The sequence below is a fragment of the Niastella yeongjuensis genome, from assembly GCF_900110245.1.
In the GTDB taxonomy this organism is placed as follows: Bacteria; Bacteroidota; Bacteroidia; order Chitinophagales; family Chitinophagaceae; genus Niastella; species Niastella yeongjuensis.
In genome coordinates this window covers 346029-403699 of record NZ_FOCZ01000002.1, presented here as the reverse complement: position 1 = coordinate 403699, position 57671 = coordinate 346029, and the positions used below count along the sequence as shown (strand labels likewise).

The window sequence follows — 57671 nt, the reverse complement described above, 5'->3', positions numbered from 1 at the left end:
CCTTTTCTTTCATCAATGCTACTACTTTTGGGAAAACGGTCATGTGTGCGCCAGACAAAATACTGATGCCAATAGCATCCACGTCTTCCTGTAAGGCGGCATTCACTACCATTTCAGGCGTTTGCCGAAGGCCGGTATAAATCACTTCCATTCCGGCATCACGTAAGGCCGTGGCAATCACCTTGGCGCCCCGGTCGTGCCCATCGAGCCCCACTTTGGCTACCAGCACCCGTAACGGGCGATTAATTGTTTGAGTCATGCAAGCAACATTTAAGTGACCAAAAATACGTTAAAACGCTTCATTATTCGATAAATGCATTTCAGTAACCCTTTATCACATTACATCCGGTGTAGCTTTTAACCAATCGAAATTGTCTGCATTTTTGAAGAGTCAAATCGATAATACACAATCAACATATTAACAGGACAGGTTCTTATCAGACGGGCAGCCTTTTTCCAAGGGCTGCATTCTTCTTTTTCTTTAGATTTACAACTGATAGTAATCTATACATTAAAACCTGTAACATGTATTCTGCCATAACTACATCGATTGAGAATGCGCTCCTGCTCATTACCATCAACCGGCCCGATAAAATGAATGCACTGAATAAAACCGTGCTTGATGAATTGAATGCTGCCGTTGATGAAATTTATACCAATCCCGCTGTAAAGTCAGCCATTATCACAGGCGCCGGGGCCAAGGCATTTGTAGCCGGTGCCGATATCAGCGAATTTCAGGGTTTGAAACACCAGGAAGGAATAGCCCTTGCACAAAAAGGCCAGGACATTTTCAAGAAAATTGAAAATTCACCCAAACCTATTGTAGCTGCCGTAAATGGTTTTGCCCTTGGCGGTGGTTGCGAACTGGCCATGGCCTGTCATTTCCGGATAGCCGCAGACAATGCCAGGTTTGGTCAGCCCGAAGTAAACCTGGGTTTGATACCCGGTTATGGCGGTACCCAACGCTTAACACAACTGATCGGTAAAGGAAGGGCCATTGAATACATGATCACCGGTAATATGATAGATGCCAACACAGCCCTTCAATTCGGACTGGTAAATTATGTGGTACCACAGGAAGAACTGCTCAATAAAGCCAAATCAATTCTGGAACTGGTAAATACCAAAGCACCGCTGGCTGTTGGCCGTTGTATAAAAGCAGCCAATGCAGTTTTCGATCATACCAAAGATGGATTTTCAGAAGAAGTAAAACTCTTCGGCGAATGTTTTGCTACCGAAGATATGGTGGAGGGTACCAGCGCGTTTTTAGAAAAGAGGAAGCCTAATTTTACCGGAAAGTAATCGTCAATTAAGTATCTGTTCCAGGATGCAAGTTTCAGGTTGCAGGGCCTGTATTCCCTGAAACCTGTAACTTGTAACCTGGAACCTGTAACTCGCATTTCGCGCAAACGTTTGTCCTAACTTCTTCCCCTCACATTGTTTATCTTTCAGCAGCATGGAAAAGAAACTCCCTACCATAAAAGAGATTGCCCGCCGTTTGAATATTTCCGCCTCTACCGTGTCCCGTGCTCTCCACGATCACCCCAGTATTGGCCTGCGCACAAAAATGGCGGTAAAAAAACTGGCTGCTGAACTCAACTATGAACCCAATCAAACCGCTATCTTCTTCAAACAGCGAAAAACATTTACCATCGGACTGGTACTGCCCAACCTGCGGGAAGAATTCTTTTCCGCTGCCATCAACGGCATTGAAGATGTAGCACTCGATCATAATTACATTGTACTGATCGGCCAAAGCCACGACGACCTGGCCCGTGAACAAAAACTGGTGGAGACCATGAAAAACCACCGGGTAGATGGCATCCTCGCTTCCATCTCCAGCAGCACCACCCATATTGAGCATTTTGAGCAAATGAAGAATTACGATATTCCCGTGGTGTTCTTCGACCGGGTGCCCGATGCCAAAGACATCCATTCGGTGAGCTGTAACCTGTACGACAGTTCCGTGGAAGCCGTAGAATGGCTGATCAGGAACGGCCATAAACGAATAGGCTATCTGCAGGGCCCGCCTACCCTGAACATGAAGCACGAACGGCTCGATGGTTATATGGAAGCGCATAAGAAGCACAAATTGCCCGTAGACGAATCGCTGATCGTTAGTACCAATTTGTCGGTTGAAGGCACCAGGAGCGCTGTAGACGCTTTATTGCAGCTTAAAAAAAGACCTACCGCCATTCTTTCCTTCAACGACTATGTTACCCTCGACGCCATTCAGTACGCCCGGCAGAAAAAACTGGCTATCAATAAAGACATCTGTTTTGTAAGCTACGCCAATGTACCGGTTACGCAATATGTAGAATTTCCCCCGCTGGCCTCGGTTGAACAATTTCCCTACGACCAGGGCGTAAGCGCCACCGAGCTCTTATTCCGCCTGATAGACAAAAAAGTAGCGGGGCAGGAATCTCCATATGAAAATATTGTTTTGAAGAGTGAATTAATTATTCGCTAGTTGATTCGGTTACCTGTTACCAGTCGCCGGTTGCCGGGAAACCAAAATTTGAAAATTAATAATTAAGCACAGACAGCCTGAAATTTGAGCAGGAAACTGGGAACCGGTAACCGGAAACTGGTACCCGGTAAGCCGAAACCGTGTATTTTTGCGCAAATTTTACATTATGGAATTCCGGATAGAAAAAGATACCATGGGTGAAGTGCAGGTTCCTGCCGATGCCCTGTATGGTGCCCAAACGCAGCGCAGTATTGACAACTTCAAAATTGCACAGGATATCAATAAAATGCCCAAAGAGATCATCAAGGCATTTGCGTACCTGAAAAAAGCGGCCGCTATCACCAATTTCGAAGCAGGTGTTCTGCCCAAAGAAAAATGTGATGTTATTGGTCAGGTTTGTGACGAAATTCTCGAAGGAAAACTGGATGCCTATTTCCCGCTGGTTGTTTGGCAAACCGGCTCCGGCACCCAAAGCAACATGAACGTAAATGAAGTAGTTGCCTACCGCGGTCACGTTATCAAAGGCGGCCAACTGACCGATAAAGAAAAATTCCTCCATCCGAACGACGATGTAAATAAATCCCAGTCTTCGAACGACACCTTCCCTACTGCCATGCACATTGCGGCGTATAAAATACTGGTTGAAGTAACTATTCCCGGTATTGAAAAATTACGCAATACCCTGGCCGCAAAAAGCAAAGAATTCATGCATGTGGTAAAGATCGGCCGTACACACTTTATGGACGCTACGCCGCTTACCGTTGGACAGGAGTTCAGTGGTTATGTATCTCAACTCGATCATGGCTTACGCGCCATTAAAAACACCCTGGCGCACCTGAGCGAGCTGGCATTGGGAGGAACCGCTGTTGGTACCGGTATCAACACCCCGCCTGACTATTCTGAAAATGTTGCCAAACACATTGCTTCCTTAACCGGATTGCCATTTGTTACGGCTGAAAATAAATTCGAGGCCCTGGCTGCCCACGATGCTATTGTGGAAGCTCATGGCGCTTTGAAAACCGTTGCTGTCAGCCTTATGAAAATAGCCAACGACATTCGTATGCTGTCTTCAGGCCCCCGCAGCGGTATCGGCGAACTGTTCATCCCCGATAATGAACCCGGTTCTTCCATTATGCCCGGCAAAGTGAACCCCACCCAGTGCGAAGCATTGACCATGATCGCGGCACAGGTAATGGGTAACGATGTGACTATCGGTATCGGTGGCGCCAATGGCCATTTTGAACTGAACGTGTTCAAACCCGTAATGATCTTCAACTTCCTGCACAGCGCGCGCCTTATTGGTGATGGTTGTGTAAGCTTTAATGATAAATGTGCCATTGGTGTTGAACCTATCGAGGCCAATATTAAAAAGCACGTTGACAACTCCCTGATGCTGGTAACTTCTTTAAACACCAAGATCGGTTATTACAAAGCAGCAGAGATTGCTCAAAAGGCCCACAAAGAAGGTACTACCTTAAAAGAAATGGCCGTGAAACTGGGTTATGTTACCCCCGAGCAATTCGACGAATGGGTTGTTCCGAAAGATATGGTGGGGAAGATATAATAAAACAAAAATGCCGAAGTGAATCCACTCCGGCATTTTTATTTATAATGCTTTTTATTAAGTTCTTACTGTCCCGTATACACCTTCACGGTGTCTTTTAACTGGTCATCACTTTTAATGGTAACCGGTGTTTCTTCTAATGGGTTCTTTTTGAAAAATCTCTTCTGGAAGATCAGGATAGCGATCACCCCTACCGAAATAGACGCATCAGCTATATTAAAAATGGGTGAGAAGAAAGTGAAACGCTCACCGCCCCAGAACGGGATCCAGGAAGGTAATACCTTGTTATCGATGATGGGTGCATAGATCATGTCAACCACCTTACCATGTAAGAAGCCGGCATAACCGCCACCAGCAGGGAACATATGGGCAAGGCCTGAACCATCATTGCTTCCGGAGAAGATCATTCCATAAAACAGGCTGTCTATCAGGTTACCCAGTGCACCGGCAAAGATCATCGATACGCAAAGAATAAAACCACGATGGTATTTCTTGTCTACAATGCTCTTGATGTAATACACGCCAAAGATCACGGCAATCAGTCGAAAAACGGTAAGGGCCAGTTTACCCCAGTCGCCACCAAACTTCCATCCCCAGGCCATACCTTCATTTTCTATAAAATACAACCGCAGCGTTTTACCCAGCAAATAAATTTGCTCTCCATATGTCATGCTGGTCTTTACCCATATTTTTAAAGCCTGATCGGCGATAATAATTCCCAGTATTACCAGGGCAACTGTTCTGATCTTCACTATGCTAATTTTTAGTTTCCAAAGATAAGGTTTTATATGCTTGGGTTTGCCAGTAATTGATGAAGGGTTATTCCTCAAAATACACTCTTTTTACCCGCTGCGAAACAGTGGCAAGCAGCTCATATGGAATGGTTTGGGCCCAGTGTGCCACCTGTTTCACCGGCAAATCGGTGCCAAAAATGATCACCTCGTCGCCCTCCTGAACATGTGAAATATCGGTAATATCAATCATGGTCATATCCATACATACGGTTCCAATAACCGGCGCCAGGTGGCCATTTACCAGCATTTTACCGGCTCCGTTCCCCAACCGCCGGGGATACCCATCTGCATACCCTATGCGCACTGTGGCAATGCGTGTATCCCTGGTTACCAGGCCCCTACGGCCATAGCTTACCGTTTCTCCCTCTTTCAGCTCCTTGATCTGGGCAATGGTCGATTTCAGGGTGGAAACCTCCCGCAGATCGAGCCCGCCTTCCCCAAAACTGTCGCCGCCATACAGGCCAATCCCCAGCCGCACCATATCCAGGTGCCATTGCGGATGACGAATGATACCGGCTGTATTCACTACATGTCTTATAAAAGGATACGAAAGAACCAACTGCAACTGTTCTACCATTTGCATATACAACGCACCCTGCTGATTGGTATAAGCATCCTGTTGCCGGTCTTCGCTCGACGCCAGGTGTGTAAATACCGACTGCACCTTAAACAGCGGCGTACGCAGGGAATTTATTACCACCGGTAATTCCGCCCGGGAAAAGCCCAACCGGTTCATCCCCGTTTCCAGTTCTATGTGTACAGGGAACTGCTGAATGCCCTGTTTTTTAACAAAATCTTCAAACAAGGCAAAAATACCCGGCGCATACAGATCGGGCTCCAGGTTGTATTGCACCAGCACATCAAAGGTCGACTCCTCGGGGTTCATGACCATAATGGGCAAATTGATGCCGGCCTTACGCAATTCCACGCCTTCATCGGCATACGCTACTGCCAGGTAATCGACCCGGTGGAATTGCAGCGCATTGGCAATTTCATAACTGCCGCTGCCATACGAAAACGCCTTTACCATGGCCATGATGCGCGTACTTGGCTGCAACCGTTGCTGAAACTGTTTCAGGTTATGGGCAACTGCGGTAAGATCTATTTCCAATAAGGTTTGGTGTACCTTTTGTTGTAACAAACGGTCAACCTGTTCCAGCTCAAAGATGCGGGCACCCTTTAAAAGAATAACCTCATCTTTAAAGGGAATATGATGCAGCTCTTTTATAAAAGCGTCTACCGACGAATAAAACGCCAGGTCAGGAATACCGGCCGATTGAAAAATTGACTGGTGATGCGAAATGCGCTCCCCTATCCCGATGAGGCGGTTCACCTGCCGCTGTTGCAGCAAACGGGCCACCTCGGCATACAGGTCTTTTTCTGAACGGCCGCTTTGTAAAATATCTGAAAGAATGACGGTGCGTTTTCCATGTTGCTGCTGCTGACTTAAAAAATCAAGCGCAATGGTAAACGAGCTGAGGTCTGAACTGTAGCTGTCGTTGATGAGGGAACAATTGTTAAGCCCTTTTTTTAGTTCCAGCCGCATGGCCACAGGCCCCAATTGCTGCATTTGTTTTGTTATCTCCTCCTGCGGTACCTGTAAATGCAACAGCACACACCAGCAGTGAATGGCATTTTCAACCGAGGCATTATCGGTAAACGGGATCGTGATACCGATCTCCAGTTGCTGATAGGTGGCCGTAATAGTGGTCCTGTTTTCTTCTTTATACACCTGGCGAATGTGCAGCACCGCTTCGCTCACCATGCTCCAGCTGAAGATCTCAAAGCGTTTGTTGTTGGGCAGCTGTTGCCATAAAGCTGCTACCCCACTGTTTATTTCTGGGTCATCCTGGCAATAGATAAGCGTTTGAACATGTTTGAACAGTTGCAGCTTTTCATTCACCTTCTGCCGCACGTTTACAAAACCTTCGCTGTGCGCTTCACCCACATTGGTAAATATGCCAATAGTGGGCTGAATGATCTTTTGCAGTTGTTCCATTTCGCCGGGCTGCGAAATACCGGCTTCAAAGATGGCCAGTTCATGCTGCTCGTTCAACGGCCAAACACTCAGCGGTACGCCTATTTGTGAATTGTAACTTTTGGGACTGCGAATAATGGTGAACCGGTCATCGAGCAACTGGTTCAACCATTCTTTTACAATGGTTTTCCCATTGCTACCGGTAATGCCTATTACCGGCAGGTTGAATTGTTTGCGGTGCCAGGCTACCAGGTTTTGCAACGCCTGCAGGGGATCCTCCACCTGAATGATATTGGCATCGGCCAATACGCTCAGGTCCACGGTATCGCTCACCACAAAATTGCGAACACCCTTTTCATACAACTGGGTAATAAAGGAATGCCCGTCGCGCCGTGGCCCTTTCAGCGCAAAAAATAAAGAGGTTTGTGGAAATATGAGTTTACGGCTATCGATCAGCAGTTGTTCAATCAGCGCATTGTCGTGTTGAACAAGCCACTTCCCTTTAATAATGGAAGCAATATTGTCAATAAAGTATTTCACCCGGTTAATTTGATCAGTGAATTTCCCGGTCTATACCTGCATCTGGTCCCTTACCGTTTTCATGGGCGCGGTTACTTACATTGATTGAATAAATTATAGAGGCGAGAATGCAGGTAACTATTACCAGCAGGGAAACATATATCGGAATTTCTTTAATACCTGCGTATTTTATCAGCAGGTCTTCCAGCAACATTTTCAACCCGATAAAGATCAGGATAATCGCAATACCATGTTGCAGGTGTCCAAACTTATCCTTAGCACCCTGCAATAAAAAGAAGAGCGAGCGCAAGCCCAGTACGGCAAAGATGTTGGAAGTATATATTACCAGTTTGTCGCCCTCTGCCAGGGTAAATACGGCTGGAATGGAATCGAGTGCAAATAAAATATCGGTAGTACCCAGGATGATCACAACTACAAACAGGCTGGTAAATAATTTCTTTCCTTCTTTTCTGATGGACCATTTACCATCACCGTCTTCCGGCGTAAGCGGCAATACTCTTTTCAGCAGCTTATACACTTTGTTACTTTCCATATTCGGGGCTTCCTCATCTTCGTCATGTTTTGTTTTGAACATGTTGAAACCGGTATACACCAGAAACGCACCGAATATATACAGGATAAAGTGAAACCGTTCTACCAGCTCTATGCCAATAGCTATAAAAATGATCCGGAAAATGATGGCCATTAGTATACCTATGAGCAATACGCGGCCATAAAATTTATCCCTGACTTTAAAAGACTGAAATATAAGAATGAAGACGAATATATTATCAATACTCAGCGACCACTCCATTAAATAGGCACTTACGTATTTAATGGCCCGTTCATGACCATTCTGAACCCAAACGAACACGAAGAACGCCAGGGCCAGTGAAACCCAGAAGGCGGTTTGCCACAGGGCTTTTTTTATGGTTATCTGGGTAGTTTTTTTACTCAGTAATCCAAGGTCAAATGCCAACGCCACTACCAATAAAATTCCAAACGTAATAAACGTGATCTGCTCAGCTGTCATGTCTAAGTTAAATGGTTGGCAAAGATAGCCAAATAAGGTTACCGGGCTAGGGTTTGCTGCAGTCTCTTAATTAAGGAAAAGTTACAGGTTGCAGGATGCAAGGCTTTAAAAATTCTTGAATCCTGCCTATTGGTCGACATGCTTGCCTGCCATGAAACCTGAAACCTGAAACTATTTCACCTGGTATTTCCGTTTCCGAATAGCCTGAAATACAAACCCAAACAACAATACCACCCCCACAGGTAACGCGATATTCATCAACTGCCACTGGGTGCGGTCCTCTTCTGTTTTTTTGGTATCCAGCAGGCGGAGCGCAAAGTCTTTACCCCGGGTTTCCAGGATGTTCGAAGAATCGGTCAGGTATTGTACACAGTTGAGGAAAAAGTCTTTATTGGCATACTGATTATGCGTAAATTGGTTGTACCCCATCGGCAGCGGGCCTTCATTTTGTGTTACCACATTGGCCACAATGTCGGCATCGCTTATTACGATCATTTTGCTTTCCTTTTCCGTAGCAGCCCTGAATGGCTGTTTGTACAGACCGGCCAGGGTATCCAGCTCACCGGTTGACAGGCGATTGGTATAAAGGGAGGAAAATCTTCCTTCGAGCAGCACGGCAATGGGAATGAACGACTGGTTAAAGGTTTTCAGATCGTCTTCCGTTTTAATACTGTTCAGGGTTACAATGGCCGGAGTAGTAACAATACGGGAACTTTCGGAAGAAGCCAGCAGTACTGTCTTTTTAATATTATTTTTTATCGTATCGATCGAGTTGGGGAAGATACTTAATACATTATCGAGGTTCTTGGCAATGGGATGGCCCGAGTAGGAGGATAATGTGGGGAAGTAAGGCCAGGCTACCAATTGCATTTGTGGCTGATTGCCATAACTGCCTACCACCAGGGGTATTTTATCGCATTGAAGGTCCTGCACCAGGTCGCCATTGATGCGTACGCCATATTTGAACAACTGGTCATCGAGGTTCAGGTTGCGGTCGTAAGCTACAAAATCGCTGTGTGAGCGCATGAGGCTGTCCATTTCGGCATATAATCTGTCTATGAGCCAGATTACCTTACCGCCGTTCATGATGTACTGATCGATCTTTAGCTTTTGATTATTGGTAAACGGTACAGTTGGCTTTACGATCACCAGGGCATCAAAAACATTGGGAATAACCGGCACGCTGTCGATAGGCAGAAAACCAAACCGGTATTCTTCCCGCAGGGTGCCATCGATGAGATCTTTGACATTTTCATTAAACAGCTCGCCGTTACCCAGTAAATAACCGACAGCGGGCACGGTATCGGCCGTGACTTTTTGAATGGAGCGGATCAGTTTATATTCCAGCAATGCTTCGGCATTGTTCAGCGATTGTACACCACCCCGCATATCCTGCCCCTGCAGCAGGTCAATAGCTACCTCGCGGTCTTTATATTTAACCAGGGCGCCGGGGTATACCAGGCGTTCTTCCTGTGCCTCGCCGGCTTTCGCTTTTACCTGAATGTTAGTAGGTTTCAGACCAAGTGTGTCTAAATGCGCCTGAAATTTTTGTTTGTCGGCATCGCTCAGTCCTTCGCCGGCTTTTTCAAATTTGAATTGAATATTGCTGCCACCCAGTTCTTTAAACTCCTGCAGCATTTCCTTGGCGCTGTTGGACAATTTTTTAAAGCCAGCCGGCATATCGCCGGTGAGCAATACGGTGATGGAAACTTTATCGTGTAAGCCTTTTACCATTTTTTTGGTAGCGGGCGACAGGGTATATCTTTTTTCCTGAGTAAGGTCAATACGGGTATGCACTACTGATGCCAGGTAATTGATACCCAGCAGTACGATCAGCAAAAACAACCACCATCCTTTTGAAGCCAGTATTTTGTTCATGGTGAATTATCGTTTCAATAAATTGCGATTGGTAAAGATCAAAAAGAACAGAATAACGCTGAGAAAGTAAATTATGTCGCGGCTGTCTACCACGCCCCTGCTTACACTGCGGTAGTGAAAGTCGATGCCCAGCATTTCGATGTAGTAATCGGCCCCGGCCTGTAATGCCTGAATGCGGCTGATGGCGTTAAACCCGCTGTACAGCACAAAACAAAGAAATGCCGCCGCAATAAAAGCCACCACTGCATTACTAGTAAAACTACTACAGGCAATACCGATAGCTACAAATACGCCGGCCAGTAAAACCAGACCAATGTAGCTGCCAATGGTTCCGCCCATATCGATACCTCCGCCGGTGGCAGCCAGTTGCTGAATACTGATGGGATAAATAATGGTGGGAATTAATGCAATGATAACCACACCCAGGGCGCCGAAATATTTACCCGAAACCAGTTGCCAGCGGCTAAGCGGCTTGGTTTGTAATATTTCGAAGGTGCCGCCTTTGAATTCGTCGGCAAAACTGCGCATGGTAATAGCAGGTATCAACAATAACAATATCCAGGGGGCCAGCTCAAAAAATTTGTCAAGGGTGGCGAACCCGAAGTCAAGGATATTGGTATCGGGGAATACGAACAAAAACAGACCATTCAATAATAAGAATACGACAATTGCGATATAGCCGGTCAGGCTGCTGAAAAACTGCCGGAATTCTTTTTTACATACTGACCACATGGAGCGAAAATAAGTGATTATAAGTATATGCAAATAAAAGATGCCGCCCTATGACGCGCGATTCAGGTATTTTATTATATTGCGTGAGTTGTTTTTAACTATCCAATGAAAAATCGATACATCCGGTTACTGTCTATTTCTGTTCAATTATAAAATAGCCGAAACCTACTGCATAAAAAGTCCCCCCGAAATATGGGGGATTTTTATTTTACACACCCTCTAAAGGGGCAGAAGGCAAAGGGCAGAAGGCAGAAAGAATACACTTCTGCGCGGCAAATGTCAACTTGTTAGCTTTCCCTCTATCAACTCTTTCAACTCGTCAATTCCATCAACTTCCGTCTTCGTCTACTTGTCAACTCCACCACTGAGTCTGGTCAGATTTACCCAATTCTCGTATATGTTCCGTACATGTCTCGTATATATCCCGTATATGTCCCGTTCCTTTATAGATACGAAACATATACGGAATACATGCGAAATATGGGTGTTACAACAAGGAAAAGTGAATAAATCCGGAACGATACCGGCATGAAAAAGCCCCGGACCCTAACCGGGACCGGGGCGAACTATATTAGAAGTAATGTACTATCTGGCTTATACAGAGAAGCTTTCGCCGCAGGCGCAGGTACGGCTGGCATTGGGGTTATTGAAGTAAAACCCTTTACCATTCAACCCTTCAGAAAACTCCAGGGTGGTATTGAACAGGTACAAAAAGCTCTTCATATCGGTAACTACTTTCAGGCCTTTGTCTTCAAATACCTGGTCGCCGGGTTTTGACTGGTTGTCAAAATCCATTTTATAGCTAAGACCTGAACAACCGCCACCTACTACTGATACCCGCAGAAAATAGCCGGCTTCAGCAGTTTGTGAAGATTCCAGCATCAGTTTGTCTACTCTTTCTTTTGCTAAATCGCTTACGAAAATCATATTCTTATAACGCTTTTTATAATCCGTTTGTTTAAAGATAACCAATTAAATGCCTGTTTCCAAGCCTTACTGGTTGTATTTTAACCCGCTAACTGGCTGGCCCTCAGCTGCTCTACAGTTTTTTTAACTTTTTCTATCACATAGTTGATCTGCTCTTCGGTAGTATATCTGCCGATGGAGAAGCGCAAGGAACTATGTGCCAGCTCATCTTCCACTCCCAGGGCTTTCAGCACATAACTGGGTTCCATGGAGGCGCTGGTACAGGCTGCCCCCGATGAAAGGGCTATTTCTTTGTTCAAACCCATCATGAGCCCATCGCCATTTACAAAGTTAAACGATATATTGGCTACATGGGGCAGGCGGTGTTGTTGGCTGCCATTTACAGATGTAGCATCCAGTTGTAACAGGGCATTTTCGAGTTTATTACGCAGGTGGCTCATGCGTTCGGCATCTGAATCCAGCTGCTGGCGGCAGATATCGGCGGCCTTTCCAAAACCGGCAATCCCAGGTACGTTCAGGGTACCGCTGCGCATTCCTTTTTCGTGGCCGCCGCCATCCATTTGGGCGGTTAACCGTACGCGGGGATTCTTCCTTCGGACATATATCGCCCCTACCCCTTTTGGTCCGTATAATTTATGGGCGCTGCAGGTAAGGATGTCGATCCCGTCTTTTATTACATCAACCGGTATTTTACCTACGGCCTGGGTGGCATCGGTAAAGAACAACACGTTGTGCTTTTTTGCCAGGGCCCCTATCGCCTTTACAGGCTGAATGGTACCCGTTTCGTTATTGGCGTACATAATGGCAATGAGAACAGTGCGGGGCGTGATGGCCGCTTCCAGCTGTTGCAGGTCTATCAGTCCTTCTTTATCTACGGGTAAATAGGTGACGGTTCCACCCAGTTTTTCTATATGCTTACAGGTATCCAGCACGGCTTTGTGTTCGGTAACACAGGTTATAATGTGGTTGCCCTTAACGGCATACATTTCAAACACGCCTTTTATGGCCAGGTTATCGCCTTCGGTAGCGCCCGAGGTAAAGATGATCTCTTTCGGTTCGGCCCCAATAAGCCGGGCCACCTGTTCCCGGGCATAATCTACCGCTTCTTCAGCCTGCCAGCCAAAGGAATGGGTGCGACTGGCCGCATTGCCAAACTGCTCGGTGAAATAAGGCAACATCACTTCCATCACCCGCGGATCGCAGGGTGTGGTAGCGTTGTGATCGAGATAGATGGGCAACTTTAGCATGGTCACTTGTTTTCAATACAAAATTAGGTGGTTTCAGGATGCGGTTTCAGGTTTCAGGTTCGCGACTATGATTTAGCCTCCCAGTGACGGGTTACCTGTAACTGGTAACCGGCCCCTGCAACCTGTAACTTGCAACAGTTTCTTTACATTACAAATGCACCAACCGACCAGACAATCTTCTTCCTACAGTCCATTCCTTTAAATTTGTTTTCTTTATAAAGAAATAACAACCTGATATGCTGAAAGTTGAACACATTGGTATTGCCGTTCGGGAATTATCGGTATCGATTCCCCTGTTTGAAAAACTATTGAATACGCCCTGCTATAAAACAGAGGGGGTGGAAAGCGAACAGGTGTCTACCGCTTTTTTTAAAACCGGTGATACCAAAATAGAATTGCTGGAAAGCAGCAGCGCCGAAGGGGTTATTGCCCGCTTCATCGATAAAAAGGGCGAGGGCATTCATCATATTGCTTTTGAAGTGGCAGATATCGAGGCTGAAATGAAACGGCTGGTGAGTGAGGGTTTTGTGCTGTTGAATGAACAACCCAAGCGGGGCGCGGATAATAAACTGGTGTGCTTTCTCCACCCTAAAAATACAAATGGCGTATTGATTGAATTGTGTATGGAGATAAAAGGCAGTGGGCAGTAGACCCTCCTACGCCAAGGCTCCGGCGGGCAAAGCAAACAGCTTAACTGATCAACAGGTTAACTTCTCCCTCTATTAACCCTGTCAACGTATTAACGTGTCAACCTGTTAACCTATCAACTTGTTAACGTGTCAACTTGTTAACTGATCAACTTATCTACTCCGTCTTATGCTCGGGGCATTCAATGCGCAGTTCATCTACCACCAGTGGGTTTTGCATCAGGTTACAATAATGGGTCTGCTGGCGGTCGCCATTGTAGTAATAACAGGTATAACACATGCGCTGGGTAGAAATAATACCGTTTTGATTCAACCGGTATATTAAATCGAGTACCGATAGCAGGAACTCATTCTTTTGCTGGGGCGACAGGGTGGCAATGGCGCCATCCAGTGGTTTTGTAAAATTTTCTATCATCCCGGTTAACTTAGTGCCCTTATCGGTAAGCGAAAAGTTGAAACTGCGGGAATCGAGCATGTCATCAGCTCTTTCTATCAACCCTTTTTGTTCCAGTACTTTTATTGAATCGCTGATGGTGGCCTTGGTCATGTTGAACTCACGGGCCATGGAGGCTATGCGGCGTTGCTTATCGGAGTTATGATACTTGATAAATATCAGCAACTGCATTTGTATGGGGCTTAGCTTGTGTTCTTTTGCTTCCATCCATAACAAAACCCTAAAGACCTCAGAAATTTTTTCCAAAGCGGCTACTATCTTGTAGTCTACATTAGTAATATGACGCTCCGGGTCAAATGCTGACATGGCAAAGCTATTCGCTTAAAGATACAATCTTAACCCGATGAATATAATGGTAAAAAGACTAATAATTAGTACACAATCGGAGGTAAAAATCAGAAGCAATTGTAACTGTGTTGGTTATGTTAAAAAATAGTTTGGCCTGAAATAAAAAAAGTTCCACTGTAGACACAGCGGAACCATTACTGTTTACCTAATATGAGGACCATTTAAACCTACAATGCTATTTTCTTAACCTCGCTCCAGCCTTTACTATCACTTACCCGTACTGCATACACACCGGAGCCGGCACTCATCGCGTCTACGATAAGCCGGTTAGAAGCCTGTTTGAATTCTTTGCGCACTATAACCTGTCCGCTCATGTTTATCAACTGTATGGAAACGTTATCTTTTGCATCGCTGTTAAAGTCGATGATAACTGTTTTGTTTAAAGAAGCATAGATGTTGGCTACCGTACTGTTTTCATTGTCGTTTATTTCACGGATGATCGAGTAAGAAACACCTCCGATCTTGTCAACCTGACGTATGCGGTAGTAATCAACAGCATCTGTAATATTATTATCGGTATAACTGTATTTGGTAACCACGCTGGCTGTACCTGCGCCTGATACCGTGCCTATTTGTTTCCACGTGCGGGAATCGGTACTTCTTTCTATTGCATAATAGGCATTGTTCAATTCTGAAATGGTTGACCAGCTGAGCTGAACATTGGCGCCCTGACGGGTTACATAAAACGATTGAAAGCTGGCGGCCAGCACTGACCATGGTTCAAAACCGGAAGTGCCGTCATCTGCATACTTGGGGCCGATTACCGGAGGATCTCCGCCTTTCCATTTAATATCAGAACCAAGTTTTATTTGATCACTGTTTCCATTCCCTATAATTTTTCCCCCGGTTTGAACGAAAATTTTGCTTTTGTCATCCAGGTCTAATTTGCCGTTGGTGGAAAGGTCCAATACCCCACTTACTATGATTACTATCTTATCCAGTTTGTTGTTGCCAGACACTGTTACGGTAACGCCACTTGGAATTATGAGCGTGTCTCCATCTGCAGGTGCTCCGGCCGGACTCCAGGTAGAGCTACTGGTCCAACTACCATTAGTAGCCGTTTTTCTGGTTGCCATCAGGGTGGTAGCCATCAGTAAAGTAAATAGGGTTACGAGCAGGGCTTTCATGGGGTAAACAGATTTGATCTATTGTTTCCAATCCACGTACCTGTTTTTTCCGGCATGGCTGAAAAGAACGCAAATAACGATGCCGGAAATGGGTATTTATCCTTATATCTAATTGACTGTCACTTGCCATTTATAGTTTCCCACATTCTCAAAAAAAAGCATATTTCCTACCGGTGAATACTAGCCCAGTATGCGGATTTTTTCCCATACATGGAATATTTTTACAATAAGGGGAATTGATTAGAGAGGAGTAGAGGGTTTTAGGCGTGGGGCTAATGGTTTTAAGGGGAGTTTAGCAGGTTGATAGGGCGGTTGATCGGTTAACAAGTTAACACGTTGACAGGGAGGAAGTGAGTAGTGAGTAGTGAGTAGTGAGTAGTGAGTGGGCTACCGAAAGTGCAGTTGCCTGAAAAATCGGAAACTCGCTTGCGGCTGCTTATGGAAGCGCGTATCCGCCTTTGGCGGATGAAGCCTGAAGCTGTATTGGCTTACAGCTTACGGCTAAAAGCTAACAGCTAATCTTCTTCGGGCTCTGCAGTTTTATTTAGTCCGAGTTTATCGATGGCGATGGCGGCGGCTATTTGACTGGCGTCTTTTTTATTATAGGCTTTGCCTTCAGCGAGGAGTTCGCCATCTACTACGGCGCCAATGGTAAACAGGCGACGGCCGCCTTCTATGCGTTCGTCGAGGGTTTCGAACTCGAGGTTCTTACCATTTTTATTGGCCCAGCCGTATAATTTATTTTTATGGTTGATCTCGAGGTTTTCCAGGTCTTCCATATACAAATGGGGGATAATGATGCATTCAAACACCCATTGTTTGGTTTTACTAAAACCCCGGTCCAGATAAATGGCGCCTACCACTGCTTCGAGGGTATTACCAAAGATCTGGCTCATTTTAAGGGAATTGTCGAACTTATTGTAGAAGGTGATCTTTTTTAAACCCATTTTGATGGCGATCTCATTGAGTTTATTCCGGTTCACCATTTTGGACCGCATTTCGGTAAGGAAGCCTTCTTCTTTGTAAGGATATTTTTTAAAGAGAAAATCAGCTACGATTCCACTGAGAATGGCGTCTCCGAGGTATTCGAGCCGTTCATTATTTTCATCGGCACTATCCCTTACCGACCTATGGGTAAGGGCAGCCTTATATAATGCGAGCTTGCCCGGGGTAAAACCCAGTACATTGCGCAGATTCTTTTTAAAAGAAAGATTCTCTTCTTTGCCTAAAAAGCGGTCCAGGATTCCCACAATTGTCAATCTACAAATTTTTCATTAAGCCAAAAAATCATAATAGGGCCGGACTCCGCAATCATCAAAATCTTTGATAGTATTTCAACAACATTGCGTATAAAGCTACGCTTCAAATTTTTTCACGATTACGCAGGCGTTATGCCCTCCAAACCCAAAAGTATTACTTAATGCAGCACGTACAGTTCGCTGCTGGGCTTTTTCAAAGGTGAAATTTAATCTGGAGTCGAGCTCAGGGTCGTCGGTAAAATGGTTGATAGTAGGCGGTACGATGTTGTGTACCACAGCCTGGATACAGGCAATTGCTTCTATCACCCCGGCGGCGCCCAAACAGTGACCCGTCATGGATTTTGTAGAACTGATGTTTACTTTAAAGGCATGTTCGCCAAAAACATCGGTGATTGCTTTTATTTCTGCAATATCGCCCAGCGGGGTTGAAGTTCCATGGGTATTAACATAGTCAATATCCTCGGGCTTCATGCCGGCGTCTTCAAAAGCAACCAACATTACATTTTTAGCGCCTAAACCTTCGGGATGCGGGGCCGTAATATGATGCGCATCAGCAGTAGCACCGCAACCAGCAATTTCGCAATAAATTTTTGCTCCCCGTTTCAGGGCATGCTCCAATTCTTCCACAACCAATACACCGGAACCTTCTCCCATAACAAAGCCATCACGGTCTTTGTCGTAGGGGCGGCTAGCCGATTTTGGATCATCGTTACGCTCGCTCAGGGCTTTCATGGCATTGAAACCACCTACCCCGGCTTCGCTGATAACACTTTCAGCACCACCGGTTAAAATGATATCTGCCTTGCCTAACCTGATGAGGTTAAATGCATCCATAATGGCGTTGGTAGAAGAAGCGCAGGCACTTACTACCGCAAAATTAGGACCACGGAAGCCATGTCGCATGGAGATATGACCAGCTGCAATATCCAGGATCATTTTTGGAATGAAGAATGGATTGTAGCGGGGGGTGCCATCACCTTTGGCGAAGTTTACCACTTCTTCCTGGAAGGTAATTAAACCACCGATGCCACTTGCAAATACAACGCCTACCCGGTCAACGTTGACATTATCTTTATTAATGCCGGCGTCCAATACTGCCTGATCACTTGAAATGATAGCAGTTTGGGTAAAACGGTCGATTCTCTTGACTTCTTTTCGGTCCAGATAATTCAACGGGTCGAAATTCTTTAACTCGCAGGCAAAGCGTGTTTTGAATTTTGAAGCATCAAACTGGGTAATAAAATCGGCACCGGATACTCCATTAATGAGTCCGTTCCAATATTCTTCTAAATTATTTCCGATAGGTGTAAGGGCACCAATTCCGGTTACAACAACTCGTTTCAATTGCATAGCTCTTGCCAGAGGGAGTTTTAAGTAAGAAATCCGCTTTCGCAGCATGCGCCCAGCTATCGAAAGCGGATTTAATTTATTGCACCTGATCTACAAAATTCAAATTACTTAGCATGCTCTTCTAAGTAAGCAACAGCCTGGCCAACAGTGGTAATTGTTTCGGCCTGTTCATCAGGGATGGAAATATTGAACTCCTTTTCAAATTCCATAATTAATTCCACGGTGTCGAGAGAATCGGCACCTAAATCATTGGTGAAAGAAGCCTCATTGGTAACTTCTGCTTCTTCTACACCAAGCTTATCAACAATGATCTTTTTAACTCTTGTTGCGATGTCTGACATTTTTGTAAAGTTTAGTTACGGCTGCAAAAATATAGATTTTGGAATAATGACAATAAAAGCCTGGTTTTTAATTAATCTTGTTAATATTTTGTGATTTACGACTTTTATTGTAAAATCCCGCCCCCTCCACAGCCAGCGGAGCCACCATAAACGGAATATGGGCAAGTTTATGCTAAACCAGGCGCTTTTATTTTTCATAGGGGGAATAGGGGCAGATATGCGGTAAATCCTTATATTGCAGCGCACTACCCAATTAGTCGGCATGGCTTTAAAAATAATAGATCACGGTTCCCGGGAGTACCAGCAAATGGTTAATCTGCGTAATGAGATCCTACGCAGACCGCTGGGATTGCAATTTACCCCCGAAGAACTGGAACTGGAAAAAGAGGAGATCCTGATAGGCGCCTTTGAGGAAGAAAAGATGCTGGGCTGCTGTATGCTTATAATGGAGGCCCCTAATTCCGTTCGGTTGCGCCAGATGGCCGTATTAAACAACCTGCAGGGTAAAGGCATTGGCCGGGCCCTGATGCAATTTGCCGAAAACATAGCCCGCGACCGCGGTTTCCAGAAAATAACCATGCATGCCCGCAAAACAGCCATAGGCTTTTATGAAAAGCTTGGCTACCGCATAACGGGCCAGGAATTTGAAGAGGTTACCATCCCTCACTATATAATGGAGAAATTACTCTGAGTTTTAATGGAAGTCTAATGGGGATTTAATGTTTTATCCCCTCCTTGGGGGGCAGGGGTGGGTTGAAATTTCGCGAGAAGAGGATTAAGAAGTTCCTTTGTTTCTTTTTTTCTGTATGTGGTCAGGAATGCCATGCTTTTCCTCAAAATCTATTATCCAGTATTCAATAGCACGGCAAACGTTGGTTATATCATTAACGACTTGCAAGGCATTAAATCGCAAAAACTTCACCCCTAAGCATTCCAGTTCTTCTTGCCTGTTCGTGTCTTTTACGCAAACATCTTCAAAGCTGTGCGTAATTCCATCAATTTCTATAGCCAACATCAAATCCTTACAATAAAAATCAACTATGTAGTTACCAATGGGTCTTTGCCGGTCAAAGTCATACTCCAGCATATTTCCATCCTTCAATGCATCCCATAATTTCACTTCGGAGAAAGTCATATTCGTTCGGAGTTTTCTTGCCAGCTCTTTTAATGCAGGATTGTATGGAAGAATTTTACGTTTCATTTCGTAAGTCTTTTAAGTTTTTTCTTCCTACAAATCAGAGATTCAACCCACCCCTACCCCTCCCAGGAGGGGATAAAACGCCTACCCACCCCTACCCCTCCCAGGAGGGGATAAAACGCCTACCCACCCCTACTCCTCACGGAAGGAGATAAAACGCCTACCCACCCCTACTCCTCACGGGAGGGGATAAAACGCCTACACCCCTACCCCTCCCAGGAGGGGATAAAACGTCGACCAACCCTTCTGAGTAGGGGATAAATTCCTACGCCGTAGCCTCCTCGCTGGTTACAAACTCCTTCATTTGTGACAGGAAACGAACCATCTTTTGCATGGAGCCCATATCTGCTACCACCAGCATAAATAGTTTCCCGTTCTGTTTCAAGCGGGCTTTATTCGTTTTGGTTTGAATAAAGGTGAGGATGTTGTGGAAAATGTTCGACTCAAAATAAGGTGAGTCGGCTTTATTGATGAAATAACACCGCAGGGTATCGTCTTTCAACAACATTTTTTCAAAGCCCAGTTCTACGGCCAGCCGGCGCACACGCACGGTATCAAATAAATCTTCTACCTGCTGTGGTATTGGGCCAAACCGGTCCTGCAGCTCCAGGGCAAACGCCTGCAGCTCTTCTTCATTGTCGCAATTATCCAACCGGGTATATAACGTTAACCGTTCGGTGATGCTTTCTACATAGCTATCGGGGATCAGTATCTCCAGATCGGTATCGATGGTGCAATCCTGCACATAATCTTCCTGTTTGGAGATCTCTGCCTTGAACAATTCCCTGAACTGTGTACGCTTTAATTCCTTGATGGCTTCTTCCAGTACCTTCTGGTACATTTCAAAACCTATCTCGGCCATAAAGCCGCTTTGTTCACCACCTAACAGGTTTCCTGCCCCACGAATATCCAGGTCGCGCATGGCTATCTGGAAGCCGCTGCCCAGCTCACTGTGCTGTTCCAGCGTTTGTAAACGCTTTCTGGAATCGGGCGGCAGGGTGCTCATGGGTGGCGCCAGCAGGTAACAGAATGCTTTTTTATTGCTGCGCCCTACCCTGCCCCGTAATTGGTGCAGATCGCTTAAGCCAAAATGGTGGGCGTTGTTGATGATGATGGTATTTACGTTGGGTATATCCACCCCGCTCTCCACGATATTGGTACAAATAAGTACGTCGTACTTTTTATCAATGAAGTCAAGAATACGTTCTTCGAGAATATGTCCTTCCAGTTGTCCATGGGCAAAGCCAATGCTCAGGTCGGGACACAAACCCTGAATAAGGGCGGCCATTTCTGACAATCCCTGTACGCGGTTATGAATAAAGAATACCTGTCCGCCCCGCTCCGTTTCGTAATAGATGGCATCCCGGATGAAGTCGTGGTTAAATACCTGTACTTCGGTTTGTATGGGTTGCCGGTTGGGCGGCGGGGTATTCATAATACTCAGGTCGCGTGCGCCCATTAAACTAAACTGTAACGTACGGGGAATAGGCGTTGCCGTTAAGGTTAAACAGTCCACATTGGTACGCAGGGTCTTGATCTTTTCTTTATGCGCTACCCCAAATTTCTGTTCTTCATCCACAACCAGGATACCCAGGTCTTTGTATTTAACCTCCTTGCCTAACAGGGCATGGGTACCAATGATGATGTCTATTTTTCCTTCTTCGAGCCGCTTTAAGGTTTCCTTTTTTTCTTTGGTCGATTTGAACCGGTTTACATAATCCACCGTTACCGGGAAATCTTTCAGGCGCTCGCTGAATGTTTTATAATGCTGGAATGCCAGGATGGTGGTGGGCACCAGTATGGCTGCCTGTTTTCCATCGCAACAGCTTTTGAATGCAGCCCGGATGGCGATCTCTGTTTTTCCAAAACCCACATCGCCGCACACCAGCCGGTCCATCGGCGATGGCGACTCCATATCTTTCTTTACATCGGCTGTAGCCCTGCTTTGATCGGGCGTATCCTCATAAATAAAGGAAGCTTCCAGCTCGGTTTGCATGTAATTATCGGGTGCATGCTGAAAGCCCTGTTGCGCCTTACGTTGTGCGTACAGCGTAATAAGGTCAAAGGCAATTTCCTTAACCTTTGTTTTGGTTTTTTCTTTCAGCTTGTTCCAGGCATCGCTGCCCAGTTTGTTCACCTTGGGCACACTTCCTTCCTTACCGGTGTACTTGGATATTTTGTGCAGTGAATTGATGTTCACATACAAAATATCGCTGTCGCGGTAAATGATGCGTACGGCTTCCTGCATTTTGCCGTTCGATTCCAGCTTTTGCAGTCCGCTGTAAATACCTACCCCATGGTCAATGTGGGTAACGTAATCGCCCGGCTGCAATTCGCGCAGGGTACGCAGGGTTATGGCCTTGTTCTTATTATAAGCCTGTTTAACCTTGTATTTATGGTAACGCTGAAAGATCTGGTGATCGGTATAACAGATCACTTTCAGGTCTTCATCAATAAATCCCTGGTGTATGCTGGTGGGAACCGGCGTAAACTGAATACCCGCTTTCAGGTCTTCAAAAATGCTGTTCAACCGTTCTAACTGCCGCGGGTTTTCTGCAAACAAATACAAACTGAATTTCTTTGCTTCCCACGACTTCAGGTCTTTTATCAGCAGATCGAACTGGCGGTTGAAGGCCGGCTGATCTTTGGTAGCAAAGTCAATGGTGAGTGGTGAGTGGTGAGTGGGCTCACTATCCTCCATAAAACCTGATTGATAGCCGAACTCTACCAGGTGCCGGTTGGCCAATTGTTGTTTAAGCGAACCGGTAATAAACTCATCGGCCTTTATGCTGGTCTTTATTGTTTTGTCTTCTTCCTCCACCGCCTCTTTGGGCACGGTGTTATTGGCCTGCATTTCCAGAAACAGGTGCAGGTCTTCTTCCTGGGTGAGCAATCTTTCTTTGGTAAGCTCCCAGTCCTGGAACCAGTACACGGTGTTTTCGGGCAGAAAATCGAACAGGGAGATCTTGGCATCCTCGTCGAACTGGGTCTCCACATTAGGGATGATGCTTACCTGTAGCAATTTCCGCTCGCTCAGCTGGGTTTCCGGATCAAAGATGCGGATGGAGTCCACATCATTGCCAAACAATTCAATCCGATATGGTTTTTCATTACCGAATGAATAAATATCGAGAATACCGCCGCGTAAAGCGAACTGTCCGGGTTCGTATACGAAGTCGGTAGTTGAAAAGCCGTAATCAACCAGCTGACGCAACAGCGCTTCCACGTCTATGGAGTCACCTGATTTTAAGTAAATGATGTTACCGGCCAGGGTTTTAGGCAGTACCACTTTTTCAAACAAGGCCTCCGGATAAGTGATGAGGGCACCCACGCGGTTGCTGCCGGCCAGGGGTGAAGAAAACCGGGTAAGCGCTTCTGTTCGCAACATAACGTGCGACGAGTTGAGCAACCGGAAATTCTTTCTGTTCTTAAAGGAGGTGGGGAAGAAAAAGAGATTCAGCGCCTGGGTCAGGTTTTCCAGCGTATTGTGCATGTAAGCAGCTGATTCAGAATCTTCACAAACGATAACGTGGTTGAGCTGGCTGCTGGCTTCGTGCTGGAAAATAGTGCCAATCACAAAGGCCGATGCACTGCCATGTAGATTCTTACAAAAAACCTGTTGAGGTTGGGCAAAAGAGAGTCTGTCCGCCAGGGAAAAAAGGCGGGGGTTATTTTTATATTTATCGAGCAACTCCTGCAAATTCATATCAGCGGACGCAAAGGTATGGAAAGTTGACGGGTTAACAAGTTGACAGGTTAATGGCGAATAGTTGGTTTGGGAAATAAAGTACGAAGTTGATTGGGTTGATAGGGGGCTTCGCTCGCCGACCGCGTACGCCGAAGAACATAGAAGGGCCCTTTTTCTACTACCTTTTATCTCTGCCTTCTGCCCTCTGCCCTCTGCCTTCTGCCCTCTGCCTTCTGCCTTTTCCAGTTGCCTATTGCCTTTCAAAATAAATCCAGTAACTTAAACAGGTATCTAAAAAATTGCAAGCCATATGTCATTAACCTGGCACACCGGAAAAGTGATTCGCATTGTAAATGAAACCAGTAACACCAGAAGGTATTGGATAGAAGTGCCTGAAATGCCCGCATTCGATTTTGAACCGGGTCAGTTTGTGACCCTCGACATGCCCATTCATGAAAAACCCAATAAGCGATGGCGCAGTTATTCCATCGCCTCCTGGCCCGATGGCTCCAATGTATTTGAACTGGTGATTGTTTTACTGGAAGGTGGCGCGGGCACTACCTGGCTTTTTAATGAGGTAAAAGAAGGCGACCCACTAACCTTTCGCGGCCCACAAGGCAAATTCACCCTGCCCGAACCCATTGACCGCGACCTGTTCTTTATTTGTACCGGAACGGGCATTGCCCCCTTCAGGTCGATGCTGCATCATATTTTAAACCATAACATCACCCACCAGAACATTTACCTGATCTTCGGCTGCAGAAAGTTAACCGATAACCTGTATGGTAAGGAATTACAGGAGCTGTCGGAAAAAGTGACCAGCTTTCAATACCTGCCTACCTATTCCCGGGAAGTGCCTGAAAATTATAACCATTTGATACGCACGGGATATGTGCATTCCATCTATGAGGAAATAATCAGGGGAAGTGCACAAACAAGTGCCGGCCCAGCAGCCATGAAACCAGCCTATTTTTATTTATGCGGCTGGAAAAACATGATCGATGAGGCAAAACAACGCATTCAGGACCTGGGTTATGATCGTAAAACCATTCACCTGGAACTGTATGGATAAAAGTATCACATTTGCCACCAGTGTACCGATGACAATAAGAATGACTCCCGGGGGATAATTACAAAGGATGTTGTCTTAAATAAGTGCGGGTAAAGGACAAAAATGCGAATACGAAGGACTGAGGGCTTACTTTGAACCTGTGGATTTGTCTGATTTCTTCTCTTCTTTAGCTGTTATAGGTATCACCGGAATGTTTGATGCACCTTTCAGCTGTTTTTCCAATGCCAGTTTTTCTTTGTGTAAATCAAGAATTTCAGAATGGCTTGTCATCATTTCCTTCTCCAATTCGCAAACCCTGCTTTTTTGTTTTCTAAGCTGTGCGCCGCGGAGCAGGAATCCGGCAGCAAAGGCTACTACAATAGCGCCCAACAGCATAGTTACGTTGATTGACAGTTTGATTAAGAGCATAGTACTTCCATCTCCCCTGGTTTTTTAGGTTCTTACAAAAATACACGCTTAACAATAATTTAAAAGAGTAGTTTTCCTAAAAAAACATCTCAATTAATTAAATATTTAAGCTGCTACTAAACAAGGTACTTCTGCACCAGTTCTCTAACCTGGCTGGCAGGAATACGATCCTGTTGCATAGAATCGCGGTGACGGATTGTTACTGTTCCATCTTCTTTGGTTTGCTTATCAATTGTAATACAAAACGGTGTACCAATTGCGTCCATACGACGGTAACGCTTTCCGATGGTGTCTTTTTCTTCATAAAAACAACGGAAATGCGGTTTGCACTCGTCCATGATCTCACGGGCAATTTCAGGTAAACCATCTTTTTTCACCAATGGTAAAATTGCCAGTTTAATGGGGGCTAATTTAGGCGGGAATTTCAATACCACCCGGCTATCCTGCTTGTCGGCAGTGCTCAGGTCTTCTTCAGTATAAGCCTCACTCATGATCATCATGAATGTTCTATCGAGCCCCACTGAAGTTTCCACTACATATGGAATATAGTTTTGATTGATCTCTGCATCGAAGTACTGCATTTTCTTTTTGCTGTACTCCTGGTGATTACGCAAATCGAAGTCAGTGCGGGAGTGAATGCCTTCCAGCTCTTTAAAGCCTATTGGGAATTCATATTCGATATCGCAAGCCGCATCGGCATAGTGAGCAAGTTTTACGTGATCGTGGAAACGGAATTTTTCTTTTGGAATACCCAGGCTCAGGTGCCATTTCATCCGTGCTTCTTTCCAGTATTCGTACCACTCTTTCTGAGAGCCGGGGCGAATAAAGAACTGCATTTCCATTTGCTCAAACTCGCGCATGCGGAAAATGAACTGACGGGCTACGATCTCGTTGCGGAAAGCCTTACCGGTTTGTGCAATACCAAATGGTATTTTCATGCGGCCGGTTTTTTGTACGTTCAGGAAGTTTACGAAAATACCCTGAGCCGTTTCGGGACGCAGGTATATTTCACTGGCATCTTCCGATACACTTCCGAGCTGGGTGCTGAACATCAGGTTAAACTGACGAACTTCAGTCCAGTTGGCGGTACCGCTTACCGAACATTTTATTTTATTATCTTCTATGAGCTTTTTTAAACCTTCGTGGTCACTGGCTGCCAGCAATTTATCCATGTCGGCCAACAGGGCGTCGGCTTCTGCTTTTTTGCCTTCTTTTTCCCACTCATCAGCTTTTGCCTCTATCAGGTGGTCAACGCGATAGCGTTTTTTGCTGTCTTTATTATCGATCATGGGATCGCTGAAATTATCCACGTGCCCACTGGCCTTCCAGGTGGTGGGGTGCATAAAAATGGCCGCGTCGATACCAACAATGTTCTCATGCAGCTGGGTCATGCTCTTCCACCAGTAGTCACGGATATTTTTCTTGAGCTCGCTGCCCCACTGACCGTAGTCATATACGGCACTGAGGCCGTCGTATATTTCACTGGACTGAAAAATAAATCCATACTCTTTACAATGCGCAATTATTGCCTGGAACCTGTTGTTATCTGTTGCCATAAGGATGCAAATATAATAGTTGATCGGTTAATAGAGTTAACAAGTTGACAAGGAAACTTATAAATCGGACAGGTACTTCCGGTTTTCTGGCAAAGGCGGTTTCAATGCACTTTGCATTTTTTCTTTAGGGGGTAGGATAGCTATCCTTTCAATTTTTCATTGTCTTTGTGCCGGGTGGCGTCGCGGATATTCTTTTTCTCGAAATTCTTTTCCAGCGCGTCGGTAAGGTCAATCCCGGTTTGGTTGGCCATGCAAATAAGCACCCATAATACATCGGCCATTTCATCGGCCAGAGGCCCCTCCCCGGCCCTCTCCGCCGGCTGGCGGAAGGGAGATTGTTCATCTTTCTTATAAGACTGGTCTCCGTATATACGTGCCATATGCCGGGCCAGCTCCCCTACCTCTTCTGTGAGAATAGCCATATTGGTTAGTTCGCTGAAATATCTTACCCCAACTGTTTTTATCCAGTGGTCAACTTGTTGCTGCGCTTCTTTTATTAACATTATTCTTTATTTTTTGTGTCTATTACTATCGTAACAGGCCCATCATTTAAAAGGGATACTTTCATATCGGCGCCAAATTCGCCGGTAAATACCGGTTTGCCCAGGTCTGTTTGCAGCTGTTGCACAAACTGCTCATATAACGGGATGGCCACTGGTGGTTTTGATGCCCTGATATACGATGGCCGGTTTCCTTTTTTCGTAGAGGCATGGAGGGTAAACTGGCTTACTACCAGTATATCGCCGCCCTGGTCTGTTACCGACTCATTCATAACACCGGCCGCATCATTAAAAATCCGCATATTAACCACTTTACCACTCAGCCAAATAACATCTTCGGTGGTATCGCTGTCTTCAATTCCTACTAAAATGAGTAAACCCTTTGAAATAGATGACCGTACCTTATCATTGATCACAACATTCGCCGAAGTTACCCGTTGTATTACCGCTCGCATAGTACCTATAAATTAATTTTACCTTTGTGCAATGAAGATAGATGTTTCAAAAGAAATAGCATTTCAAACTGCACGCAGCGGTGGAAAAGGGGGGCAGAACGTAAATAAGGTAGAGACCATGGTGGAAGGATATTTTCACATATCTAATTCACTGATTTTAAGTGAACAGCAAAAAGCGATTGTTCAAAAGAAATTGGCTGCAAAGATAAATTCGGAAGGATTTTTGCAAGTGAAGAGCCAGATTCACCGCAGCCAGTTGCAGAACAAGGGAGAAGTGGTAAAAAAAATGAATGCGTTATTAGGACAGGCATTAAAGAAAGAAATAAAAAGGATCGCCACAAAACCTTCGAAAGCAGCTAAAGAAAAGCGGCTCGAAACAAAACAGAAACAATCACAACACAAAAACAATCGTCGAAAAATCCGACCCGGCGATTTGTAAGCGTAACACCGAATGCTATGAAACTGACTCACAAACTGCACCGAGTTAATTTGCCCAAACTTTGCATTGGACTACTGTTAGTAACAGCAGTTTTTTCGTGCCAGAAAGAATTACATTTTGACAAAGAACCTGAGAAAGACCACAACATTATCCTGAAATTCAAACCCGTTGCTTCCTATGACTCAGTGCCCCTTGTACTGGGTAAAACCTACACCAATAATTTTAAAGAACAGTATACCCCTACCGGCTTCAAGTTTTACGTGCATAATTTTGTGTTAGCTAATACCGATTCAGGTAAAACCTTTAAACTGGATAACGATAAATATTACCTGGTGGATTTTTCCGATTCTACCACTACTGAAATAAAGCTTAGCGTTGCTCCATATGTATATAACCGTCTTTACTTTACCATTGGCGTTGACAGCGCCCGGAATGTAAGCGGCGCCCAAACCGATGCACTGGATCCTGCCAACGGAATGTTCTGGACCTGGAATACCGGTTACATTATGGCCAAACTGGAGGGTACTTCGCCCAAATCATCCACCGGCAGATTTGAATATCACATTGGCGGTTTTTCAGGTGCTGACAACGTAATTAAACAGGTGGAATTATTATTCCCTTATCCTTTTAGCCTTGACATGCAACCGGGCAAAGAAAGCCAGATGTTTGTTACCTGTGACGCTAATAAATGGTTCTTCAACCCCTGGGACATAAAAATTGCCGACAAACCGGTGATAGCGGAACCTGGCCTGGATGCAACCCACGTTGCAGAGAACTATAAAAACATGTTTACTTTAGATTCGGTGTACAACGAACAATAATAGTGGTTGTTAGATGGACAATAAGAGTTTGTTTATTGCTTTTTTTAGGATGCCTGCTGGTAAATGCCTGTAATAAAAAATCAGGCGGGGATAACAGCGGGCCGCACCCGCTTACATTGCCTCAACCAGCAGGATTTCCTGCCCCGCAATACTCCTTTACCGGCAATCCCCTTACTCAGGAAGGGGTTGAACTGGGCAGGAAATTATTTTATGATGGCCGGCTGTCGAAAGATGGCAATTTCCCCTGCGCCAGTTGCCATCAGCAGTTCGCCGCCTTTGCCACATATGATCACCCCCTCAGTCATGGTTTTGATAACCAGTTTACGTTTCGCAATGCACCGGGCCTGTTCAATATGGCCTGGAATAAAGAAATGCATTGGGATGGCGGTATTACCAATATAGAAGTACAACCACTGGCGCCCCTGACGGCGCCCAATGAAATGGCCGAGAGCATAAGCAATGTGATCAGCAAACTGCAGCAGGACGACACGTATAAAAAGATGTTTACGGCCGCCTTTGGTAGTGACACCATCAACTCCCAGCGGCTATTATTTGCCATTACACAGTTTGTAACCTCCCTGGTATCGGCCAATTCAAAATACGATAAAGTAAAACAGGGCCTGGCCTCCTTTTCCTTAACGGAGCAAAACGGGTACACGCTTTTTCAGGCTAAATGTACCAGTTGCCATCCCGAGCCGCTGTTCACCGATCATAGTTTTCGCAATGTTGGATTGCCACTAGATCCCTTTATTAAAGACGTTGGCAGAATGCGTATCACCAACAACCGGACCGACTCGCTGAAATTTAAAGTTCCCAGCCTGCGCAATGTAGCACTTACTTTTCCCTATGAACATGATGGCCGCTTTGCTTCCATCACCAGCGTACTTGATTTTTACAGCAGTGATGTTCAAACTGGTCCCACCCTCGATCCCCTGTTAAAGAACAAGATCCCACTCACCAATGCCGAAAAGTTTTACCTGCTTGAATTCCTGAAAACCCTGACCGATTCCACTTTTTTAAATGACGCCCGGTTTGCGCAACCGTAGAAGGGCAGAAGGCAGAGGGCAGAGGGCAGAAAATCTAAAGGCGGCAAAGCACAAAAAAGCCCCAACGGTACCGTCGGGGCTTACAACTATTAAACAAAAAACGCTTCTTCTTTTTATAAACCAATCAACTATTTTGTCGGTTTTCTCTATTTGCTTACGCTTAAGGCATACAGCTGCCTTCTATTGCTTACTCAACTTACCCTGATTGCTGGTATCTTTTTTATTCTGAATCAGATTCAACGCTTCCTTCTGGCGGTTCAGGTCATCGGTTTGTAATTGCTGATCATTTTTGTTCTGGGCAAGCTTGTCTTGCAGGCTTTTTATTTTCTTTTCCAGATCGCTTTGATCATCTTTCAGGCTCAGCAGTTTCTTTTCTGATTTTTTTACAACGTCTTCCTGCAATTTAATTTGTACATCCAGGTTGTACGCATCGATAAAAGGAGCCATTTTATTCAACAGTTCCTTTGACTCGGCAATTTTGAAGTGATCGTCCTCTGCGCGGGCGCCTACGTTTTCGCCGGGGCGGCCAATAAGCAGGTACACGGTAGCCGCTTCCTTGTCTTTCGTCACTTTGCGGTCTACTCTGTAGTACACGTCAACAATTTCAGGCTCATCTTTATCCAAACGGGAATTACGATATACGTCAAAACTTTTGACGCGGTCGCTTTTGCCACCTTTTTTCTCCATATATTCCTGGATGGCGTCTTCTACCACGCGGGCAGTGTAAGGTAATTCGATGATTGCGGAAATTTTATCGCCTTTTTGAAATTCAACTTTTGTTTCGCCGGATTGCGAAAATACAGGAGTGCTTAATGTTATAACGGTTACGAGGACCATTAATGGTAAAGATACTTTCATCGGGATCGGATTTTTGATGCTTAAATATACAATCAGCGATCAAAGATAGCAATAGTACCGCGGCAAAAAACATATACACAATTCCGCACCCGGCAAACGGTCCGATTTTAATCCGGCTTTCATCCGGAAGTCCTGATAATCAATATTTATACACATAATCGGGATTCCATTCGTATTCTAATTGTTATTTCTGCCCCATATCCTGTATATTCCGTCCCACGGTGTGATGTTATTCTATTCGAACCCTTAATTTTGAACATTAATCTTAAATAAATTTCATTGAGCGGTATAAAAAAATTAGCCGGGCAAACATTGTGGTATGGGGTCAGTAGTATTTTTGCCCGTTTCCTGAATTATCTGCTTACTCCGTATCTGACTTATAAATTAAGTGGTTCGGGGTTCGGGGAAATGAGCCTGGTATATGCAGCCATTCCCTTCTTAAATACCCTTTTCCTGTTTGGGGTGGAAACAGCCTATTTCCGGTATATTCAAAAAGACGATTACAAGAACGATATCTACAGTACGCTTTCGATTTCCCTGATCACCAGCACCTTTACGCTTTGTGCCATGCTGATGATCTTTAATGTGTCGTTTGCCCACCTGATCTCCATCCAGGACCATCCCGAGTATGTTACCATAAGTGCGCTCATCATTGCATTTGATGCCTTATCTGCCCTGCCCTTCGCCAAACTGCGGCATGAAGGCCGGCCCGTGAAGTTTGCATTTGTACGGGTAAGTGGAATTATCATTAACATAGCTATTATCTATTTCTTTTTATCGGTTTGCCCCCGCATACTGGAGAAAAATGAAAACAGCCCGCTGCTGTTGCTCTACCACAAAGACTTTGGCGTAGGTTATATTTTGCTGGCAAACGCCGTACAGTCGTTTTACCAGCTGATCATATTAAGAAAAGAGTTGTTCGATTTTGACTGGAAATTCAATTTCCCCATGTGGAAAGAGGTGATGGTATATGCCCTGCCGCTGGCAATAGCCGGTTTTGCGGGTATGATCAATGAAACCTTCGACCGCATTATGCTGGGCTGGTGGGCACCGGTACAATCCATACAAGCCGCCCGTTTTGAGGTGGGAACCTATAGCGCCTGTTATAAACTGTCTATTTTAATCACTCTGTTCATACAGGCTTTTCGCATGGGCGCCGAGCCGTTCTTCTTTAAACAATCGCTTTCTGAGGATGCGCCCAAAACATACGCCCGGGTAATGAAATTCTTTGTGATCACCATTACGCTTATGTTCCTGGTGGTGGCGCTGTACCTGGATATATGGAAGAATTTTATTCAGAACGAAGCTATGTGGAAAGGGCTTACCGTGGTACCCATTCTGCTATTTGCCAATATGTTCCTGGGCATTTATTACAACCTCAGTATCTGGTATAAATTATCACAAAAAACCTCGGCCGGCGCCTGGATCACTCTGATAGGCGCCATTATTACCCTGGTAATAAACGCGGCTTTCATTCCCCGGTTCAGCTACCTTGCCTGCGCCTGGGCCACCTTCTTTTGTTATGGCAGCATGATGGTTGTTTCTTATGTATGGGGACAAAAAAGGTACCCCATTCCCTATGCTACCAAAAAGCTATGCTCCTATATGGTGATCGTATATGTGTTGTATCTTATTCACCATACCGTTACTGGCTTGTGGCCCAGAGAATGGCTCAGCCTTTCCCTGGCCACGATTCTAACCCTTGGTTATCTCGTATTTATTTTACGGATTGAACGTAAGGAATTCAGTAAGCTGCCTTATGTGGGAAAACTGATCTACCGGTTCATTTAAGAAATGGGTTGTGCTTTTTCTCATACCCGATGGTAGTTTGCGGGCCATGACCCGAAAAAACCACGGTTTCATCTGGCAAAACAAATAACTGGTTACGAATACTGGCAATAAGCGTCTCAAAATTTCCGCCGGGCAGGTCGGTACGGCCAATGCTCTCCCGGAATAAGACATCGCCACCCAAAACAAACTGCTGCGCCTGACAATAAAATGCAATATGTCCCGGCGAATGACCTGGTGTAAAAAGCACCTGGAATGCATCATTACCCAACGGTATGGTATCTCCTTCGCGTAAAAATATAAGGTCGCCCTTGTAATTATCAAAAGGCAACCCCCAGGACATTCCAGACGTTGGTGCATAGTCCAGAACAGGTTTTTCTTTTTCGTGCAGGTGAAGGGTTAACCCCCAGGTATCATGAATGAATTTGTTTCCGAATACGTGGTCGAGATGGCAATGGGTATTTAACAAATATTTAGGCGTTAGGCCGGAAGTTTGTATATATTCTTTCAGGTCATTACGTTCGTTGCCGAAATAGCAGCCGGGATCAATAATGCAGCATTCTCCCGTGTCGTTGTGCACCACATATGTATTTTCCTGAACGGGACTAAATGTAAAAGACGTTACTGTTAGCATACTCGTACCTATTATAATTGATTTTCGCGGTATTATGGATTGTTTTAACTTTAAAACATTTAAAGACAGGCTATGCAATTTCAACAGATTCAGCCAAAGACAACAATTTTTTCTTCCTTTCCCTTTTTACTTGCCTTGTTGCTGCCAACCGTACTATTCGCCCAGGTGAATACTGTGGAATTTGGAAAGAACCGGGTTCAGTACCGTAAATTTAAATGGCAATATTATCAATCTACCAATTTCAATACTTATTTCTACGAAAATGGTCAGCCTATTGCCAATTACGTAGCACAGGTAGCTGAAACCGAATTGCCCGCTTTGGAACAATTTGTGGAATATGGCCTGCAACGCCGTGCCAATATCGTTATCTATAACCATTTTGATGAATTGCAACAGTCCAACATCGGGTTGAACCTCGACTGGCAAACAACCGGCGGTATTACCAAGCTGGTGAACAACAAGGTGGTGATCTATTACGATGGCGACCATGCCAACTTACGCAAACAGATACGCCAGGGTATTGCCCGCATTCTGGTTGATAACATCCTTTTTGGCGACGACCTGGGGGAGTTTGCTACCAACCAGGCATTGCTCGATCTTCCCAAATGGCTGGTTGACGGATATGTTGATTATGTAGCCGAAGAATGGAGCCCCTCCTACGATAATGAACTGAAACTGGCCCTGCTTTCGGGCGAATACACCAACTTTTACCAGCTGGCATATGAAAAACCGCTGCTGGCCGGTCACGCCTTCTGGCAATACATCTCTGAAAAATATAAAAAAGAGAACGTTACCTATTTCTTATACCTGTCGCGCGTATACCGCAACCTGAACAGTGCTTCGCAACGCATTGCCAAAAAGAAGTTCAAGGACTTGTTGAAAGACTTCATGAACGAACGAACGGAAATGTATGAAAAAGACCTCCGCGGCCGCCGTGATATTCCCAAAGGAACCGTAGCCATCGTCGAAGAAGTAACCCACAATAAAGACTTTCTCCATTTTACGCAAAACCCCGCACCACGCAGTCAAACCTATGCGGTGGTGGAATTTATAAAAGGCAAGTACCGGGTGGTATTGTGGGATAATATGACCGAAAGAAAAGTGCTGTTGAATATTGGGGTACGCTCAAATGAGAACGAGGTAAATCCTAACTATCCCCTGCTGGCCTGGGATGGTAAAGGCACCCGCCTCGCCTGTATTTACTGGTCTGAAGGAAAAGTTCACCTGTTCGTATACGACATGGTGGCCCGCTTTAAACGCATAAAACAGGACATCACCCATTTTGAACAGATCCAGAGCATGGAGTTTATGCTTAACTCCAATACCCTGTTATTTAGTGCCGTTCGCAATGGCCAGTCTGACCTGTACATTTACAACATTGAAAAGGACACCTACGAACAGCTGACCAATGACGCTTATGCCGATCTGGATGCCAGCTTTGTAGCTTTCCCCAATAAAACCGGGATCATTTTCAGCAGTAACAGACCCGATGCCACTACCAAAGGAGGCGACACGGCTGTTGCTTCCCAACGCTATAACATCTTCCTGGCCGACAACTATAACAAAAGCGAGTTCAGGCAAATTACCCAGTTAACGAAGATGAAATACGGGAACGCGCGCTTTCCCATGCAGTACAATACCTATCACTTTACTTTTGTAAGTGATGAAACCGGTATCAGCAACCGTTTCGCCGGCTTTTTCAGCACCCAGCGGGCTGGCCTCGATACGGTAGTACTGGTGGGCGACCAGGTGTTGCGTAATCCCGACCCACTGGAAATAGACTCTACCCTGAAAGCCTGGGGCAAAACCGAACCGGATTCTGTGTTTACGTTCTCTGTAACTAAAGACAGCGCCTATACTTTCCCTATTACCAACTATCAAAGTGCCCTGATTGAAACCAAGATAGCAGGTTACAATGGCCAGGTGAGTGAAGTAAGACAACAGGGAAATCTGAAATTCTTATACCGGCTGAAAGTGGATGACGCCACCCTGAAAAAACGCAACCTGAATGTACGGCCTACCGAATACCGGCGCAAGACCATTATAGCAGAACAGGCAGCAAGCGGTGCGGCCATTCAGTTTAACAAACCAACTGCAGAAAAGCCACAAGAGCCGCAAAAGATCAACGATATTTTTGAGACCGGCTTTGAGAAAGAGAAAAAAGACAGTGCCCAACAACAGCAACCGCAACCACCGCCGGTAACCAACCCGACGATAATACCACCTGTGGTACCGGCAACTGTTGCTGCACCCAAAGCAGGTGAAGAGTCGATCCTGAAAAAGGCCAAACGATTCGATTATAAGCTGAAATTCTCTGTAGATAATTTCTCCGGTGGCTTTAATAACGACGTTCTTATCAGCCGTTATCAACCTTACACCGGTGCCCTGCCAATCATGTTGCAAAGCGGCGGTGCTTTCAATGGAATGTTGAAAGCTTCGATCTTCGATCTGTTTGAGGACATACGTTTTACCGGCGCTATGCGGCTGCCTTTGATCGGTGGTACCGGAACCGGTGCAGTGGTAAGCAATACCAACACCAGCGTATTTGTACCGGTTAACCAGTCCCTGTTTGATGGTGGTGGTGAGTGGTACGCCCGGGCCGATTATCTTAAAAAACGCTTTGATTATTCACTCCTCTATTATCGCCGTACCGAATTGGGTAATGTAACCAACATAGGCGGTACTGCTATAGCTTATGAAGGAAAATCATACACCAATCTGTACCAGGCTGTTGTGAAATATCCGTTCGACCGGGTACGCAGCCTCCGGTTTTCAGGTGGTATCCGTACCGATAAAGTAGTGGTACGCGGTGAACTGGGTGATACCTTCACCTTGAAATCGCCCGACGTAAACAAACAGACTTATGCTGTAACCCGCCTGGAATATGTTCATGATGATGCTATCTTAAAAGCAACCAACATCTGGAACGGGTTACGGTTCAAGATCTATATGGACCTCGATGGACAGATCAGCAAACCATCGGTTGTTACCACCGTTAAACCAGGTCGTTTTACCTATAATTTTGGTTTTGACGGCCGTTACTACTACCCCATTTACCGCAACTTTATCTGGGCTGGCCGGGCATCCGGCGACTTCTCGTGGGGCAGCCAAAAGATCATCTACTACCTGGGTGGTGTTGATGGCTGGATGTTCCCTAAATACAGTGTGAATCCACGTCCTCAGGACCCCGATTATGCCTTCCAGTCACTGGCGGTTAACGTGCGTGGGTTCACCCAAAACGTGGCCAATGGTAATAACAACGTAGTGTTGAACAGTGAATTCCGGTTACCAGTTTTCTCTACGCTCTTTAATAAACCAATCAATAATGCCTTCCTGCGCAACTTCCAGCTGATTCAGTTTATTGACCTGGGCAGTGCCTGGAATGGCAAGTATAATAAACTGTCGCGCCCACAAGTGGTGTATGGAGATACGCCGGCCCAGGTGTTGATAAAAGCCGGTGGTATTGGACCGTTTGTTGGCGGTTATGGATTTGGCGCACGCAGTACACTGCTTGGCTATTTCCTGCGACTGGATTGCGGTTGGGAAATGAATGGATTCTTCAAAGGCAAACCTTTACTGGCTTTTGCCATGGGTGTGGACTTTTAAGGGGGCAAAAGGCAGAGAGAATTAAAAATACTTAAGCCTCGTGATTAAACTCACGAGGCCTTTTTATTTATGGTATCAGAGAAGCTAAAATAGAGGCGCTATGGGAACACAGCGCCGTTTGTGGATAAACCAACCGCTATATTGGAAGGGTCCATATAGCGGCGGGATCAATGAATGGCTTTACTTATTCTTTTTATGGTGAGGTATACCAATGTCATGAAGATGGAGAAACAGGCTACCATACCCCAGGCATATTTATATTGAATGGGATGAATCGTCATTTTAATCAGGTAAGTAGACAATCCGATGGGGTTGGTTATAATATCCCAGCTGTTGAACCGCGGGTAACGGCCAATATAAATTCCCAATGCATTCAACCACATAATGGGATAAATAAATAACAGCTCGCGCATTCCGGGCAAAAACTGCTGCATCATTTTCTCCATTTGCCGTACCGACAATACCCCCAGCAACAGGCCATCCCAGGCGAATGAAATGATCATGGCCAGATCGAACCAATTGGGCACGTTGGGGTGTTCGCCCAAATGAAACAGATCGGTCATTATGTAAAACGAATTGGGAATGAACAACAGCCATACGAATGCTATTACAACAAACTTTATAGGATTGGTATAAGCCAGGTTGCGTTTCTGCATAAAGCCCGAGATCAGATACGGTAACCAGGCCAGGAACAGATTCCAGATCAGCGACAAAAAGGTGAGTTTGCCGGTATAGGTAATACGGGCCATCACCAATGCAATACTAAATCCCATTGACAGGGTAAGCATGCGATCCATTTCGTTGCCGGTTGTTTTAAACAACACCCAGCGATACGGCCTGCTGATCGATTTCATTTGCGCCACTTTCATCGTTAAAATAATTTAGGAATGAATACTATCGCACCTACGGCCAGGGCTGTTAAGGCCGCTGTCAATACAGCGCCCGCAGCGAGGTCTTTTATAAATTTTATTTCTTTATGCCGCTGATCAGAAACAAAATCCATTACCCGCTCAATACAGGTATTGAACATCTCTGCCACCCAAACAAAACCAATGGCAAATACCAGTGCCAGCAGTTCGTTTTTGGTTACTCCAACCAGGGAGGCCAGCGTAAACACCGCTACGGTTGCCATAAAATGTAACCAGGCATTGTGTTCACTTTGAAAAAAAGCGGCAATACCTTCCAATGCAAACCGGAAACTCCTTACTCTTGCGCGGATTGAAAACTCCTGTGATTTCATAATACTTATTTTTTATTCTTGGGGCCATTTGTTCTGTTCATATAATTGATACAATGACTTTTGGGTTGTTCTTACAGCAATAAACTCTACAACAATTATGCTCAGAAAAATAAGGGCCAGCTCCTTTGAGAACATACCATTGAAATTACTCTGAAATAAACTTACTAACCCTATAAAAATCAGCAGGTATAATACTGACAGAAAAAAGATCAGCCAGGTCATTTTTGAACGGTTGGTATATGGCATTAAAGCCGACCATTCTACCAACGGAGAAATAATTATTAACAAAGGCGATGTTATAAAGAACCCAACAAGCAGCGCTATCAATAGGAACACAATGCCCCAGAGCATCTCAGACATTAGAAGGCTTATTGACAAAATCAAGATGGTTATTGCAACCGATTTCGCCCATATTCTAACTGCCACAAATAAAGGACTTACCATAGTATTAATGAATTGAAGTTATCAATCCTCTTTTCCTAAAATATTGCTTCGTATAAGCATCGGCATAATTCCACGATAACCAGGTGTATTCTTTTTGCCTTTGTTCAAATTGCTTTTCCCGTTGTTTTAACTGTTCAATAAAACAGGTATCACAGGCCGGTTGTCCATCGTTGACATTTATCACCCTTGTATCATTTTCGCGTTTTTGCAATGCCACTATATTGGTATCGAGCAAAGGCAAGGCCTTATCTGACAGGGAGAGCAGGAAGGGCACGTCCAGCTCAACTGTATTCCTTCTTTTCAGGTTATACCCGGCTATAAATTCATCCCAGTGAATGGTAGTAGCCAGCACCAGCACTACAATTCCTGCCCATGCGTTCACCCTGAACAGGAAGTAGTTTGTTTTGCGGCTCCATATTTTGAGGAATACCGTTACAAGTCCAATCAATACCATTAACAAAAAGAACAATACACCAATACGCTTGTAGGCCAGGCCATGCTTGAGTATATAATAATAGTCACGCAGGAAAACAGAACTAACCAGCATCGCGTTCTGCAAGATCCAGGCATACGCGCCATACTTTAACCATTTGTTCCTTTTATAAAAATTAAGGTTGCCTTTAAAGAAGAACAATAAAATAGCCATTGCGAGTACTATCGATACAATCAGTAGCTCTGTTCCTTCGTGAACCATTATATATACCGGCAACCCTGGCTTGTATTGAAAATGCAACCATAAAAAGTCCACATCAATGCCATTGACAATCAGCAACAATACATTTAGCAATACCAGGCTGATGATACCGGTAGTGTTCTCGTTCTTAAGTGCCATCATTCCACTGGCCATTTTACCCATGATCATTTCAACGAAAGAGAAAAAGGCACCATTTCTTTTTTGACGCATAGGCTTCCTGGATCGTTGCAACCCATCGTTCATGCGGGTTTCCCGGGTGCTGAAATAATCCAGTTTGCTTTTCAGTAAAATGGAACCAGTGATCAACAGTCCTAATAAAAGAAACACCAACCGCTGCCAGGAGAAGAAATCGAAAAAGTGACTAAAGAAGATCTCCAGTTGTGCACCAATGCGGTTTGCGATGTCGGAAAAAGCATTATTAGCACCCCGGTAGATCAGGAAGAAGATAATCACCAGTATCAGCGGGAAAATTGCAAACCTGATAAAGCGGCCGATTCCCTTACGATTGGCAGGTTTGCTTTTGTTGATCTTAAAGGATTCGGCAAAAGAGGCTACTATCATTACTACATTCATTAACATAGAGCCGCTGGCGAACCATGCCGATCGATGTATATACTCTGCAAAACCTGCTACCAGCAGCAACGTTATCACAAAAGCAATCTTACTCAGATCGGTATTATGTATCACTACCATTGACAAACTAACCAGGTGTCCCAACAGCAACCAGTTTACCGCGGCTGACTTGCGGGCATTGGGGTACAGGAAAAACAGGGCACATAATAAGAAGGCATCAAACAAAACTGTATTGATGGCCAGTTTTTCGTTCCAGAAAACCAGATTAAACAAAACAGCTCCTGCTGTTACTAAAATTATTTTTACGAGATCTTTGTTCATAGTGTAGATTTTTTTATGCAATAGCCGGGAATGGGCTTACTGATTTATTGTTGTTATTGCTTTTTACTTTCGACAGAATGGTTTCCAACAGGGGCAGCATGTTATTGAGCCCTTTAGTTTTTATAATGAAGTTCCATAAGGGTTCAAACTTTTTCCAGCCGCCGGCATAGGCAAAATGTTTAAGCTGATGTTTCAGGGTATCGTGGTTCATACTGGCTCGGCAAATGTTCTTCCAGCTATAAAATGATTTGTAAGCATAGTCATACCCGGCTTTTAATTCAGCAGCATTCAAGCCTACGGTTTTGTATACTACCTGGCGGGTATCGTACAGGTCCCAGTTGTGGTGTAACAGGCGGCCCTGCTGCTCCATCGACTGATACAACCGGGTACCGGGGTACGGGGTGAGAATATGAAAGGTACAGGTGGTTAATGCGTTCTCTACTGCCCAGTCAACGGTTCGGTCAAATACATCTTTGTCATCATCATCTAACCCAAACACAAAGCTGCCGTTGATCATAATGCCCAGTGAATGGCAACGGTTGATGGCCTCGCGATAATCTTTTCCCAGGTTTTGTTTCTTGTTACTTTGAGCCAGGTTGGCATTGCTGAGCGTTTCAAAACCAATGAACACGCTGCGTAAACCGGCCTCTGCGGCCTGTTCTATCAGGTTGCCTCTTAGAATCGCATCGATGGTGGAGGCACCCTGAAAAACCCGGTTCATCCCTTTCATGCCTTCAAACAAAGCGCTGGAGAATTTTTGGTTGCCTAATAAGTGGTCGTCCAAAAAATAAAGGTGTTTGCCAGGCAGGCGGTCTATTTCAGTAAGGGCCGCATCAACCCGTTGCGTATAGAATGATTTACCGCCTTCGAAAAAAGCATCTTTATAACAGAAATCACAGTGATGCGGGCAACCTCTGGATACTACAATAGAGTTAGGCACCAGGTAATGATTTCGTTTTATTAGGTCACGGCGAATGGGTGGAATATCCGTGATGTTGCGCTTACTGTTCACATATACCTTGCGGGGAGTTCTATTGTTGAAATCTTTGAGGAACTCCGGGAAGGTATCTTCACCCGGACCAATAAAAATGCTGTCGGCGTGGGGTATTGCTTCATCAGGCAGGGAAGAAACATGTAAACCTCCCAGGCACACATACGCGCCCCGTTGGCGATAATGATCGGCCAGTTTATAGGCCCTGAATGCGTTGGTGATGTATACCTGTATTATTACCAGGTCAGGGGTATCGTTGATCTGCAATTCTTCTACGTGTTCATCCTGCAGGTCAATTTCATCATCGGGTGAACAATAGGCTGCCAGCGTAGCCAGGCCCAATGGCGGGAACAAGGAATATTTAATGGGTCGCCAGTACGGGCTTTTAGCCTCGGTAAGTGCTGGTAAGATCATTTTGATTTTCATGGCTATACTTTTTGAACTGTATTAAAATCACCGCCCCATTGTACCAGTTGTTTGTAAAACGTCATAAGGCTTGTAATCCCAGATACGATGGCTATACATTGCAGTACCAGCGCCATTATCATTCCGCGGATGCCTATCATATTCCAGAAAAGCAAAAACACAATTACGGTAAGCACTATACTGGATATAAAAACCGCATTGAATAAAAAGGCGCCTTTTTTAAAACCTGCTGCATACCGGTTAATGATAATAAGAATGGCCAGCATAACAGGGAAGGAAAACACGGCGCCATAGATAGTGCCGAAGATCACCAGATCGCCTGCATCGTTATGAAATTTGATAGCAAGCAGGTAGAGGGTGCCCAGAACGGTATTTATTATTATGGCAAACAGCCAGATCAGGAGTGCCAATAATAGTTGCTTTAAAAATGCGTACTTCATAAGATTTAAAAGTGCTTTGTATTTCAAAGTGAAAGGACAAAAAAAATTTACTTCATGCCTTTGATCATATTTTCCAGGGCCTCAATGTGGTCTTTGAATGCTTTTTCACCAGCCCGGGTAATAGAATAGGTTGTATTGGTTTTGCGGCCAATAAATCCTTTGTGTACTTTAATGAATCCATTTTCTTCCAGGTTTACCATGTGTGATGCCAGGTTGCCATCGGTTACATCGAGCATTTGTTTCAGGTCATTAAAACTCACCTCCTCATTCACAATGAGGATGCTCATGACCCCCATGCGAATGCGGCTATCAAAAATTTTATTAAGATTTTCAATCGGGTTCTTCATGCTGTAAATTATTATCTAGGCCTGACGTTCATACTTCCACCACATAAAAGCTCCATACACAATATGCAGGATGCCAAAACCTGCGGCCCAAAAATACAAACCCCACCCGCCTGTCCACAAATTAATAATACCCAATATTAGTTGTCCATACCCCAAATAGCGGATCTCGCCAAGAGTATATTTTGATGCGTTTACCAAAGCCAGGCCGTAAAAGATCAGGCAACAGGGCGCCACCAGGCCATAAAACCCTGATTCTACCAGGCGTAAAATTACAAACCCGCCTACCATCATAGGCAAAACAGTATTCCAGGCCAGGCGTTGTACCGTACGGTCCCACATAGAGGTACCATTGCGGCGGCTACGCGCCCGGGTGAATAAAAACGATGATATAAAGGCGGCAATGAAAGTTATACCAGCGATCAAAAACAGGTCGTTATACAATGCAGCAGCGCTGGCGCTTAAAGAATTAGTGTCGCCCCGGTAATAGCTTTCATAGGTGTGGTCGCCCCGCAATGCCTGCAAATAACTAACGATACGCAGCTGTGCAGCCGTAGCTCCCAGCAGGGCGCATACGCCGGCGCTGATCCCGCTCCACCCACTCAGGGAAATGAAGCGCGACGACTGTTCCATCATTCGTTTAATGTCCTGCAGGGTTTCCAGCGGGGGATGTTGGCTATCCATAAAAAGCACTTTGTAAAACAAAGTAAGCATGCGTTTCGCAGATTTCCAAACTTTTTATTTAAAAGTTCAAAGTTTGGAGTTATTGGGGTATTAGGTTCGTAGGTTATTGGGTTCATGGCTTATTGGGTTATTGGGTTAGGTTATTGAGTAAGGTTATTGGGGGTTGCAGTCCGGTGGATTGCAGCTTGCAGAAGCGCGTGAGGTCTTTTGGCGGATGTAAGCTTGTGGCTGTATTTTGGCTTAAAGATTACAGCTTATGGCTGACGGCTGCATTACTAACAGCTGTATGTATCGGTGCAAACAGTGTTCCCACAACATTATTCGCCGTGTTTTCACGATAATTATGTCATTCGGATACTATGTGTTCACCGAAATAATGCGGGTTTTACCGATGTACTTGTGCTTTTTATCTTTTTTAACAAAATGCTTTTCTTTCTGTTATCGTATTTTTGGCGGAGAAATCAAACCGACCTTATAAGAAATGCCTATTAGACCGTTTAAAATCCTGCTGTTGATACTGTTGACTCATGGCGCAATGGCACAAAACAGGATACTGAAAGGAATTGTTAAAGATGCTCATAGTGACGAACGTATCCCTTTTGCTTCGATGCAGTTCCAGAACCAAAAGACCGGCAAACTCAGCGATTCGGCAGGATCTTTCATCTTTCATTTTAACGAATGGCCTACTGACACCCTCATCATTTCTTATGTAGGATATCAGGATTTTAAACTACCATTCGACAGCTTCTTATTGTCCCGTGCCAAAAACAATGTTTTAGACATCAGCATTCTGATGGAGCGTGGCAATTTTGCCGCCGTTATTGTAAAAAAGAAAGTTGATCGTGGTTTACTGATGTGGAAACGTATTGTTAAACACAAACCCCAGAACGACCGCTACCGCTTCCATAACTTCTCCTATGAACTGTATAACAAATTAGAAGTAGACCTCAAGAATATAAAAAAGGAAAAATGGGAGAATCTGCCCTTTATCAAGAAGTTTAATTTTGTGCTGAATAATATCGATACCACCGAGGAGGGGGTACCCTATTTACCGGTATATATTACAGAAGCCATCTCTGATTACTACTTCCAAAAAACACCCCTGCGTCGTCGTGAAGTGTTTAAAGGCACCAAAACCATGGGGGTGAATAATGAAAGCGTTTCAAAATTATTGGGCGGTATTGACCAAAATGTAAACTTTTACGCCAACTTCATACCCGTTTTCGATAAACAATTTGTAAGCCCCATCAGCGATAACGGCGATGCGTTCTATAATTACAAGGTGCTTGACTCGCAATTTGTAAACGGCCGCCGCCTCATTCACTTCTTCTTTATTCCCAAACACAAAGGACAAAACACCTTTGAAGGGGATTGCTGGGTACATGATACCACCTTTGCCATTCAAAAAATGAACCTTCGTTTGGGTAAAGATGCCAACCTGAACTATGTAAACCGCCTTAGTCTGATACAGGAATTCAGTATGCTCAACGACACCACCTGGTTCCTCACCAGAGATAAATTCGTGGTTGACCTCTCGCTGCTTTCCGGTGAAAAGATGTTAAGCGCCATTGGCAGAAAAACCACCACCTACAAAGGCATTGTTGTAAATGATACTTCAGTAACGAATGAGCTGGCAAAAAACAAGCTTATTGAAGAAACTATCTTTCCGCCCCAGGCCAATAACGCCCCTGATTCTTTTTGGGTCAATAACCGCCACGAAGAATTAAGCGCCACTGAAAAGAAATTATACCAAACTATCGATACCCTGTTAAAACTGCCGGCCTTTCAACGGGCAGTAAAAACAGTGAATTTCCTGGCCACTGGTTTCCTTGACATAGGCAAATTTGAGATCGGTCCCTGGTACAACTGGATCTATGCAAATACGCTGGAAGGCTGGCGCTTCCGCTTTGACCTTGGTACCAATGAAAAAATGTTCAAAAATCTGTATTTACATGGGTATTTGGCCTATGGTACAAAAGACCAGAAGTTCAAATATGAGGGTGATGCCTTGTATTTGTTCAAAAAAAGCCCCCGTACGTACATTTCTGCCAGATACTTAAAAGACATCGATTACGGACAGAATTATTTAGATGAAGTAAGCCAGGATAACATTTTTGCGTTGGCCATCAGAAAACCTGGCGTTCCTATGAAATTCATGGAGACCGAATTAATGCAGATGGACCTGTTCAAGGAATGGCATTCTGGTTTATCGGTTAACCTCACTGGTTCACGCAGATCATACAATCCCTTGCTGAACCTACCCGAAAAAGAGATTTTCTACGATGGTAATGGCATCACAGAACCATTAAATACGTTTGAAGGTTCGGTTCAGGTGCGTTTCGCTTATCTGGAGAAATTTCTGGAAGGGGATTTTTACCGGTACAGCCTGGGTAGCCCCTACCCGATCGTGTCTGTTAAATATACGCGTGGTATAAAGGGTGTATGGAACAGCAATTATGATTACAGTAAAATTAGCGGTAGTGTTTCTGACTATCTGAAAATATCGCCTTACGGCAATTTGTATTATAGTGTATTTGGGGGTAAAACCTTTGGCACCCTGCCCTTTATGTTGCTGGATGTAGCACCCGGTAATGAAATATATTACTATAACAAGTATGCTTATAGCCTAATGAACCGCTGGCAATATCTGCATGATAAATATGCAGGGTTTAATTTCGAACATAATATCGGTTCAGGGATCTTCCGGTTTACTGGACTTACCCGAAAGCTAAAATTCCGTCAGTTTTATACAGTAAAGGGATTATGGGGCAGCCTGAGTGAAGAAAACAGGTCATTGAACATGCCTTCCGGTTCTACCTATATGTTTGAATCACTGGATGGAAAAACGTATCTGGAAGTTGGTACTGGTGTAGATAATATCTTTAAAGTGCTGCGGTTTGATTTTATATGGCGGGTATTACCTCAACCCCTGCCCGAAGTTTCCAATCAGCGTTTTGGGGTATTCGGAAGCTTTAGGCTCCAATTCTAAGGAAATATCAACTTATAGTATTGATCCCGGCTTCGGTCGGGATTTTTTATGCACCTACCCTTTATTCAGGGTTAAAAAAAAACAGGTGCCATAGAAATGGCTCCTGGTAAAGTGTAATTTGCGATACTTCACAAAGAAAAAGAACTATGATAATTTGCTAATGCCCGATTGAAATTCAGGGGAAATTTCAATTTGTCCGGTCAGTAACTGACTATCACTTATTAAAACAGCTAAATGATTGGGTGGTACTAAAGAACCATGAAAAAAATTCATCATATTGATCCTAATCAACTGAAAAGCAGTAAAACTTGACGATTCTACACAAAAAAAAGGGGCGATTAGAAAATCGCCCCGCAGGTCATGCCCTCAAAGCTATTGCATAGACCTTGTTTAACTACATCAAAAATATTGTACAGAATTTTAAATAAATAATTTTTTAGACGAGCAGCAGTATTTTAACAAATAAGTCATCCAAAAAACCATATTCAACCGGTTGCATTTTGTGTAATAACGACACTTTAATAGGAAATTAATCAGGTTAACCGATTGTGTATTCGTTTTTTAACTAACAAACAGTAATTAAAAAAGCCGTCCCGATTTTAGTCGGGACGGCTTTTTTAATTATTATGTATAACAAATTACTGTACAGTTACGGTAACTGACGAAGCCAGTTTTCCACCATATGAACGATGGATACCATCGGCATACTGCAAAGTCAATTTGTGTTCACCAGGTGTTAATTTCAGTTCTGCTTCTTTTTGGGCATTGCCAAAGTGCAGGTGTGTAGAATCTTTAGGCACCACTGTTCCCAAAGCCAGCGAATCGCCGTTATCGATCAAAATGTGGTGGTGACCAGAAGCTGGTTTAATTACACCGGCAGAATCCAGTGCAATACCTGATACACCCATTTGTACTTTAAAGGGAGATTTTATTTTCTGGCCGTTTTTCAGGTTTTTGAAAAATACTTTGGCGCCGGCAGGAATTTCAGGCACCGGGGCTATCTCAGCCATAGCAGCCGTGTCGGCTACGTGGTGTGTGGTATCCATTGCAGAAGAAGCTGCGGCTGTATCAGTAGCGGTTTCTTCAGTTTTTGAACCACCATCGTTACAAGCAACCATGCCTAACAGCAGAAAAGGAATAAGACCAATTTTACGCATAAACTATTTTTAAAATGATTAAATAATGGTTAACCCATGCTCACATTGATCCATACAACTGCGCAAATGTAAAGGTATATAGTTGATATCTACCCATTTGACAACATATTAACAATCAAAAAACCAGCCTATTTCAGTGTATCAAGTACCTGTAACATCGTTTTTATAGCCTTTTTAATCTCTTTGGCAGAAATGGTCAGCGGCGGGGCTATCCGCATGCACTCCGGGGCAAACAGGAACCAGTCGGTCAACAGGCCCTGCTGTAAACAACCATCGATCACTTTTTTATTGATCTCGAAGCTTTCAAATTCAACCGCTATCAGCAGTCCGTTTGACCGTACTTTTTTTATCAATGGATGTTGCAACATTTCAACAAACAGGGCTGCCTTGTGGGCCACCTGTGCTATTATTTCATCTTTCAACAGTACTTTTAATGCCGCAAGTCCGGCGGCGCAGCATACGGGATGGCCGCCAAACGTGGTAATATGGCCCAGAACGGGGTTTTCGGTAAATACCTGCATGATCTTCTTATCGGCCACAAAAGCGCCCAGGGGCATGCCACCGCCGAGGGCCTTCCCCAATAAAACAATATCGGGCACCACATTAAACTGTTCAAACCCCCACAGGGTACCGGTTCGGCCAAAGCCCGCCTGTATTTCATCCAGTACCAGTAACGTCCCGGTTTCCCGGCATTTTTTTTCCAGGGCTGTCATCCATTGGGGCGAAGGAGCCACCACGCCCCGTTCGGCCTGGATGGTTTCGGCTATTACGCAGGCTGTTTGGTTAGTAATATGTTCCAGCGATTCAAAGGCGTCGTATTCCAGGTGCAATACATCGGGCAATAACGGCCTGAAGGCATTGCGCCAGTATTCATCTCCCATAATGCTCAGCGCGCCCTGGGTTGAACCGTGGTAGCTTTTATTGAAGGCAATGATCTGTGTTCGGTTGGTGACCCGTTTGGCCAGTTTCATGGCCCCTTCGGTGGCTTCGGCCCCGGAGTTGGTAAAATACACCGAGTTTAGTGTGGGAGGCAAATAGTCGGTTAACCATTTTGCGTATTGGACCTGGGGCGTTTCAATCATTTCGCCATACACCAGCAGGTGCATGTAGTCGTCCACCTGATTTTTGATGGCTTTTACCACTTTTGGGTGCCGGTGGCCTACGTTGCACACACTGATACCGGCAATCAGGTCGAGGTATTTTTTTCCGGCAGCGTCAACCAACGTACTTCCTTTGGCTTTCACGATCTCTAACCCAATTGGAGCAGGCGATGTTTGGGCTACGTGACGGAGAAATAATTCGCGTTTATTCATAATCACCGCAAAGATACCCCCTAACCCCCTAAAGGGGGAAATTCAGATTTCATTTATGCTATTTACTACGGCTTGCATGGGATTTATTAGGATATTTGTTCCGGACTCTTTAAAACCTAACTACTATGCCAGTAATCTTACACGTTGAAGGGGTATACCCCAAATTTGGAAGCAATGTTTTTATTGCCCCTAATGCTACCATTGTTGGTAATGTGGAAATGGGCGATGATTGCAGCGTTTGGTTCAATGCCGTTGTACGGGGTGATGTAAACGCCATTCGTATGGGAAATAAAGTAAATGTGCAGGACGGCGCCATCATTCACTGTACCTATAAACGCACCCAAACTGTCATTGGTAACAATGTATCTATTGGGCATAACGCCATTGTACATGGCTGTACGGTAGACGACAACGTGTTGATAGGCATGGGCGCCATCATTATGGACCGGGCCCATATAGGCAGTAACAGCATCATTGCAGCTGGCGCTGTGGTGTTGGAAGAAACCATTGTTCCGCCGGGAACTATTTTTGCTGGTGTACCTGCCAAAAAGGTAAAAGACATTGTAATTACGCAGGTTCACGGTGAAATTGACCGGATAGCCAACAATTACATAAAATATGCCGATTGGTTCCGTGATCAGGTAACCGAATAATTGCTGTTGTCTCTTGTAGATATGGCATAATATATCTAAATTTAAGTGCGTTTTATCCTAAGAAAATCAGTATATGAAATCTATTAGAATTTTTCTGTTCCTAGCAATTGTAGTAGCCTATGTTTTAGGTGGAAGTTCGTGCAGCCGCAAAACCGGTTGCCCCAGTAATGGTAAAAACGTAGGTGCTGAACGGATCCTGAGCGGCGAAAAAGTGCCTAAGGCCAGAAAGTTCAAAGCGTAGTCCCTGTATACCCGGTTGAACCCCAGGGTTCAACCTTTTCATAATCTAAACCGTACTTTATGAGCCTGACTCTACGCACAGATAATGGCTTCACCGAAGCTATTATCGATGAAGACTGCGGATTGAAGCGCTTTTATGAGGTCGCCAATATTCTATTGGATGAACTCAAGATCCGGTTCACCAACAAGCAGGACGATTTCGATACGCTTACCTGGAACTTTACGTACAACAAACATCTTCTTACGCTGTACTACAACATTTACACTGGCATTTCTATTTATCCCTACAAATTCAAGGAAGCTGCCCGTAAGGACAATGATGCCGTTATTGAGGTGGCCAAATTTCTGGAGACCAAACTACTGATAAACAAAGCCAGGAAGTTTATTAATGCTGAATAACTCCCCTTCTCTTTAATTTCCAATATCCGCAGTTAATAGTTTTTTTCGTCAATAGACTCCAGAATGTTGTAGTAGCTTATGTAGCGCTCTTCATGAATGGTTCCATTGACAACCCCGTCTTTCACCGCGCAGCCCGGTTCATTTATGTGCAAACAATTATTGAACTGGCAGTCGTTGAGCACACGCGCCATTTCAGGATAGTAATGCGAGAGTTCCTGCCGGGAAATATCAACCAAACCAAATTCGCGCATACCCGGCGTATCTATAACCCGGCCTCCGGTTGGTGCCGGTAGGTCGAACATTTCTGCGAAAGTGGTAGTGTGCATCCCCTTGCCGCTCCAGCCGCTTACATCCTGCGTTTTAAGTTGCAGCTGGGGGAAAATGCTATTGATGAACGAAGATTTCCCTACGCCGGAGTGACCGCTCATGAGCGTTATTTTATTTTCCAGAATGCTCTTTAACTCGTCTACACCTTCATTGGTTTTAACCGACATCAGTACCGTACGGTAGCCAATAGCCGCGTACATTTCCTTAAGCATAGCATATTTTTCCTGCTCTTTGATCTTGTACAGATCGGCCTTATTGAATACCACCATGGCAGGTACATGGTAGGCTTCGGAGGTTACCAAAAAGCGGTCAATAAACCCCTGCGACGTTTTGGGGTCCCTGAGGGTGGCAAACAATACCGACTGATCGATATTGGCAGCCACAATATGATGCTGTTTTTTATGCGAGGGCGATTGCCGGTTGATATAATTACGCCGGGGAAGAATTTCAGTAATAATAGCCGTATTGGCTGATTCGCTTTCTATATCGATCCCCACTTCATCACCCACGGCAATGGGGTTGGTAGAGGTAATATTTTCAATTTTGAAAACCCCTTTGATGCGGGCACTCATTGTTTTGCCCGTTTCTGTTTTTATATTGTACCAACTGCCGGTTGACCGGTATACGATTGCTTTCATTGGAGGGTAAAAGTACAAGAATTATGGGTGCCACGGTTCCAAACCGTGGTACCCATACCTATGGAAATTTCTTGAATAAAGTATACCGCAGGAATATTTCAAGGAAGAGCAAGGCCGCGGCGGCAAATGCAAAGGGGAAGAACCGCTCGGTGTATCGTTTCAGGGCGGTAACTTCTATGCGTGACTTTTCGAGCTTGTCTATTTCCAGATAAATTCTTTTTAAACTTTCATTATCTCTTGCCCGGAAATACAACCCGCCGGTTTCTGTAGCAATCATTCGCAACAGCTTTTCATCGATGTTCACTTTTTGCTGCCGGGTGCCATCTGCAGTAGGCACGGGTGCATACCCTTCTGACCCCACCCCAATGGTGTATACGCGGATACCGTAAGCTTTTGCGAGTTCCTTACCAGCCAGCGGGTCAATACGTCCGCCCTGGTCTTCTCCATCGGTAAGCAAAATGATGACCTTTGATTTTGTTTTTACATTTTTTAACCGGTCAACGCTTACGCCGAGGCCATCACCAATGGCCGTACCATCTTCCAGCAGTCCGCGATTGATGTTATAGATCTGGGTTTTTAAAACTGTTTTATCGGTGGTCAATGGCACCAGGGTAAAACTTTCACCAGAGAATATTACCACGCCAATACGGTCCGTGGGCCGCATGTCGACAAAGTTGGCTGCCATTTGCTTGGAAGCTTCGAGCCGGTCGGGTAAAAAATCCTGCGCCAGCATACTACCGCTCACGTCGAGACAAAGCACTATGTCGATCCCCTGCCCGTTCTTCAACTCTTCATCGTTGCGGGTTTGCGGGCGGGCCATTGCCATGATGATACAGCTCACGGCCACCAGCCGGATCACAAATGGTGCATGTCGAAAAGTATTTTTCCAGGAACTGCCCTGGCGAATAACCGCCAGCGACGACACTTTCAATGCGCCCTGTTTGCGGTCGTACTTGTTCAGGTACCAGTATAGCATAGCCGGTATCAGCACAAACAGCCCGAATACTTCCGGATATGCAAATTTTATATGTTGAAACCAATTGTACAGCAAGGGTCAGGAAATATTGTTTAATGTTTTGATAGCCGTTTCTATTACGGCGAAATTCTGTTCATTATCTTTTTCATCGGGCTGGTACTTGGCAAATTTTACAAAATCTGCGATCTGTAAAGCGTGTACCAGCTGATTGAAACTTTCTTTTTCCATTGGCGTCTCGCGCAGCTGAACAATCAGTTCTTCATTTGTTTTTTCCAGCGTGGCCACTTTCAGTTTACGGAACATAAATACACGCAGGATATCGTTCAACCGACTGTAATAGGTTTTTACTTCCCCATTTTGGAAGCCCTGCTTACGCAATTCTTCCAGCGCCTGTAAGGCTTCTTCATAAGGACCCAGTTTAGGTTTTGCCGGTTCTGCAACAGCCGGCACCTTCTTTGGTTTTCTTAACAGGTAAACAATCACGCCAATGGCAATAACTGTAAAGATGCCCAGGATCCAGGGTATCCAGGCTGTCCATTTGGGCTTTGGCACCTCTTCAATTTCTTTTATATCGCGATAGTCTTTGGAAATATCCAACGGTGCATAACTCACTTCAACGGGAATAGAATCGGTAGCGTATGATTTTCCATTTACCTGTAAGGTCAATGGCGGAATTACAACGGTACCTGAATCAAAACTGGTGAGGGTGAGTTCCTGGTGAAATTGTTTGCCATCGATGTTATCGGAAGTATCGGTTTTGCCTTTATCGATGATCTCGAAGTGTGGAATGCTATCCAGGTTAAACCAGGTATAGATTTGTCCCAGCGGTATACGTACTTCAAAGGTTAGTTTAATGGGCTCGCCAATAAGGATCTGATCGCGGTTAACCGATGCCCGGGCCAGTACCTGGCCGTTCATATAAACCGGACTGGCGAGTAAACAACCAATAAGAATAATATTGAGAATAGGGTTTTTCATAATTACCGGTTACGCCCGACAAAGAATTTCTGCAGCACTTTTACATAATCTTCACCGGTGCGTATATGCAGGAGTTCGCAGCCAGCCCGCACAAAGATGTTTTTACAATAGTTTGTATGATTAAAGAAAGCAGCTTCGTATTGTTGGCGAACCAGGTAGTCGCTGGTGTCTATCCAGCTGCGGGCCCCGCTTTCGGCATCTTCAATTTCCATTAACCCGGCATCGGGCAATTGCATATCCATTTTATCGTACACTTTTATACCTATCACATCATGCTTTTTACCGGCTACCTTCAGGCCATCTTCAAATTCATTATCGAGGAAATCGCTTAACAGAAAAACGATGCTGCTTTGCCGAACGGTATTATTCAACCGCTGCAAAGCATGGCCTATGCGGGTACCTTTGTTCTTTGGCTGGGCCGTTAACAGTTCGCGAACGATGTAAAGCACATGGTCCCTTCCTTTTTTGGGTGGAATGTATTTCTCTATTACATCGCTAAAGAACAGTACGCCTACCTTATCATTATTACTGATGGCGGAGAAAGCCATTACGGCGGCCACTTCAGTTATGAGATCTTTTTTGCGGGCATGCGTTGTACCAAACAGGGAGCTGGCGCTTACATCGACCAGCAGCATTACCGACAGTTCACGCTCCTCTTCAAATACTTTGCTGAAGGGATGGTTAAAGCGGGCGCTCACATTCCAGTCAATAAACCGGATATCGTCGCCGGCCTGGTATTCGCGTACTTCTTTAAACAACATACCGCGTCCCTTAAAAGCACTGTGGTACTCTCCGGTAAATAAATGCCGGGTGAGCTTTTTGCTTTTGATCTCCAGCTCGCGAACTTTTTTTATTATTTCGGCTGTCGTTAGCATATTAAAAAGGCAAAGGGCAAAAGGCAGAGGGCAGAGAATTCTATAGCCTGCTGCAGTTTGCTTTTTTATTTATGGTACTTGTATAACACGTAAAACGTCGTCTATCACATTCTCCACATTCACATTTTCTGCTTCGGCCTCATAGGTTAACCCGAGACGATGGCGCAATACATCTTTTGAAATACTGCGTACATCTTCCGGAATAACAAAACCACGCTTGTTCAGGAAAGCGTGTGCTTTGGCTGCCAGGGCCAGGTTAATGCTGGCACGGGGTGATCCGCCATAAGCGATCAGCGGTTTTAATTTTTCCAGTTTGTATTTATCGGGAAAACGGGTGGCGAATACTATATCGAGGATATAATTCTCAACTTTTTCATCCATGTAGATCTGGCGGGCCAGGTCTTTTGCTTCTTTTATTTCCTGCATCGTCACTACCTGCGACACCTGAGGTCCTTTTTCTCCCTGCAGGTTCTGGCGGATGATGATCTGTTCTTCTTCTTTGGTAGGATAATCAACAATCACTTTCATAATAAACCGGTCCTGCTGAGCTTCCGGTAACGGATAGGTACCTTCCTGCTCCAGCGGGTTTTGTGTAGCCAGTACAAGGAACGGTTCATCCAGTTTATGCGTGGTATCGCCAATTGTAACCTGACGTTCCTGCATGGCTTCCAGCAGGGCGCTTTGTACTTTTGCCGGGGCACGGTTTATTTCATCGGCCAGTACGAAGTTGGCGAAAATAGGCCCTTTGCGTACTATAAATTCATTCTTTTGCTGGTTATAGATCATCGTACCAATTACGTCGGCCGGCAGCAGATCGGGCGTGAACTGAATACGGCTGAATTTGGCATGGATCGCCTGTGACAGCGATTTAATAGTGAGGGTCTTTGCCAAACCCGGTACCCCTTCCAACAAAACGTGTCCGTTGCTTAACAAACCAATCATCAGTCTGTCGAGCATATGATGCTGGCCAATAATAACCCTGGCTGTTTCGTCGCGGAGCCGGTCGATAAAAGCGCTCTGATACTGTATTTTTTCATTGAGCTGCCGGATATCATCTGCTGTTAATAGCATATACGGGGTTTAGTATGAATGATTGATAATCAGTTATGAAAATACGTCAATGCCTTTGCAAAGGGCTTGCCAACTTGTAAAAACCACACTAAAATCAATAAAAATAAACATGTTTGACAACATACAATAAACTGTCAAATTTGTAGTTGCAGTAATTTACGAACTGGCTGCTCATAAAGCAACGGAAAAGGAACAAAATTTGCTCATATTAGTGGCCATAATTACCCAATTTCAAAAACTGGCTATTAATGTCTAAAACTGTCAAGATGAAAAAATATCTATTCGCACTGCTTTCCATTGGTACCATCTTCTATGCCTGTAGTAAAGACGATGATAAAAAATCAGATGAAAATAACACAAAGATGCAGTTAATAACCAGTGCTACCTGGAAATATGATACGGCTGCGATTGCCGACGATAACGGCAAACCTGTATCGGCTTTACCGCCGGGATCCATTGATGCCTGCCAAAAAGATAACACCATCACCTTTAAAAGCGATAGTACCGGTACGCTCAACGAAGGGGCCCTTATGTGTTCAGGTTCTTCCCAGAATACATCTTTCAAATGGTGGTTTAAAGACAATGGCAATACACTTTATAGTCCCGACCCTATTTTCGGCGGTTTCAACGGAGATGTAAAAGTAATTGAGCTTACAGCCACCAAACTACGGGTAACTAAACAAGTGACCATCGCTCCTTTCCCTACAGCGAACATAATGATCGATCTAAAACATTAATACTTAATTATATCAGATCAAAGCCTTCCCCCGGTTTAACCCGGGAGAAGGCTTTTTTATTTACATTAAAACATAGATTAAAAAATCACCATCTGCACAATAAAGGGGGATAAAAGCTGTTTAAGTGCCGACCCTAAGCAACCACAAATTCCAATATATGACCAGAACATTTACTAAACTTCTTGTGTTGGCCCTGGTAGCCATCAGTTCATTTTCAGCCTGTTCTAAAACAACAACAAAGACCTATTACAAAGAGGACCTCATTGGCACTTATACAATAGTATCGATTACAAGTAAAATTTCAGGCTCTTCTGAGCTGAATGTTACTGATGATTATCTTCAGGATTGTCAAAAAGACGACCTGATGGTTTTAAAAAGCGACCTGTCCCTCCAAATGGTTGATGCAGGTACAACCTGTTACCCATCGAGTAATGATTCTGGCGATTGGGATGTAAATGGCAGTACTTTTTACTGGAATGGCGAACCTTATAAAATCAGATCACTGACAACTACAAACCTGGTTATTGAAGAAGTTAATAGTAATAGCAATAATGACGAGGTTATAACTGTTACCCTGGTTAAAAGATAATTTCACTATACGATGTAAAAAGGCCCCGATAGTATTGTCGGGGCCTTTTTTATTTATTTAAGACAAATACTTTCCCACAATAGGTAACCTACGGCCTACCCCAAACGCTTTACAGCTTACCCGGATGATTGGACAGAACTGATTACGCTTATATTCATTGGTATTTACCAGCTTCAGGATCCGGCGCACCAGTGCTTCATCGATGCCCATAGCGATCAATTCTTTGGGTCCTTTTCTTTTTTCGATGTATTGATACAATACTTTATCCAGCACAGCATAATCCGGTAAGCTGTCGCTGTCTTTCTGATCGGGACGCAGCTCGGCAGATGGTGGCTTTGTAATAATATTTTCTGGAATGATCTCTCCATTGCGGTTGAGGTAGTTTGCCAGGGCATATACCTGCATTTTGTATACATCGCCCAATACACTTAACCCGCCGGCCATATCGCCATACAGAGTACCATAACCGGTACTCAGTTCACTTTTATTAGAAGTGTTCAATAAAATATAACCGAACTTATTGGAGATACCCATCAATAAATTACCGCGGGTACGGCTTTGTAAATTCTCCTCGGCCAACCCAAATGGCAGATCGCCAAAAACAGGTTGCAATGTATGCAGCAACGAATCGTATACATTTTTTATAGGCACGATGTCATACGGATTGCCCAGGTTCTTACTAAGTTTTTCTGCATCTTCTACCGAATGACCTGTAGAAAACTGTGAAGGCATTAAAATGGCCCGTACGTTTTCACGGCCCAGGGCACGGGTAGCCAGTGCCTGTGTTACAGCGCTGTCAATACCACCTGAGCTGCCCAGGATGGCCTTGCTAAAGCCCATTTTACGGAAATAATCCCTGATGCCGAGGATCAATGCTTCTTTTATCTGACCGATGTTTTCATCGGAGGTAAGGTATTCAATGATCTTATCGGGGTCTTCTACTTTCCCTACGCGCATGTCTTTATCAAATTCCGGAACGGCCTTCATTGGCTTACGCTTGGCCTTCTGCACTTCTATTTCATCGAGGTTTACAATGGCAAAATCCTCTTCAAAATATTTCATTTCTTTCACGATCTGTCCGTTGGCATCCATTACCAGGCTGCCACCATCGAATACGATCTCTGTTTGCGAACCAATGGCATTGCAGTAAAACATGGGCAGGCCATATTTTATAACGTTAGCCCGTACGATCTCTTCGCGGTCCTGATCGTGGTCGTAATCGAAGGGGGAAGCCGAAATATTGATCATGAGATCGGGCTGCTGGGTAATAAGTACATCCATAGGGCATTGCCGGTACAATGGATTATCGCCCAGGTTCCAGATATCTTCACATACGGTTAAGGCTATTTTCTTTCCTTTAAATTCCAGTACATTCCATTCGTAACCCGGTTCAAAATACCGGTACTCATCAAAAACATCATAATTTGGCAACAGGGTTTTATGTGCTATCCCGGCCACTTTTTTATCGTACAACAACCAGGCGGCATTAAACAGGTCTTTGCCTTCTTTTGACGGATTGCGTTGCGGACTGCCGATAATTACCCCAATGGTATCGGCCTGCTCTTTTATAATGTCAATTGCTTTTTCACATTCACTTATAAAATCGTCGAATTCCAGGAAATCGCGTGGCGGGTAACCACAGATACTTAGCTCGGAAAAGATAACCAGGTCGGCTTTACGGCTTTTGGCATACTGTATAGCCCCCATGATCTTGCGGGTATTATCTTCAAAATTCCCTATATGATAATTTTGTTGCGCAATGGCAATTTTCATTTGAATATGTTGGGTTTAACAAAACGGGCCCCGTTTTTCAGGTTCTACGTACAAATTTACGC

54 protein-coding genes (1 of these 54 only partly in view) are annotated in these 57671 nt (G+C 44.6%); 17 read left to right on the top strand and 37 right to left on the bottom strand.

Annotation, left to right across the window (positions count from 1 at the left end; translation table 11 throughout):
- Positions 1 to 259 carry the 5' portion of a cobalamin B12-binding domain-containing protein gene (locus BMX95_RS06365; RefSeq protein WP_081201138.1) on the bottom strand. The gene continues 161 nt to the left of window position 1, outside the view, so only the first 259 of its 420 coding nucleotides appear in the window; its start codon is at positions 257 to 259; its stop codon lies off the left edge, out of view.
- A gap of 266 nt (positions 260 to 525) precedes the next feature.
- On the opposite strand from BMX95_RS06365, the gene BMX95_RS06360 reads away from it, so the two are divergent.
- The 3 genes from BMX95_RS06360 (at position 526) to fumC (ending at position 4034) form a co-directional block, all read left to right on the top strand.
- Complete coding sequence (locus BMX95_RS06360; RefSeq protein ID WP_081201137.1) at positions 526 to 1302, top strand: enoyl-CoA hydratase/isomerase family protein; 777 nt, start codon at positions 526 to 528, stop codon at positions 1300 to 1302.
- Between the two features lie 154 nt (positions 1303 to 1456).
- Positions 1457 to 2470, top strand: a complete 1014-nt coding sequence (locus tag BMX95_RS06355; protein WP_081201136.1) for a LacI family DNA-binding transcriptional regulator — start codon at positions 1457 to 1459, stop codon at positions 2468 to 2470.
- Between the two features lie 166 nt (positions 2471 to 2636).
- A complete protein-coding gene (gene fumC, locus BMX95_RS06350) occupies positions 2637 to 4034 on the top strand; it encodes a class II fumarate hydratase (RefSeq protein WP_081201135.1) in 1398 nt (465 codons plus the stop codon).
- 65 nt (positions 4035 to 4099) lie between these two features.
- Here fumC and BMX95_RS06345 read toward each other — a convergent pair whose 3' ends face one another.
- The 7 genes from BMX95_RS06345 to BMX95_RS06315 all read right to left on the bottom strand — a co-directional run bounded on the left by BMX95_RS06345 (position 4100) and on the right by BMX95_RS06315 (position 13142).
- Positions 4100 to 4786 carry a lipoprotein signal peptidase gene (locus tag BMX95_RS06345; protein ID WP_081201799.1) on the bottom strand — a complete coding sequence of 229 codons (687 nt, stop codon included), beginning with the start codon at positions 4784 to 4786 and terminating at the stop codon, positions 4100 to 4102.
- Between the two features lie 67 nt (positions 4787 to 4853).
- Positions 4854 to 7346 (bottom strand): bifunctional UDP-N-acetylmuramoyl-tripeptide:D-alanyl-D-alanine ligase/alanine racemase, encoded by a 2493-nt coding sequence (locus BMX95_RS06340; RefSeq protein WP_242673147.1) that lies wholly within the window; start codon positions 7344 to 7346, stop codon positions 4854 to 4856.
- 13 nt (positions 7347 to 7359) lie between these two features.
- A complete protein-coding gene (locus BMX95_RS06335; RefSeq protein WP_081201133.1) occupies positions 7360 to 8358 on the bottom strand; it encodes a TerC/Alx family metal homeostasis membrane protein in 999 nt (332 codons plus the stop codon).
- A gap of 171 nt (positions 8359 to 8529) precedes the next feature.
- Positions 8530 to 10236, bottom strand: coding sequence for a gliding motility-associated ABC transporter substrate-binding protein GldG (gene gldG, locus BMX95_RS06330; RefSeq protein ID WP_081201132.1), 1707 nt, complete (start codon positions 10234 to 10236; stop codon positions 8530 to 8532).
- 6 nt (positions 10237 to 10242) lie between these two features.
- The gene (gene gldF, locus BMX95_RS06325; protein ID WP_081201131.1) at positions 10243 to 10968 is read right to left on the bottom strand and encodes a gliding motility-associated ABC transporter permease subunit GldF; all 726 of its coding nucleotides are present in this window, start codon (positions 10966 to 10968) and stop codon (positions 10243 to 10245) included.
- Between the two features lie 594 nt (positions 10969 to 11562).
- On the bottom strand, positions 11563 to 11895 hold the full coding sequence (locus tag BMX95_RS06320) for a HesB/IscA family protein (RefSeq protein WP_081201798.1): 333 nt from the start codon (positions 11893 to 11895) through the stop codon (positions 11563 to 11565).
- A gap of 80 nt (positions 11896 to 11975) precedes the next feature.
- Entirely contained in the window at positions 11976 to 13142 is a 1167-nt protein-coding gene (locus tag BMX95_RS06315) for an IscS subfamily cysteine desulfurase (protein ID WP_081201130.1), read from the bottom strand.
- 236 nt (positions 13143 to 13378) lie between these two features.
- Here BMX95_RS06315 and mce point away from each other — a divergent pair, with 236 nt between their 5' ends.
- Positions 13379 to 13792, top strand: coding sequence for a methylmalonyl-CoA epimerase (mce, locus tag BMX95_RS06310; protein WP_081201129.1), 414 nt, complete (start codon positions 13379 to 13381; stop codon positions 13790 to 13792).
- A 154-nt stretch (positions 13793 to 13946) separates the two neighbouring features.
- On the opposite strand, the gene BMX95_RS06305 is transcribed toward mce, so the two are convergent.
- The 5 genes from BMX95_RS06305 to BMX95_RS06285 all read right to left on the bottom strand — a co-directional run bounded on the left by BMX95_RS06305 (position 13947) and on the right by BMX95_RS06285 (position 18668).
- On the bottom strand, positions 13947 to 14549 hold the full coding sequence (locus tag BMX95_RS06305; protein ID WP_081201128.1) for a MarR family winged helix-turn-helix transcriptional regulator: 603 nt from the start codon (positions 14547 to 14549) through the stop codon (positions 13947 to 13949).
- A gap of 209 nt (positions 14550 to 14758) precedes the next feature.
- Positions 14759 to 15718 carry a T9SS type A sorting domain-containing protein gene (locus BMX95_RS06300; RefSeq protein ID WP_081201127.1) on the bottom strand — a complete coding sequence of 320 codons (960 nt, stop codon included), beginning with the start codon at positions 15716 to 15718 and terminating at the stop codon, positions 14759 to 14761.
- A gap of 515 nt (positions 15719 to 16233) precedes the next feature.
- Positions 16234 to 16968 carry a ribonuclease III family protein gene (locus BMX95_RS06295; RefSeq protein ID WP_242673166.1) on the bottom strand — a complete coding sequence of 245 codons (735 nt, stop codon included), beginning with the start codon at positions 16966 to 16968 and terminating at the stop codon, positions 16234 to 16236.
- Between the two features lie 105 nt (positions 16969 to 17073).
- Entirely contained in the window at positions 17074 to 18327 is a 1254-nt protein-coding gene (gene fabF / locus BMX95_RS06290; RefSeq protein ID WP_081201125.1) for a beta-ketoacyl-ACP synthase II, read from the bottom strand.
- Positions 18328 to 18431: 104 nt separating this feature from the next.
- On the bottom strand, positions 18432 to 18668 hold the full coding sequence (locus BMX95_RS06285; protein WP_081146706.1) for an acyl carrier protein: 237 nt from the start codon (positions 18666 to 18668) through the stop codon (positions 18432 to 18434).
- Positions 18669 to 18930: 262 nt separating this feature from the next.
- Between BMX95_RS06285 and BMX95_RS06280 the strand changes: the two genes are divergently transcribed.
- Entirely contained in the window at positions 18931 to 19359 is a 429-nt protein-coding gene (locus BMX95_RS06280; protein WP_081201123.1) for a GNAT family N-acetyltransferase, read from the top strand.
- An 84-nt stretch (positions 19360 to 19443) separates the two neighbouring features.
- On the opposite strand, the gene BMX95_RS06275 is transcribed toward BMX95_RS06280, so the two are convergent.
- Positions 19444 to 19869 carry an endonuclease domain-containing protein gene (locus BMX95_RS06275; protein WP_081201122.1) on the bottom strand — a complete coding sequence of 142 codons (426 nt, stop codon included), beginning with the start codon at positions 19867 to 19869 and terminating at the stop codon, positions 19444 to 19446.
- A gap of 262 nt (positions 19870 to 20131) precedes the next feature.
- The gene (mfd, locus tag BMX95_RS06270; RefSeq protein ID WP_081201121.1) at positions 20132 to 23572 is read right to left on the bottom strand and encodes a transcription-repair coupling factor; all 3441 of its coding nucleotides are present in this window, start codon (positions 23570 to 23572) and stop codon (positions 20132 to 20134) included.
- A gap of 292 nt (positions 23573 to 23864) precedes the next feature.
- Between mfd and BMX95_RS06265 the strand changes: the two genes are divergently transcribed.
- Entirely contained in the window at positions 23865 to 24626 is a 762-nt protein-coding gene (locus tag BMX95_RS06265; RefSeq protein ID WP_081201120.1) for a ferredoxin--NADP reductase, read from the top strand.
- Between the two features lie 126 nt (positions 24627 to 24752).
- On the opposite strand, the gene BMX95_RS06260 is transcribed toward BMX95_RS06265, so the two are convergent.
- The 4 genes from BMX95_RS06260 to dtd form a co-directional block, all read right to left on the bottom strand.
- Positions 24753 to 24995, bottom strand: coding sequence for a hypothetical protein (locus BMX95_RS06260; protein ID WP_133053948.1), 243 nt, complete (start codon positions 24993 to 24995; stop codon positions 24753 to 24755).
- A 155-nt stretch (positions 24996 to 25150) separates the two neighbouring features.
- The gene (locus BMX95_RS06255) at positions 25151 to 26590 is read right to left on the bottom strand and encodes a glycine--tRNA ligase (protein WP_081201118.1); all 1440 of its coding nucleotides are present in this window, start codon (positions 26588 to 26590) and stop codon (positions 25151 to 25153) included.
- Positions 26591 to 26730: 140 nt separating this feature from the next.
- Positions 26731 to 27093, bottom strand: coding sequence for a nucleotide pyrophosphohydrolase (locus BMX95_RS06250; RefSeq protein WP_081201117.1), 363 nt, complete (start codon positions 27091 to 27093; stop codon positions 26731 to 26733).
- Positions 27093 to 27545: a D-aminoacyl-tRNA deacylase gene (gene dtd, locus BMX95_RS06245; RefSeq protein WP_081201116.1), complete on the bottom strand. Its 453-nt coding sequence runs from the start codon at positions 27543 to 27545 to the stop codon at positions 27093 to 27095. Before dtd ends, BMX95_RS06250 begins: the two co-directional genes overlap by 1 nt.
- A 31-nt stretch (positions 27546 to 27576) precedes the next feature.
- Here dtd and arfB point away from each other — a divergent pair, with 31 nt between their 5' ends.
- From arfB to BMX95_RS06230, 3 genes are read left to right on the top strand one after another with little or no spacing between them, the layout of a single operon-like run.
- Positions 27577 to 27984 (top strand): alternative ribosome rescue aminoacyl-tRNA hydrolase ArfB, encoded by a 408-nt coding sequence (arfB, locus tag BMX95_RS06240; RefSeq protein WP_081201115.1) that lies wholly within the window; start codon positions 27577 to 27579, stop codon positions 27982 to 27984.
- Between the two features lie 17 nt (positions 27985 to 28001).
- Entirely contained in the window at positions 28002 to 28805 is an 804-nt protein-coding gene (locus BMX95_RS06235) for an MbnP family protein (RefSeq protein WP_081201114.1), read from the top strand.
- 35 nt (positions 28806 to 28840) lie between these two features.
- Positions 28841 to 29851 (top strand): cytochrome-c peroxidase, encoded by a 1011-nt coding sequence (locus BMX95_RS06230; protein ID WP_242673146.1) that lies wholly within the window; start codon positions 28841 to 28843, stop codon positions 29849 to 29851.
- Positions 29852 to 30031: 180 nt separating this feature from the next.
- Here the strand turns inward: BMX95_RS06230 and BMX95_RS06225 are convergent, their stop codons facing one another.
- The gene (locus BMX95_RS06225) at positions 30032 to 30709 is read right to left on the bottom strand and encodes a hypothetical protein (RefSeq protein ID WP_133053947.1); all 678 of its coding nucleotides are present in this window, start codon (positions 30707 to 30709) and stop codon (positions 30032 to 30034) included.
- Positions 30710 to 30988: 279 nt separating this feature from the next.
- Here BMX95_RS06225 and BMX95_RS06220 point away from each other — a divergent pair, with 279 nt between their 5' ends.
- Positions 30989 to 32500: an oligosaccharide flippase family protein gene (locus tag BMX95_RS06220; protein WP_081201111.1), complete on the top strand. Its 1512-nt coding sequence runs from the start codon at positions 30989 to 30991 to the stop codon at positions 32498 to 32500.
- Here the strand turns inward: BMX95_RS06220 and BMX95_RS06215 are convergent.
- Positions 32493 to 33131, bottom strand: coding sequence for an MBL fold metallo-hydrolase (locus BMX95_RS06215; RefSeq protein ID WP_081201110.1), 639 nt, complete (start codon positions 33129 to 33131; stop codon positions 32493 to 32495). The genes BMX95_RS06220 and BMX95_RS06215 overlap by 8 nt on opposite strands.
- Before the next feature lie 72 nt (positions 33132 to 33203).
- Between BMX95_RS06215 and BMX95_RS06210 the strand changes: the two genes are divergently transcribed.
- Positions 33204 to 36737 (top strand): hypothetical protein, encoded by a 3534-nt coding sequence (locus tag BMX95_RS06210; protein WP_081201109.1) that lies wholly within the window; start codon positions 33204 to 33206, stop codon positions 36735 to 36737.
- Between the two features lie 167 nt (positions 36738 to 36904).
- Here BMX95_RS06210 and BMX95_RS06205 read toward each other — a convergent pair whose 3' ends face one another.
- The 8 genes from BMX95_RS06205 to BMX95_RS06170 all read right to left on the bottom strand — a co-directional run bounded on the left by BMX95_RS06205 (position 36905) and on the right by BMX95_RS06170 (position 42894).
- Positions 36905 to 37606 (bottom strand): DUF1361 domain-containing protein, encoded by a 702-nt coding sequence (locus tag BMX95_RS06205; protein WP_081201108.1) that lies wholly within the window; start codon positions 37604 to 37606, stop codon positions 36905 to 36907.
- 2 nt (positions 37607 to 37608) lie between these two features.
- A complete protein-coding gene (locus BMX95_RS06200; RefSeq protein ID WP_081201107.1) occupies positions 37609 to 37977 on the bottom strand; it encodes a diacylglycerol kinase in 369 nt (122 codons plus the stop codon).
- A gap of 12 nt (positions 37978 to 37989) precedes the next feature.
- Positions 37990 to 38337: a hypothetical protein gene (locus tag BMX95_RS06195; protein WP_081201106.1), complete on the bottom strand. Its 348-nt coding sequence runs from the start codon at positions 38335 to 38337 to the stop codon at positions 37990 to 37992.
- A gap of 88 nt (positions 38338 to 38425) precedes the next feature.
- On the bottom strand, positions 38426 to 40009 hold the full coding sequence (locus tag BMX95_RS06190) for a DUF4153 domain-containing protein (RefSeq protein WP_081201105.1): 1584 nt from the start codon (positions 40007 to 40009) through the stop codon (positions 38426 to 38428).
- 13 nt (positions 40010 to 40022) lie between these two features.
- Complete coding sequence (locus tag BMX95_RS06185; RefSeq protein WP_081201104.1) at positions 40023 to 41426, bottom strand: B12-binding domain-containing radical SAM protein; 1404 nt, start codon at positions 41424 to 41426, stop codon at positions 40023 to 40025.
- Positions 41427 to 41428: 2 nt separating this feature from the next.
- Positions 41429 to 41866 (bottom strand): hypothetical protein, encoded by a 438-nt coding sequence (locus BMX95_RS06180; protein ID WP_081201103.1) that lies wholly within the window; start codon positions 41864 to 41866, stop codon positions 41429 to 41431.
- A gap of 47 nt (positions 41867 to 41913) precedes the next feature.
- On the bottom strand, positions 41914 to 42213 hold the full coding sequence (locus BMX95_RS06175) for a winged helix-turn-helix domain-containing protein (protein ID WP_081201102.1): 300 nt from the start codon (positions 42211 to 42213) through the stop codon (positions 41914 to 41916).
- Between the two features lie 15 nt (positions 42214 to 42228).
- Positions 42229 to 42894, bottom strand: coding sequence for a hypothetical protein (locus BMX95_RS06170; protein ID WP_244898077.1), 666 nt, complete (start codon positions 42892 to 42894; stop codon positions 42229 to 42231).
- Positions 42895 to 43405: 511 nt separating this feature from the next.
- Here BMX95_RS06170 and BMX95_RS06165 point away from each other — a divergent pair.
- A complete protein-coding gene (locus BMX95_RS06165) occupies positions 43406 to 45883 on the top strand; it encodes a DUF5686 family protein (RefSeq protein WP_242673144.1) in 2478 nt (825 codons plus the stop codon).
- Between the two features lie 638 nt (positions 45884 to 46521).
- Here the strand turns inward: BMX95_RS06165 and BMX95_RS06160 are convergent.
- Both BMX95_RS06160 and BMX95_RS06155 read right to left on the bottom strand, forming a co-directional pair.
- Positions 46522 to 47040, bottom strand: coding sequence for a DUF4399 domain-containing protein (locus BMX95_RS06160; RefSeq protein ID WP_090519319.1), 519 nt, complete (start codon positions 47038 to 47040; stop codon positions 46522 to 46524).
- A gap of 128 nt (positions 47041 to 47168) precedes the next feature.
- Entirely contained in the window at positions 47169 to 48353 is a 1185-nt protein-coding gene (locus BMX95_RS06155) for an aspartate aminotransferase family protein (protein ID WP_081201101.1), read from the bottom strand.
- Positions 48354 to 48478: 125 nt separating this feature from the next.
- Between BMX95_RS06155 and BMX95_RS06150 the strand changes: the two genes are divergently transcribed.
- The 3 genes from BMX95_RS06150 (at position 48479) to BMX95_RS06145 (ending at position 49645) form a co-directional block, all read left to right on the top strand.
- Complete coding sequence (locus BMX95_RS06150; RefSeq protein WP_014221813.1) at positions 48479 to 49006, top strand: gamma carbonic anhydrase family protein; 528 nt, start codon at positions 48479 to 48481, stop codon at positions 49004 to 49006.
- Positions 49007 to 49079: 73 nt separating this feature from the next.
- On the top strand, positions 49080 to 49247 hold the full coding sequence (locus BMX95_RS34855; protein WP_165758958.1) for a hypothetical protein: 168 nt from the start codon (positions 49080 to 49082) through the stop codon (positions 49245 to 49247).
- Positions 49248 to 49306: 59 nt separating this feature from the next.
- Positions 49307 to 49645 carry a DUF3630 family protein gene (locus tag BMX95_RS06145; RefSeq protein ID WP_081201100.1) on the top strand — a complete coding sequence of 113 codons (339 nt, stop codon included), beginning with the start codon at positions 49307 to 49309 and terminating at the stop codon, positions 49643 to 49645.
- Positions 49646 to 49677: 32 nt separating this feature from the next.
- On the opposite strand, the gene rsgA is transcribed toward BMX95_RS06145, so the two are convergent.
- The 5 genes from rsgA to BMX95_RS06120 form a co-directional block, all read right to left on the bottom strand.
- Positions 49678 to 50610, bottom strand: coding sequence for a ribosome small subunit-dependent GTPase A (gene rsgA / locus BMX95_RS06140; protein ID WP_081201099.1), 933 nt, complete (start codon positions 50608 to 50610; stop codon positions 49678 to 49680).
- Between the two features lie 58 nt (positions 50611 to 50668).
- Positions 50669 to 51661, bottom strand: coding sequence for a vWA domain-containing protein (locus BMX95_RS06135; protein ID WP_090519316.1), 993 nt, complete (start codon positions 51659 to 51661; stop codon positions 50669 to 50671).
- A 3-nt stretch (positions 51662 to 51664) separates the two neighbouring features.
- Entirely contained in the window at positions 51665 to 52564 is a 900-nt protein-coding gene (locus tag BMX95_RS06130; RefSeq protein WP_081201098.1) for a BatD family protein, read from the bottom strand.
- Between the two features lie 2 nt (positions 52565 to 52566).
- Positions 52567 to 53439, bottom strand: a complete 873-nt coding sequence (locus tag BMX95_RS06125) for a DUF58 domain-containing protein (RefSeq protein ID WP_081201097.1) — start codon at positions 53437 to 53439, stop codon at positions 52567 to 52569.
- 69 nt (positions 53440 to 53508) lie between these two features.
- Complete coding sequence (locus BMX95_RS06120) at positions 53509 to 54510, bottom strand: AAA family ATPase (RefSeq protein WP_081201096.1); 1002 nt, start codon at positions 54508 to 54510, stop codon at positions 53509 to 53511.
- A gap of 266 nt (positions 54511 to 54776) precedes the next feature.
- Here BMX95_RS06120 and BMX95_RS06115 point away from each other — a divergent pair, with 266 nt between their 5' ends.
- Together BMX95_RS06115 and BMX95_RS06110 are read left to right on the top strand one after the other, a co-directional pair.
- Positions 54777 to 55247 (top strand): lipocalin family protein, encoded by a 471-nt coding sequence (locus BMX95_RS06115; protein ID WP_165758957.1) that lies wholly within the window; start codon positions 54777 to 54779, stop codon positions 55245 to 55247.
- A 157-nt stretch (positions 55248 to 55404) separates the two neighbouring features.
- Positions 55405 to 55836 (top strand): lipocalin family protein, encoded by a 432-nt coding sequence (locus tag BMX95_RS06110; RefSeq protein ID WP_081201094.1) that lies wholly within the window; start codon positions 55405 to 55407, stop codon positions 55834 to 55836.
- A gap of 57 nt (positions 55837 to 55893) precedes the next feature.
- On the opposite strand, the gene BMX95_RS06105 is transcribed toward BMX95_RS06110, so the two are convergent.
- Positions 55894 to 57609 (bottom strand): NAD+ synthase, encoded by a 1716-nt coding sequence (locus BMX95_RS06105; RefSeq protein ID WP_081201093.1) that lies wholly within the window; start codon positions 57607 to 57609, stop codon positions 55894 to 55896.
- Positions 57610 to 57671 lie beyond the last annotated feature (62 nt).

Coding starts and splice junctions, on each gene's coding strand:
- BMX95_RS06360 (WP_081201137.1), top strand. CDS start 526: ATGTATTCTGCCATAACTACATCGATTGAGAATGCGCTCCTGCTCATT.
- BMX95_RS06355 (WP_081201136.1), top strand. CDS start 1,457: ATGGAAAAGAAACTCCCTACCATAAAAGAGATTGCCCGCCGTTTGAAT.
- fumC (WP_081201135.1), top strand. CDS start 2,637: ATGGAATTCCGGATAGAAAAAGATACCATGGGTGAAGTGCAGGTTCCT.
- BMX95_RS06335 (WP_081201133.1), bottom strand. CDS start 8,358: ATGACAGCTGAGCAGATCACGTTTATTACGTTTGGAATTTTATTGGTA.
- gldG (WP_081201132.1), bottom strand. CDS start 10,236: ATGAACAAAATACTGGCTTCAAAAGGATGGTGGTTGTTTTTGCTGATC.
- gldF (WP_081201131.1), bottom strand. CDS start 10,968: ATGTGGTCAGTATGTAAAAAAGAATTCCGGCAGTTTTTCAGCAGCCTG.
- BMX95_RS06320 (WP_081201798.1), bottom strand. CDS start 11,895: ATGATTTTCGTAAGCGATTTAGCAAAAGAAAGAGTAGACAAACTGATG.
- BMX95_RS06315 (WP_081201130.1), bottom strand. CDS start 13,142: ATGCTAAAGTTGCCCATCTATCTCGATCACAACGCTACCACACCCTGC.
- mce (WP_081201129.1), top strand. CDS start 13,379: ATGCTGAAAGTTGAACACATTGGTATTGCCGTTCGGGAATTATCGGTA.
- BMX95_RS06305 (WP_081201128.1), bottom strand. CDS start 14,549: ATGTCAGCATTTGACCCGGAGCGTCATATTACTAATGTAGACTACAAG.
- BMX95_RS06300 (WP_081201127.1), bottom strand. CDS start 15,718: ATGAAAGCCCTGCTCGTAACCCTATTTACTTTACTGATGGCTACCACC.
- fabF (WP_081201125.1), bottom strand. CDS start 18,327: ATGCAATTGAAACGAGTTGTTGTAACCGGAATTGGTGCCCTTACACCT.
- BMX95_RS06285 (WP_081146706.1), bottom strand. CDS start 18,668: ATGTCAGACATCGCAACAAGAGTTAAAAAGATCATTGTTGATAAGCTT.
- BMX95_RS06280 (WP_081201123.1), top strand. CDS start 18,931: ATGGCTTTAAAAATAATAGATCACGGTTCCCGGGAGTACCAGCAAATG.
- BMX95_RS06275 (WP_081201122.1), bottom strand. CDS start 19,869: ATGAAACGTAAAATTCTTCCATACAATCCTGCATTAAAAGAGCTGGCA.
- mfd (WP_081201121.1), bottom strand. CDS start 23,572: ATGAATTTGCAGGAGTTGCTCGATAAATATAAAAATAACCCCCGCCTT.
- BMX95_RS06265 (WP_081201120.1), top strand. CDS start 23,865: ATGTCATTAACCTGGCACACCGGAAAAGTGATTCGCATTGTAAATGAA.
- BMX95_RS06255 (WP_081201118.1), bottom strand. CDS start 26,590: ATGGCAACAGATAACAACAGGTTCCAGGCAATAATTGCGCATTGTAAA.
- BMX95_RS06250 (WP_081201117.1), bottom strand. CDS start 27,093: ATGTTAATAAAAGAAGCGCAGCAACAAGTTGACCACTGGATAAAAACA.
- dtd (WP_081201116.1), bottom strand. CDS start 27,545: ATGCGAGCGGTAATACAACGGGTAACTTCGGCGAATGTTGTGATCAAT.
- arfB (WP_081201115.1), top strand. CDS start 27,577: ATGAAGATAGATGTTTCAAAAGAAATAGCATTTCAAACTGCACGCAGC.
- BMX95_RS06235 (WP_081201114.1), top strand. CDS start 28,002: ATGAAACTGACTCACAAACTGCACCGAGTTAATTTGCCCAAACTTTGC.
- BMX95_RS06225 (WP_133053947.1), bottom strand. CDS start 30,709: ATGAAAGTATCTTTACCATTAATGGTCCTCGTAACCGTTATAACATTA.
- BMX95_RS06215 (WP_081201110.1), bottom strand. CDS start 33,131: ATGCTAACAGTAACGTCTTTTACATTTAGTCCCGTTCAGGAAAATACA.
- BMX95_RS06210 (WP_081201109.1), top strand. CDS start 33,204: ATGCAATTTCAACAGATTCAGCCAAAGACAACAATTTTTTCTTCCTTT.
- BMX95_RS06205 (WP_081201108.1), bottom strand. CDS start 37,606: ATGAAAGTGGCGCAAATGAAATCGATCAGCAGGCCGTATCGCTGGGTG.
- BMX95_RS06200 (WP_081201107.1), bottom strand. CDS start 37,977: ATGAAATCACAGGAGTTTTCAATCCGCGCAAGAGTAAGGAGTTTCCGG.
- BMX95_RS06195 (WP_081201106.1), bottom strand. CDS start 38,337: ATGTCTGAGATGCTCTGGGGCATTGTGTTCCTATTGATAGCGCTGCTT.
- BMX95_RS06190 (WP_081201105.1), bottom strand. CDS start 40,009: ATGAACAAAGATCTCGTAAAAATAATTTTAGTAACAGCAGGAGCTGTT.
- BMX95_RS06185 (WP_081201104.1), bottom strand. CDS start 41,426: ATGAAAATCAAAATGATCTTACCAGCACTTACCGAGGCTAAAAGCCCG.
- BMX95_RS06180 (WP_081201103.1), bottom strand. CDS start 41,866: ATGAAGTACGCATTTTTAAAGCAACTATTATTGGCACTCCTGATCTGG.
- BMX95_RS06175 (WP_081201102.1), bottom strand. CDS start 42,213: ATGAAGAACCCGATTGAAAATCTTAATAAAATTTTTGATAGCCGCATT.
- BMX95_RS06170 (WP_244898077.1), bottom strand. CDS start 42,894: ATGGATAGCCAACATCCCCCGCTGGAAACCCTGCAGGACATTAAACGA.
- BMX95_RS06160 (WP_090519319.1), bottom strand. CDS start 47,040: ATGCGTAAAATTGGTCTTATTCCTTTTCTGCTGTTAGGCATGGTTGCT.
- BMX95_RS06155 (WP_081201101.1), bottom strand. CDS start 48,353: ATGAATAAACGCGAATTATTTCTCCGTCACGTAGCCCAAACATCGCCT.
- BMX95_RS06150 (WP_014221813.1), top strand. CDS start 48,479: ATGCCAGTAATCTTACACGTTGAAGGGGTATACCCCAAATTTGGAAGC.
- BMX95_RS34855 (WP_165758958.1), top strand. CDS start 49,080: ATGAAATCTATTAGAATTTTTCTGTTCCTAGCAATTGTAGTAGCCTAT.
- BMX95_RS06145 (WP_081201100.1), top strand. CDS start 49,307: ATGAGCCTGACTCTACGCACAGATAATGGCTTCACCGAAGCTATTATC.
- rsgA (WP_081201099.1), bottom strand. CDS start 50,610: ATGAAAGCAATCGTATACCGGTCAACCGGCAGTTGGTACAATATAAAA.
- BMX95_RS06130 (WP_081201098.1), bottom strand. CDS start 52,564: ATGAAAAACCCTATTCTCAATATTATTCTTATTGGTTGTTTACTCGCC.
- BMX95_RS06125 (WP_081201097.1), bottom strand. CDS start 53,439: ATGCTAACGACAGCCGAAATAATAAAAAAAGTTCGCGAGCTGGAGATC.
- BMX95_RS06120 (WP_081201096.1), bottom strand. CDS start 54,510: ATGCTATTAACAGCAGATGATATCCGGCAGCTCAATGAAAAAATACAG.
- BMX95_RS06115 (WP_165758957.1), top strand. CDS start 54,777: ATGAAAAAATATCTATTCGCACTGCTTTCCATTGGTACCATCTTCTAT.
- BMX95_RS06110 (WP_081201094.1), top strand. CDS start 55,405: ATGACCAGAACATTTACTAAACTTCTTGTGTTGGCCCTGGTAGCCATC.
- BMX95_RS06105 (WP_081201093.1), bottom strand. CDS start 57,609: ATGAAAATTGCCATTGCGCAACAAAATTATCATATAGGGAATTTTGAA.